55 protein-coding genes and 2 pseudogenes (2 of these 57 only partly in view) are annotated in these 54550 nt (G+C 69.4%); 27 read left to right on the forward strand and 30 right to left on the reverse strand.

Going from position 1 to position 54550, the window contains the following annotated elements:
* The 3 genes in view from D7X99_RS06415 to D7X99_RS06425 are tightly spaced (at most 11 nt apart) and all read right to left on the reverse strand, a layout consistent with a single transcriptional unit that may run on beyond the window.
* Positions 1–231, reverse strand: partial view of a hypothetical protein gene (locus D7X99_RS06415; RefSeq protein ID WP_121776961.1) — the 5' portion only. The gene continues 42 nt to the left of window position 1, outside the view; 231 of the gene's 273 nt are visible here — the first part of the coding sequence; its start codon is at positions 229–231; the stop codon falls past the left edge of the window.
* A complete protein-coding gene (locus D7X99_RS06420) occupies positions 221–793 on the reverse strand; it encodes a hypothetical protein (RefSeq protein WP_147476038.1) in 573 nt (190 codons plus the stop codon). The genes D7X99_RS06415 and D7X99_RS06420 overlap by 11 nt, the downstream gene beginning before the upstream one ends.
* A gap of 11 nt (positions 794–804) precedes the next feature.
* Entirely contained in the window at positions 805–2868 is a 2064-nt protein-coding gene (locus D7X99_RS06425) for a HEAT repeat domain-containing protein (protein WP_121776963.1), read from the reverse strand.
* A gap of 141 nt (positions 2869–3009) precedes the next feature.
* On the opposite strand from D7X99_RS06425, the gene D7X99_RS06430 reads away from it, so the two are divergent.
* Positions 3010–3837, forward strand: a complete 828-nt coding sequence (locus D7X99_RS06430; protein WP_121776964.1) for an alpha/beta fold hydrolase — start codon at positions 3010–3012, stop codon at positions 3835–3837.
* Between the two features lie 35 nt (positions 3838–3872).
* Entirely contained in the window at positions 3873–4157 is a 285-nt protein-coding gene (locus D7X99_RS06435; protein WP_121776965.1) for a DUF427 domain-containing protein, read from the forward strand.
* 1 nt (position 4158) lies between these two features.
* On the opposite strand, the gene D7X99_RS06440 is transcribed toward D7X99_RS06435, so the two are convergent.
* Positions 4159–5202, reverse strand: coding sequence for an oxygenase MpaB family protein (locus tag D7X99_RS06440; protein WP_121776966.1), 1044 nt, complete (start codon positions 5200–5202; stop codon positions 4159–4161).
* 191 nt (positions 5203–5393) lie between these two features.
* Between D7X99_RS06440 and D7X99_RS06445 the strand changes: the two genes are divergently transcribed.
* Positions 5394–6407 (forward strand): ABC transporter ATP-binding protein, encoded by a 1014-nt coding sequence (locus tag D7X99_RS06445; RefSeq protein WP_121776967.1) that lies wholly within the window; start codon positions 5394–5396, stop codon positions 6405–6407.
* A 1-nt stretch (position 6408) separates the two neighbouring features.
* Here D7X99_RS06445 and D7X99_RS06450 read toward each other — a convergent pair whose 3' ends face one another.
* Positions 6409–6606, reverse strand: coding sequence for a hypothetical protein (locus D7X99_RS06450; protein ID WP_121776968.1), 198 nt, complete (start codon positions 6604–6606; stop codon positions 6409–6411).
* A 153-nt stretch (positions 6607–6759) separates the two neighbouring features.
* On the opposite strand from D7X99_RS06450, the gene D7X99_RS06455 reads away from it, so the two are divergent.
* The 4 genes from D7X99_RS06455 to D7X99_RS06465 all read left to right on the forward strand — a co-directional run bounded on the left by D7X99_RS06455 (position 6760) and on the right by D7X99_RS06465 (position 10326).
* Positions 6760–7095 (forward strand): DUF2171 domain-containing protein, encoded by a 336-nt coding sequence (locus D7X99_RS06455; protein WP_233592062.1) that lies wholly within the window; start codon positions 6760–6762, stop codon positions 7093–7095.
* A 177-nt stretch (positions 7096–7272) separates the two neighbouring features.
* The gene (locus D7X99_RS44230; protein WP_169825329.1) at positions 7273–8373 is read left to right on the forward strand and encodes a kelch repeat-containing protein; all 1101 of its coding nucleotides are present in this window, start codon (positions 7273–7275) and stop codon (positions 8371–8373) included.
* Between the two features lie 95 nt (positions 8374–8468).
* Positions 8469–8786: a hypothetical protein gene (locus D7X99_RS42695; protein WP_158626936.1), complete on the forward strand. Its 318-nt coding sequence runs from the start codon at positions 8469–8471 to the stop codon at positions 8784–8786.
* A gap of 106 nt (positions 8787–8892) precedes the next feature.
* Positions 8893–10326 (forward strand): M24 family metallopeptidase, encoded by a 1434-nt coding sequence (locus D7X99_RS06465; RefSeq protein ID WP_121776970.1) that lies wholly within the window; start codon positions 8893–8895, stop codon positions 10324–10326.
* Positions 10327–10329: 3 nt separating this feature from the next.
* On the opposite strand, the gene D7X99_RS06470 is transcribed toward D7X99_RS06465, so the two are convergent.
* The 3 genes from D7X99_RS06470 to D7X99_RS06480 all read right to left on the reverse strand — a co-directional run bounded on the left by D7X99_RS06470 (position 10330) and on the right by D7X99_RS06480 (position 14023).
* Positions 10330–11493, reverse strand: coding sequence for a cytochrome-c peroxidase (locus tag D7X99_RS06470; RefSeq protein WP_121777037.1), 1164 nt, complete (start codon positions 11491–11493; stop codon positions 10330–10332).
* A gap of 152 nt (positions 11494–11645) precedes the next feature.
* Entirely contained in the window at positions 11646–12050 is a 405-nt protein-coding gene (locus D7X99_RS06475; protein WP_121776971.1) for a hypothetical protein, read from the reverse strand.
* Positions 12051–12268: 218 nt separating this feature from the next.
* Positions 12269–14023, reverse strand: coding sequence for a S8 family serine peptidase (locus D7X99_RS06480; protein WP_121776972.1), 1755 nt, complete (start codon positions 14021–14023; stop codon positions 12269–12271).
* 347 nt (positions 14024–14370) lie between these two features.
* On the opposite strand from D7X99_RS06480, the gene D7X99_RS06485 reads away from it, so the two are divergent.
* Entirely contained in the window at positions 14371–16749 is a 2379-nt protein-coding gene (locus tag D7X99_RS06485; protein WP_121777038.1) for a serine/threonine-protein kinase, read from the forward strand.
* 30 nt (positions 16750–16779) lie between these two features.
* Here the strand turns inward: D7X99_RS06485 and D7X99_RS06490 are convergent, their stop codons facing one another.
* Complete coding sequence (locus D7X99_RS06490; RefSeq protein WP_121776973.1) at positions 16780–17457, reverse strand: RDD family protein; 678 nt, start codon at positions 17455–17457, stop codon at positions 16780–16782.
* Between the two features lie 87 nt (positions 17458–17544).
* On the reverse strand, positions 17545–18516 hold the full coding sequence (locus D7X99_RS06495) for a PDR/VanB family oxidoreductase (RefSeq protein WP_121776974.1): 972 nt from the start codon (positions 18514–18516) through the stop codon (positions 17545–17547).
* A gap of 305 nt (positions 18517–18821) precedes the next feature.
* On the opposite strand from D7X99_RS06495, the gene D7X99_RS06500 reads away from it, so the two are divergent.
* Positions 18822–19466: a hemerythrin domain-containing protein gene (locus D7X99_RS06500; RefSeq protein ID WP_121776975.1), complete on the forward strand. Its 645-nt coding sequence runs from the start codon at positions 18822–18824 to the stop codon at positions 19464–19466.
* Positions 19467–19592: 126 nt separating this feature from the next.
* Entirely contained in the window at positions 19593–20342 is a 750-nt protein-coding gene (locus tag D7X99_RS06505) for an SIMPL domain-containing protein (protein ID WP_121776976.1), read from the forward strand.
* Between the two features lie 76 nt (positions 20343–20418).
* Here D7X99_RS06505 and D7X99_RS06510 read toward each other — a convergent pair whose 3' ends face one another.
* Complete coding sequence (locus tag D7X99_RS06510; protein ID WP_121776977.1) at positions 20419–20814, reverse strand: hypothetical protein; 396 nt, start codon at positions 20812–20814, stop codon at positions 20419–20421.
* A gap of 265 nt (positions 20815–21079) precedes the next feature.
* Here D7X99_RS06510 and D7X99_RS43490 point away from each other — a divergent pair, with 265 nt between their 5' ends.
* Both D7X99_RS43490 and D7X99_RS06520 read left to right on the forward strand, forming a co-directional pair.
* A complete protein-coding gene (locus D7X99_RS43490; protein WP_233613141.1) occupies positions 21080–22264 on the forward strand; it encodes a hypothetical protein in 1185 nt (394 codons plus the stop codon).
* Positions 22265–22306: 42 nt separating this feature from the next.
* Complete coding sequence (locus tag D7X99_RS06520) at positions 22307–22726, forward strand: hypothetical protein (RefSeq protein WP_121776978.1); 420 nt, start codon at positions 22307–22309, stop codon at positions 22724–22726.
* Between the two features lie 587 nt (positions 22727–23313).
* Here the strand turns inward: D7X99_RS06520 and D7X99_RS06525 are convergent.
* The 3 genes from D7X99_RS06525 to D7X99_RS06535 all read right to left on the reverse strand — a co-directional run bounded on the left by D7X99_RS06525 (position 23314) and on the right by D7X99_RS06535 (position 25208).
* Positions 23314–23925 (reverse strand): cysteine hydrolase family protein, encoded by a 612-nt coding sequence (locus D7X99_RS06525; RefSeq protein ID WP_121776979.1) that lies wholly within the window; start codon positions 23923–23925, stop codon positions 23314–23316.
* A gap of 99 nt (positions 23926–24024) precedes the next feature.
* Positions 24025–24675: an SCO family protein gene (locus tag D7X99_RS06530; RefSeq protein ID WP_121776980.1), complete on the reverse strand. Its 651-nt coding sequence runs from the start codon at positions 24673–24675 to the stop codon at positions 24025–24027.
* On the reverse strand, positions 24672–25208 hold the full coding sequence (locus D7X99_RS06535) for a hypothetical protein (protein ID WP_121776981.1): 537 nt from the start codon (positions 25206–25208) through the stop codon (positions 24672–24674). Before D7X99_RS06535 ends, D7X99_RS06530 begins: the two co-directional genes overlap by 4 nt.
* A 191-nt stretch (positions 25209–25399) precedes the next feature.
* On the opposite strand from D7X99_RS06535, the gene D7X99_RS43495 reads away from it, so the two are divergent.
* A complete protein-coding gene (locus D7X99_RS43495) occupies positions 25400–25729 on the forward strand; it encodes a FixH family protein (protein WP_255429237.1) in 330 nt (109 codons plus the stop codon).
* Positions 25730–25736: 7 nt separating this feature from the next.
* On the opposite strand, the gene D7X99_RS44235 is transcribed toward D7X99_RS43495, so the two are convergent.
* Positions 25737–25871 (reverse strand): hypothetical protein, encoded by a 135-nt coding sequence (locus tag D7X99_RS44235; protein ID WP_255429232.1) that lies wholly within the window; start codon positions 25869–25871, stop codon positions 25737–25739.
* Between the two features lie 83 nt (positions 25872–25954).
* Between D7X99_RS44235 and D7X99_RS06545 the strand changes: the two are divergent.
* Positions 25955–26098 (forward strand): annotated as a pseudogene (locus tag D7X99_RS06545) (IS5/IS1182 family transposase); the annotation flags it as partial.
* A gap of 112 nt (positions 26099–26210) precedes the next feature.
* Positions 26211–26552 carry a hypothetical protein gene (locus tag D7X99_RS06550; protein ID WP_121776982.1) on the forward strand — a complete coding sequence of 114 codons (342 nt, stop codon included), beginning with the start codon at positions 26211–26213 and terminating at the stop codon, positions 26550–26552.
* Positions 26553–26671: 119 nt separating this feature from the next.
* On the opposite strand, the pseudogene D7X99_RS44625 reads toward D7X99_RS06550, so the two are convergent.
* Together D7X99_RS44625 and D7X99_RS06560 are read right to left on the reverse strand one after the other, a co-directional pair.
* Positions 26672–26884, reverse strand: a pseudogene (locus D7X99_RS44625) (SulP family inorganic anion transporter); the annotation flags it as partial.
* 100 nt (positions 26885–26984) lie between these two features.
* Complete coding sequence (locus tag D7X99_RS06560; protein ID WP_121776983.1) at positions 26985–27440, reverse strand: hypothetical protein; 456 nt, start codon at positions 27438–27440, stop codon at positions 26985–26987.
* 149 nt (positions 27441–27589) lie between these two features.
* Between D7X99_RS06560 and D7X99_RS06565 the strand changes: the two genes are divergently transcribed.
* The gene (locus D7X99_RS06565; protein WP_121776984.1) at positions 27590–28411 is read left to right on the forward strand and encodes a class III extradiol ring-cleavage dioxygenase; all 822 of its coding nucleotides are present in this window, start codon (positions 27590–27592) and stop codon (positions 28409–28411) included.
* Between the two features lie 12 nt (positions 28412–28423).
* On the opposite strand, the gene D7X99_RS06570 is transcribed toward D7X99_RS06565, so the two are convergent.
* Positions 28424–28678 carry a ThiJ/PfpI family protein gene (locus D7X99_RS06570; RefSeq protein ID WP_233613144.1) on the reverse strand — a complete coding sequence of 85 codons (255 nt, stop codon included), beginning with the start codon at positions 28676–28678 and terminating at the stop codon, positions 28424–28426.
* 24 nt (positions 28679–28702) lie between these two features.
* On the opposite strand from D7X99_RS06570, the gene D7X99_RS06575 reads away from it, so the two are divergent.
* Both D7X99_RS06575 and D7X99_RS06580 read left to right on the forward strand, forming a co-directional pair.
* Positions 28703–28852 (forward strand): hypothetical protein, encoded by a 150-nt coding sequence (locus tag D7X99_RS06575; RefSeq protein ID WP_233613146.1) that lies wholly within the window; start codon positions 28703–28705, stop codon positions 28850–28852.
* 227 nt (positions 28853–29079) lie between these two features.
* Positions 29080–29619, forward strand: coding sequence for a hypothetical protein (locus D7X99_RS06580; RefSeq protein WP_147476039.1), 540 nt, complete (start codon positions 29080–29082; stop codon positions 29617–29619).
* Here D7X99_RS06580 and D7X99_RS06585 read toward each other — a convergent pair whose 3' ends face one another.
* The 4 genes from D7X99_RS06585 to D7X99_RS06600 form a co-directional block, all read right to left on the reverse strand.
* Complete coding sequence (locus D7X99_RS06585; RefSeq protein WP_233613148.1) at positions 29620–31866, reverse strand: lamin tail domain-containing protein; 2247 nt, start codon at positions 31864–31866, stop codon at positions 29620–29622.
* Between the two features lie 171 nt (positions 31867–32037).
* Positions 32038–34020 (reverse strand): lamin tail domain-containing protein, encoded by a 1983-nt coding sequence (locus D7X99_RS06590; RefSeq protein WP_121776987.1) that lies wholly within the window; start codon positions 34018–34020, stop codon positions 32038–32040.
* A 137-nt stretch (positions 34021–34157) separates the two neighbouring features.
* Positions 34158–35579 (reverse strand): IgA Peptidase M64, encoded by a 1422-nt coding sequence (locus tag D7X99_RS06595; protein ID WP_121776988.1) that lies wholly within the window; start codon positions 35577–35579, stop codon positions 34158–34160.
* Positions 35580–35640: 61 nt separating this feature from the next.
* Positions 35641–37179, reverse strand: coding sequence for a PEGA domain-containing protein (locus D7X99_RS06600; protein WP_121777041.1), 1539 nt, complete (start codon positions 37177–37179; stop codon positions 35641–35643).
* 286 nt (positions 37180–37465) lie between these two features.
* Between D7X99_RS06600 and D7X99_RS06605 the strand changes: the two genes are divergently transcribed.
* Positions 37466–38470: an SDR family oxidoreductase gene (locus tag D7X99_RS06605; RefSeq protein ID WP_121776989.1), complete on the forward strand. Its 1005-nt coding sequence runs from the start codon at positions 37466–37468 to the stop codon at positions 38468–38470.
* Positions 38471–38555: 85 nt separating this feature from the next.
* Positions 38556–39557 carry a diacylglycerol kinase family protein gene (locus tag D7X99_RS06610; RefSeq protein WP_121776990.1) on the forward strand — a complete coding sequence of 334 codons (1002 nt, stop codon included), beginning with the start codon at positions 38556–38558 and terminating at the stop codon, positions 39555–39557.
* 30 nt (positions 39558–39587) lie between these two features.
* Here the strand turns inward: D7X99_RS06610 and D7X99_RS06615 are convergent, their stop codons facing one another.
* The gene (locus D7X99_RS06615) at positions 39588–40925 is read right to left on the reverse strand and encodes a nitrate/sulfonate/bicarbonate ABC transporter ATP-binding protein (RefSeq protein ID WP_121776991.1); all 1338 of its coding nucleotides are present in this window, start codon (positions 40923–40925) and stop codon (positions 39588–39590) included.
* Positions 40922–42649: an ABC transporter permease subunit gene (locus D7X99_RS06620; protein WP_121777042.1), complete on the reverse strand. Its 1728-nt coding sequence runs from the start codon at positions 42647–42649 to the stop codon at positions 40922–40924. Before D7X99_RS06620 ends, D7X99_RS06615 begins: the two co-directional genes overlap by 4 nt.
* A 158-nt stretch (positions 42650–42807) precedes the next feature.
* Between D7X99_RS06620 and D7X99_RS06625 the strand changes: the two genes are divergently transcribed.
* The 5 genes from D7X99_RS06625 (at position 42808) to D7X99_RS06645 (ending at position 48277) form a co-directional block, all read left to right on the forward strand.
* The gene (locus tag D7X99_RS06625; protein ID WP_014393057.1) at positions 42808–43497 is read left to right on the forward strand and encodes an NUDIX domain-containing protein; all 690 of its coding nucleotides are present in this window, start codon (positions 42808–42810) and stop codon (positions 43495–43497) included.
* Positions 43498–43678: 181 nt separating this feature from the next.
* Positions 43679–44482, forward strand: a complete 804-nt coding sequence (locus D7X99_RS06630) for a protein phosphatase 2C domain-containing protein (RefSeq protein ID WP_121776992.1) — start codon at positions 43679–43681, stop codon at positions 44480–44482.
* Positions 44483–44486: 4 nt separating this feature from the next.
* Positions 44487–46355, forward strand: coding sequence for a hypothetical protein (locus tag D7X99_RS06635; protein ID WP_121776993.1), 1869 nt, complete (start codon positions 44487–44489; stop codon positions 46353–46355).
* Positions 46356–46376: 21 nt separating this feature from the next.
* Complete coding sequence (locus D7X99_RS06640; protein ID WP_120579267.1) at positions 46377–47444, forward strand: nicotinamidase; 1068 nt, start codon at positions 46377–46379, stop codon at positions 47442–47444.
* Positions 47445–47482: 38 nt separating this feature from the next.
* A complete protein-coding gene (locus D7X99_RS06645; RefSeq protein ID WP_121776994.1) occupies positions 47483–48277 on the forward strand; it encodes a hypothetical protein in 795 nt (264 codons plus the stop codon).
* Positions 48278–48297: 20 nt separating this feature from the next.
* Here D7X99_RS06645 and D7X99_RS06650 read toward each other — a convergent pair whose 3' ends face one another.
* From D7X99_RS06650 to D7X99_RS06660, 3 genes are all read right to left on the reverse strand, one after another.
* Positions 48298–49173, reverse strand: coding sequence for an alpha/beta fold hydrolase (locus D7X99_RS06650; protein ID WP_121776995.1), 876 nt, complete (start codon positions 49171–49173; stop codon positions 48298–48300).
* Positions 49174–49278: 105 nt separating this feature from the next.
* A complete protein-coding gene (locus D7X99_RS06655) occupies positions 49279–49716 on the reverse strand; it encodes a lipopolysaccharide assembly protein LapB (RefSeq protein ID WP_121776996.1) in 438 nt (145 codons plus the stop codon).
* 49 nt (positions 49717–49765) lie between these two features.
* Positions 49766–50062, reverse strand: coding sequence for a hypothetical protein (locus tag D7X99_RS06660; protein WP_121776997.1), 297 nt, complete (start codon positions 50060–50062; stop codon positions 49766–49768).
* 79 nt (positions 50063–50141) lie between these two features.
* Between D7X99_RS06660 and D7X99_RS06665 the strand changes: the two genes are divergently transcribed.
* Positions 50142–51527: a Tox-REase-5 domain-containing protein gene (locus tag D7X99_RS06665; protein ID WP_233613150.1), complete on the forward strand. Its 1386-nt coding sequence runs from the start codon at positions 50142–50144 to the stop codon at positions 51525–51527.
* Complete coding sequence (locus tag D7X99_RS06670; protein WP_121776999.1) at positions 51524–52228, forward strand: immunity 52 family protein; 705 nt, start codon at positions 51524–51526, stop codon at positions 52226–52228. The genes D7X99_RS06665 and D7X99_RS06670 overlap by 4 nt, the downstream gene beginning before the upstream one ends.
* Here D7X99_RS06670 and D7X99_RS06675 read toward each other — a convergent pair.
* The 3 genes in view from D7X99_RS06675 to D7X99_RS06685 are tightly spaced (each overlapping or abutting the next) and all read right to left on the reverse strand, a layout consistent with a single transcriptional unit that may run on beyond the window.
* Positions 52211–52978: a PIG-L deacetylase family protein gene (locus D7X99_RS06675; protein WP_121777000.1), complete on the reverse strand. Its 768-nt coding sequence runs from the start codon at positions 52976–52978 to the stop codon at positions 52211–52213. The two genes, D7X99_RS06670 and D7X99_RS06675, sit on opposite strands and share 18 nt — an antisense overlap.
* The gene (locus tag D7X99_RS06680) at positions 52975–54261 is read right to left on the reverse strand and encodes a glycosyltransferase family 4 protein (protein WP_121777001.1); all 1287 of its coding nucleotides are present in this window, start codon (positions 54259–54261) and stop codon (positions 52975–52977) included. Before D7X99_RS06680 ends, D7X99_RS06675 begins: the two co-directional genes overlap by 4 nt.
* Positions 54258–54550: the 3' portion of a sugar phosphate isomerase/epimerase gene (locus tag D7X99_RS06685; RefSeq protein ID WP_121752719.1), read on the reverse strand. 559 nt of this gene lie beyond the right edge of the window; 293 of the gene's 852 nt are visible here — the last part of the coding sequence; its start codon lies beyond the right edge, outside the window — the gene reads right to left on this strand; its stop codon occupies positions 54258–54260. The genes D7X99_RS06680 and D7X99_RS06685 overlap by 4 nt, the downstream gene beginning before the upstream one ends.

The raw sequence follows: 54550 nt of genomic DNA on the forward strand, positions 1-54550 counted from the left end.
GTGCCAGGGATTGGGCGAGCGGTCCTGGTCCTGGGTGTCCTCGCCCCAGGAAGCGCCTCGTTCGAGGAACGCCCCGATGGTGCCGTTCTCCCAGCCGAGGGGGCTCGGTGCGTGCGGAGCGGGAGGCCGACGGGCAGCCTCCTCGAAGTCCTCGCTCAGCGCCTGGACGAAGCGCAGGAAGGACGCCTCGTCCGTGACCTCTTCCAGGAGTTGGTGCAGGTCATGGGCCATGACGTTCTCCGGTTCCCGCATCCAGGCCGGGCGCCTGGATGAACGGCAGGGGCACGGAGCCATCGGGTGGCTCGAAGGACCGGCCGACCTCCGACGTGGGCACCGGGAGGCCGGGCCCTGCATCCGTGGGCACCATCGATTCATCCGGCTCGCCATCCCGAAGACGGCGGAGGATCCGGCCATCGCTCCCGACCGCGTACTGCGCGCCCGAATGCAGCGCGGGAACAGTCAGTCCACAGGCCCGGGGAGCCTCATCGATCCGGACGAAGAGGATGCCTTGCCGCTGCATGACCCTGTACCGGTGTGACTCGCGCCGGTCGACGCAGGGCGTGTTGGCATCTTGTGGGCCCAGGAAATCGGCGGCGGCTACGTCGAGCGCATGCAGGACGGTGCCGCTCAGTTCGACCGCGCCTCTCTCCGCGCTCGCTTCCACGGCAGGTTGCTCGAAGAACCGTGGGAACTCGATGGACGCGTCATTCGTCCACGCATCACGCGTGGGCGTGGGCCGCAGGCAGCCCGCCAGGAGCAACGCCGCCGGAAACGCGCGCCACGCCACACTCATGCCGTGCATCCTCACTGCGGCAACATGCCCAGCCGCTGCTTCGCGGACTTGTTCTGCGGGTCGAACCGGAGCGCTTCCTCCAGCCGCTCGCGGCCCTTCGCCGCGTTGCCCTGCACCACGTAGAGGTCCGCCAGCCGCACCAGCACGTCCGCGTTGTAGGGCTGCAGGTCCAGCGCCTGTTCGAACTCACGCGTCGCCGTGGTCACGTCCCTGCGGCGCATGGCCAGCTGCCCCAGCATCACGTGCGGCTGCACCAGGCCGCGCGTCTCCGGCTCCGTCGCCAGCGCCTGCAGCGCCGGCATTCCCCTCGCGTCTCCGAACGCCGCCAGCGTCAACGCCGCGCCCTGCCGCACCCACAACGAGCCGTCCTTGAGCAGCGACGCCAGGTCGTCCGTCGCCTCGCGCGCGTTCGCCGCGCCCAGCCCGTCGATGATGTCCGAGCGCAACGTGCTGTCCGTCGTCCCCTTCAACGCCGCTCGCAGCGCCGGCACCGCGTCGTGCTTGAACCGGCGCGCCAGGAACTTCGCCGCCGCGCCCCTCAGCGTGCCCGCCTCCGCCGTGTCCGCCAGCACCGCCTCCAGCGCCCCACGGCTCTGTGCCGCCGTCTTCTCGTCGAACGCGTCCGCCAGCCGCAGCCGCCGCGCCTGCCGCGCCTCCGCCTTCGGCCACCACTTCACCAGCGCGTCCTGCATCGCGTCCGGCGTCTTCTTCTCATGACAGGTGTTGCACGCGTTGGGGATGTCGTGGCGCGCCGTGTTCTGGGGCGCCGGCACGTCCAGCGCGTGGTCCGCGAAATGGTCCAACACGCCCGACACCACCGGCGGCATGTGACACGCCAGGCAGTCCTGCGCCGCCGCTGCCTTGTGGTGCGTGTGCTGCTCTCCCTGCGCCACCACCTCCTGATGACAGCCCTGGCACGTGGACGCGTTCACCGACGTGCGCGCCGCCACCGGCTTCTGCTTGCGCACCTCGTTGGGCGCGTTCGCGTCGTGCGGCGCCGTGTGGCACGTCAGGCACGTGGCCCCGCCCTTCAGGTGGCACTGGGACTGGATGAGCGCCTGGTACTCGAAGCTGGAGGTGCTGGGCCGCCCGTCCGCGAAGAAGTCCCCGGAGCGGTCGTTGCCCACCAGCAACACCATGGGCTGATAGCTCGCGTCGTAGCGCTGGCCGGGCAGGAAGTGGTGCTTCGCGTCCAGCATGGGGAACAGCGTGCGGCGCGGCCCGTGGCACTGCGCGCACACCGCGAAGCCCTCCTCCTTCGACAGCTTCGCCGGCTGGATGATGTCCTCCGGCGCCTGCGACTCCGCGTGCCGCCCGCCGGGCCCGTGGCAGGACTCGCACGCGACGCCCGCGTCCGCGAACTTCGTCTCCCACTGGTGGCTCGCCCGGTCATAGCGCGCGTCCAACCCCGTCACGTGGCAGTCCAGGCACGCGTGCTGCGCGCTGCGGCGGAAGTTCGTCCAGAAGAACGGGTGGTCCGGCGACAGCGCCCCCTGCTTCTTCTCCGAGTAGTCCACCCACTCGGCCTTGCCCGTGACATGGAAGTACACCGGCATCACCTGCCAGCGGCCGTCCGGCAACAGCGTGATGGGGTCCTGCATCCGCTTGCCGCCCACCACCCACTGCACCGGCCACTCGCCCAGGTTCCCGTCCGCGCCCTTGGTGCGCATCAGGTACTGGCTCCCGTCGCGGCGCATCCACGCCTCGCTGGACTCGCCCTTGAAGTGCGTGCTCGCCGTGAACGTGCCCACCACGTACGGCTTCGTCGCCGGAGACAGCGCCCGCGCGTGCCAGTCGTGCTTCCAGCCCGTGTGCTGCTCCTCGTGGCAGTCCGCGCACACCTGCGAGCCCACGAAGTGATTCGGCTTCGAGGGCGGCGCCTCCACCGTCTTCACCGGCACGGGCGCGGCCACACTGCCCGCGTCCAGCGGCGCCACGGGAGCCTGCGTCACCGGTGGGGACACGGCGGGCGTGGGTGAAGAGCGCAGGAAGAAGAACAGGCCCGCCGCGAGGACCACCACCGCGAGGGCGACAAGGACAGGGCGAGAGGAGCGCATCTGGAAGGTGCCGCCCATGCTCCTCCCAAGCGCCAGGGGGCACAAGCAGCGCTCCGCGCGAGCCCTTCTCCTCCAGTGGACAATGACCTCCCAGGGAGGGCTGCGGTCCTGGCGAGCCCTGGATTAGGGTCCTCCTCCAAGCCAAGGGAGGCCGTACCCATGCCCATGCGGTCCGTGAATGGAACCCGGTTGTACTACGAGGACACGGGTGGTTCCGGAGACGTGGTCCTCTTCAGCCACGGGCTCCTCTGGAGCACCCGGCTGTTCGACCCGCAGGTGGAGGCCCTGCGCGGCCGCTTCCGCTGCATCGCGTACGACCACCGGGGGCAGGGCCAGAGCGACGTGCCGCCCGAGTCCGCCATCGACGTGGAGACGGTGTACGCGGACGCGGTGGCGCTCATCGAGTCCCTGGGCGTGGCGCCCGTCCACTTCGTGGGCCTGTCCATGGGCGGCTTCGTGGGCATGCGGCTCGCGGTGCGCCGGCCGGACCTGCTGCGCTCGCTGGTGCTCCTGGAGACGTCCGCGGACCCCGAGCCCATCGCCAACGTGCCGCGCTACACCGCGCTCAACCTCGTCGCCCGCTACGTGGGCCTGGCCCCCGTCGCGACCGCGGTGATGCGCATCATGTTCGGCGCGTCGTTCCTCTCCGACCCGGGCCGCGCGGAGGAGCGGGCGCTGTGGCGAACGCGCCTGACGGGCAACCGCCGCGACATCTACCGCGCCGTCAACGGCGTCATCAAGCGCAAGGCCATCGCGGAGGAGCTGCCGCGCATCCGCACGCCCACGCTCGTCATCGTGGGGGAAGAGGACCGCGCGACAGTGCCCGCCAAATCGGAGCGCATCCACTCGCTCATTCCCGGCTCCCATCTGGTGCGCCTGTCGCGCGGAGGCCATTCGTCCTCCGTGGAGGAGCCGGCGCTCGTCAACGCGGAGCTCGCCCCCTTCCTCACGCGGCACGCGTCCAACCAGGCCGCGCACGCGGGCTGACGCGCCGTCAACCAGCACACCAGGAGGGTTTCCCCATGCCAGTCGCGAAATGGAACGGCGCGGTGCTCGCGAAGAGCGACACCTACGAGACGGTGGAGGGCAACATCTACTTCCCGCCCGACAGCCTGGTGCGCGAGCACTTCAAGCCCAGCGCCACGCACACCACCTGCCCCTGGAAGGGCGAGGCGAGCTACTACTCGGTGGAGGTGGACGGGAAGACGAACGCCGACGCGGCCTGGTACTACCCGGAGCCCAAGCCGGCCGCGTCCAACATCCAGGGCTACGTGGCCTTCTGGAAGGGCGTGACGGTGGAGCGCTGAATCAGAGGCCGATGAGGTACTTGCCCCAGCGAATGCTGTTGCGCATCTGGGTGACGATGAAGGCGGGCACCCACTGGATGAGGTTCGCCTCCGGCTGCACGTCGTAGCCGTTCCACAGGTCGTCGTCGATGCGGTTGGGGTCCAGCGTCGTGGGGTAGGGCGCGGGCGTGCCGCCGAAGCACTCCCCTCGCGCGAAGAAGAGGCCCCACAGCGTGGCGGCCTCCGCGTGGTCGTCCGCGATGAGGCGCGTGTCCACGCCCAGCAGCGAGCCCACCAGCTTCCAGAAGGAGTACCAGCGCTGCTCGTTGTAGTCGTAGTGCTTGTCCACCCACGCCTGCGCGACGATGTATGAGAACGTCAGCAGTGTGAACGCGACGGCGCTCTGGTTGTAGCAACGCCGCGCCGTGTAGCCGGACCGGTAATGGGCCAGCGCGGAGTTGTGCATCTGCGCCAGCAGCAGCGTCGTGGCCAGAGTGCGCGTGCTGTAGAGGCTGCCCCAGCCCATGTTCATGTTGCCGTAGAGGATGCGCAGCATGATCTGCGCGGTATCGATGACCCGGCGGGACACGATGGCCTTGAGCTTGCTGTGCGGGCGCTGCTCGAACAGCGACGACACGTCCTTGTGGTAGTACGTGGCCTTGAAGGACACGCCCGCCAACTGGTTCACGGACGTGGCCTGGAAGAAGACGTAGAAGGCCTCGTCGCGCGCCGCCTCGAAGTCGCGCAGGAACTGCGCGGAGGACCCCACGCCCGTCACCGCCTGGGTGGCCACCGAGTGCGCCGGCTCGTAGAGCACCTTCGCGATCCGCTGGTCGCTGTACGTGTTGCCCCAGAAGCCCTCGATGGCGGAGAAGGCCTTCAGCGCGGGGCGCCACGCGGTGCCGTTCACGCCGGGCGTTTCACGGACGTGCTTCTTCCAGTGCAGCCGCAGGTCCTCCATGAACTGCGGCTCCGCCGCGCTCATGATGCCGTACAGGCTGTTGGCCGCGTTGAGCGGGTCGCCCAGGATGGCGTCCAGGTTCTGACCACGGAAGATGAAGGGCATGGGCGGCGGGCTCCGGCGCTGCGTTCAGGCCGAGTGTAGAGAACTGTTGAACCTGTAACAAACCGCCCGTCATGGATAACCTGACACGTAGGGGATGTGACGGGGCGGGGTGGACGGGGCTTTCCGGGCGGACGCGAGCGGTGATGCTGGGGCTTTTCGCGGGGCGTGGCCCTGAGTGGAGGAGCGGAGCCTTGGCGACGGTGTCCCTGCAGGACGTGCGCAAGGTGTACCGGGGTGGGGTGGCGGCGGTGAAGGGCGTGACGCTGGACATCGCGGACGGCGAGTTCGTGTCGCTGGTGGGCCCGTCCGGGTGCGGCAAGTCCACGACGTTGAACCTCATCGCCGGGCTGGAGGAGCTGTCCGGCGGCGAGCTGCGCATCGACGGGCAGCGGGTGAACGACCTGTCGCCGCGCGAGCGGGACATCGCGATGGTGTTCCAGAGCTACGCGCTCTATCCGCACCTGGACGTGGCGGGGAACCTGGCGTTCCCGTTGAAGGTGGCGGGGATGGGGGCGAAGGACGTCGAAGCGCGCGTGCGCGAGGTGTCCGGCGTGCTGGGGCTGGAGGCGCTGCTGGCGCGCCGGCCGAAGGAGCTGTCGGGCGGGCAGCGGCAGCGGGTGGCGCTGGGGCGCGCGCTGGTGCGCAGGCCCAAGGTGTTCCTCTTCGACGAGCCCCTGTCCAACCTGGACGCGGCGCTGCGCACGCAGATGCGCGGCGAAATCAAGAAGCTGCACGAACAGCTGAAGGCCACGTTCATCTACGTCACGCACGACCAGGCGGAGGCGATGACGCTGTCGGACCGCGTGGTGGTGATGAGCCAGGGCGAGGTGCAGCAGGTGGCCCCACCGCGCGAGCTGTACGACGCGCCGGCGAACCTCTTCGTGGCGGGCTTCTTCGGCTCGCCGCGCATCAACCTGGTGAAGCCCCAGACGCTGGGCCTGTCCGAAGGTGACGCGGTGCTGGGCCTGAGGCCGGAGCACCTCCAGGTGGGGCAGGGGCCCACTCCGGAGGACGCGCGCGAGGGGCGCGTGTACCTGGTGGAGCCCATGGGCGCGGAGGTCTGGGTGACGGTGGAGACGGGCGGCGAGCGCCTGGTGGCGCGGGCGCCCGGGGACTTCCGCGCAGTGAGCGGAGACACGGTGTGGCTGCGCCACGACGCCCGGTACCTGCGCCGGTTCGACGGGAAGACGGGGCGCGCGGTGTGAGTCAGGCGTAGACCTGTTCGCTCTCCACGACCGGTTCCAGCCGGCGCTGGAGGGCGGCGAGCCGGTCGTAGCGCTGGCGCAGCGCCTCCTTGTGCTCGCGTTGATCCGCGTGGGCGATTTCATCCAGCAGCGTGTTCAGTGCGGAATCCACGGCGTCCTTCAGCACGCGCGATTCGTCGTTCGACAGTTCCAGCAGCATGGGGGCCTCCTTGAGGCAACGTTAGGCACCGCGCGACAGGGCTGCGCGCAGGGCAGGCACACAGGCGTGGAAGAAGGCGGCCCGAGGGCCCACCGGGCTGCCTGCCACATCGCGCACGGCGGCGGGAGCGACCCCACTCTTGGTGAGGACCCCATGAGCGCGAGGAGCGACGCGATGATTCACGCGGGAGAGGTTCGCGAGGGCATGTCGGTGCGCACCGCCGACGGACAGCAGCTGGGCCGGGTGGCGGGTGTGGGCGACACGCACTTCGAGCTGGAGCAGGGGTTGGTGCCCATTCCCCGGCGCGACTACCTGGTCGAGTACAGCGATGTGGAGGCCGTGAGCGGGGATGAAGTCCTGCTCAAGCCGGCGGACCACTCGCAGCTCACGCTGGAGGAGGACGACGACGGCGGGGCCCTGCCGCCGCGCCACAGCGAGGGCCTGGAAGCGGAGCCCGCGAACGACCCCGTGGGTCCCATGAGGCACTGATGCGGAAGGGCCCGGCGCGCCTCCGGGACTTCGGGATTTCCAACCCGGAGGGCAGGGCAAGGCCCTGGAATCACAGGGTCTCGCATGAGCCTGGGTGTCAGACCGGCGGGTTAAACGGACCCCTCGACCCGACGTCCCGGTGGGGCCATGCGACGGTTTTCGACTTCTTGCGTCACGATGCTGTGGTTGGGAGTGGTGTTCGCGTGCGGGCCCGCGCCGCGCGCCGATGCGGGCGGCGTGGAGGCGCCGGTGCCGGGCGTGTTGTCCACGCCGAGGCGGCTCTTGCCCTACATCGCGTTGGACGACGGGCGGGTGCTGGCGGCGGGAGGGCATGACGGCAACCGCACGCTGGGCAGCTGCGAAGTCTTCGACCCGGAAACGGGGCACTGGCGGTCCACGGGAGCGCTGCGCACGGCGCGGCGCAACCACGCGGCGGTGCGGCTGCTGGATGGGCGCGTGCTGGTGGTGGGCGGCTCCAACGGCGTGACGGTGGGCGCGCTGGCGAGCGCGGAGCTGTACGCGCCGGACACGGGCGTGTGGACGCAAGCGGCACCCATGAGCGAGGCGCGCAACGACCCCGCGGTGGTGGTGTTGCCGGACGGGCGCGTGCTGGTGGCGGGGGGCACGGACGTGGACCTGCGGCCGGTGCGTTCGGCGGAGCTGTTCGACCCGGTGACGGCGACGTGGAGCCCGGCGGAGGCGCCTGCGTACGCGCGGGGCGGCGCGGGGACGGCGGTGGTGCTGCGCACGGGCAAGGTGCTCTTCGCGAGCGGCCTGCAGTCGGAGCTGTATGACCCGGCGACGGGCCACTGGGAGAAGGCGGGAGCGGTGGGCGGCGCGGCGGGGACGCACCGGCTGGGGCACACGGTGACGCTGCTCCCGGACGGGCGCGTGCTGGTGGTGGGCGGCACCACGACGCAGGCGGCGAGGACGGCGGAGGTGTACGTGCCGGAGCGCAACGCCTGGGAACTGGTGGAGGCCCCGGCGGTGCCGCGCGAGCATCACGCGGCGCTGCTGACCGCGGAGGGCGCGGTGCTGGTGGTGGGCGGCGAGCACTCCTCAAGGGGCACGCTGGACTCCGCGGAGCGCTTCGACCCGGCGAAGGGCCTCTGGACGCAGGCGCCCACGCTGCATGAGCCGCGAGGCGAAGCCGGAGCGCTGTGGCTGCGCCGGGGTACGGTGCTGGTGGTGGGCGGAGTGAACGAGCTGGGCACCCTGGCCACGAGCGAGGAATACGTCCCCGCCCCCGCCGTGGCCCAGGTCACGCCGGGAGAGTAGGGCCCGGTTCCGTTCACGGGATGCGGGTGCCAGGCACCGGAAGGTGATGCCGGTTCAGGATGCGTGGCAGCGGCAATTCTGTTGATCTGCCGCCCATGAACCCTGGCCCTCCGCACCACGCGTCCATCAGCGACCCCGTGGCCGATGACTACTGGTCCTTCGAGGACGACCACGGGAGTAAGCACGTCTCCCGCGTCACCCTGGGCCGGCCCGCGCCCATCCCCCAGGATTCCAACGGGGACTGGTATTGCCCGCTGATCATCGGCCACGCGGTGCCCATCACCGTCAGCATGGTAGGCGTCGGCCCCGTGGATGCCCTGCTCAACGCCTCGCGGTTCGTTCGCGAGCACTTCCACGAACTGCGCAAGGTCAGCCCCCGCGCCACGCCTCCAGGCTCCACGGATTCGAAGTGAAGCCAGGACAGTGTGTCTGGCTTTTCCTTGAATGACTGACAACGGTGGTTCCTGACGCCTTTTTGCTCCGCGCGGCGCGACAGGGCGCGTGACAGACTGCGCGCCCATGCGCTCCTGGAAACACCTGCTCGTCGTCCCTCTCGTCTGTTCCTCCGCCTGCGCCACCGCGCCCGCCGTCCCCTCGAAGCCCGAGGCCCCGGTCGCCGCCGCTCCGGCTGCTGTCGCCGCTCCGGTTGCTCCCGCCGCCCCGGTGCGCCCCTTCGGCACGCTGCGCGAACAGGCTGCCCGCCAGCAGGCGTGGCTCAAGGAACGGCTGGAGACCGGCGTGCCCCAGCTCATGCGCAAGTACGGCGTGCGCATGTGGGTCGTCCCCATGCGCGAGTACAACGAGGACCCCGTCTTCAAGGCGCTCGTCTCCCCCACCACCTTCTCCGCCCGCCGCCGCACCATCTACGTCTTCTTCGACCGCGGCGCGGACAAGGGCGTGGAGCGGCTGGCGCTGGGCGGCAGCACCCAGGGCGGCCTCTATGAAGCCCGCCGCGCTCCCATGATGGTCGACCGCGGCGGCTCGCAGCGCGCCGCGGAGCTCCTGGGCCCCGAACAGTGGCTGCTCCTCAAGCAGGTCGTGGAGGAGCGCAAGCCGGACTCCATCGCCATCGACGTGTCCCCCGCCATCGCCTTCGCGGACGGCCTCACCCACGGCGAATACGAAGGCATGGCCCAGGCCCTGGGCCCCACCTGGACGAAGCGCCTCAAGCCCGCCGGCGGCCTGCCCCTGGACGTGCTCGGCTGGCGCGGCGCCGACGAGGTCCGCTTCTACGCCGACCTCCAGAAGTACGCCTGGAGCCTCATCCAGACCGCCTTCTCCAACGCCGTCATCACCCCCGGCACCACCACCACCCAGGACGTGGAGTGGTGGATGCGCCAGCGCCTGGCCGACGAAGGCCTGGACACCTGGTTCCAGCCGGACGTGGACGTGCAGCGCCAGGGCGCCACCGACGAACAGCTGGGCGACAACCCCGTCATCCAGCGCGGCGACGTGCTCCACTGCGACTTCGGCGTCACCGCGCTCCGTCTCAACACCGACACCCAGCACATGGGCTACGTGCTGCGCGACGGCGAGACGGACGCCCCCGAAGGACTCAAGGCCGCGCTCAAGGCGTCCAACCGGCTCCAGGACATCGTCACCGGTGAAATCAAGCCGGGCCGCACCGGCAACGAGGTCCTTCGCGCCTCGCTCGCGCGCATGAAGTCCGAAAGCATCAACGGCAGCGTGTACTCACACCCCATTGGCCTGCACGGCCACGGCGCCGGCCCCATGATTGGCATGTGGGACCGCCAGGAGGGCGTGCCCGGCAACGGCGAGCACAAGGTGATGCCGGACTCCTGGTTCTCCATCGAGCTGCAGGCCACCAGCCCCGTGCCGGAGTGGAAGGACCAGCCCGTGCGCTCCGCCCAGGAGGAGGACGTCGTCGTGGACTCGCAGGGCGCCGTGCACTGGGCCTTCCAGCGTCAGACGTCCTTCCACCTGGTGCGCTGAGGCCTACTTCGCCGCGCCCGTCATGGACTTGAGCAGCGTCACCAGCGCCTGCTTCTCCTCGCTGCTCAGGTCCAGCTTGACGATGGTCTCCGTGCGCACGCCAGCGAAGGTGCCGGCCGGGTCGCCGCCCTCGTTGTAGAAGTCGACCACGTCCTCCAGCGTCTTCTCCGCGCCGGTGTGCATGTACGGCGCGCTCAGCGCAACGTTGCGCAGCGTGGGCGTGCGGAACGCGCCCTCCACCTCCGTGGGCTTGCTCTGCGCCTGCGCCTTCAGCGTGGGCAGCCGCGCCGCGTCGATGCCCGACGGCGCGTCGCTGTAGGGGCCCGCGGCGTTGAGCGGCCAGGACACCAGCGTGTCCACCACGTCCGCCTGCCCGCGCCGCCCCGCGCCCGTGTCCTTCAGCCCCAGGTTGTGGAACTTGTCGTCCGACAGCGAGCGGCCCTTGTGGCACACCACGCACTGGCCCTTGCGCACGAACGTCTTCAGGCCCAGGTACGCCGGGTCCTTCTCCTGCGTGCCCGCCTCCACCGCTTGCAGGAAGCGCCGCACGTCCGCGTCGAAGGGCGCGTCGGTGCGGTTGAGCGTGCGCTGGTACGCCGCCAGCACCTTGCCCAGGTTGGCCACCAGCCGGTCCGGGTCCGACTCGTCCGCGGGCGCCTTGCCGAACAGCTGCGTGTACCCCGCCGTGTACGTGGGCTCCTCGGACAGCCGCGTGCGCACCACCGTCGCGTCCGAGTCCATCTCGATGGGGTTCGTCAGCGGCAGCACCGCCTGCGACCAGAGCCGGTCCGCCCGTCCGTCCCACATGAACCAGCGGCTGTAGCCCACGTTCAACAGGCTGGGCGGGTTTCGCTCGGACTGGTGGCCTCCGCAGCCCTCCGCCGTCGCCGTCTCCACCGTGTAGGACTCACCCGCGTGGCAGCTCTTGCAGGACACCGTCCCACAGCGCGACAGCTTCGGGTCCTCGAACAGCCGCTGCCCCAGCGCCGCCGCGTCCGCGTTGTCCGCCCACTTGTTGGTGGGGTCCGCCTCCGGCTTCACGCTCTGCGTGTGCAGGGCGCTCAGCTGGTCCAGCTCGTCTTCGGTCGGAAAGGGCACTTCGGATTCGCAACCCGCCCCCAGCAGGGCCAGGGCGAGCACGGCGGTACGCGGACGGAGACCAGTCATGGGCCGGGGCAGCTTCGCGCCCTTGTGTTCAGCAATCAATGGTCCCTGTCCCCCCGCCGGGCATGCGGCCATCCACGCACGAAGGCCGGGGACCCCTTTCGCGGGCTCGCCCCGGCCTTCACGTGAAGCACTTCAACGGGACTTCGGGAGCGCTACTCGCAGGCCAGCTTGAAGCTCACCACCGGCGCCGCGAACCTGGCGATCTTCATCTTCGTGGGGCCCGGGGTGACCGTGGGCGCCGCGCCGTTGGCGCACTTGAAGCCCGCGCCCACCGTCAGCTCCACGTTCAGCTCCTTGTCCTCCGGCAGCCCGCTGACGTTGAAGCTGCAACGGTTGTTGCGGCTCTGCTTCACCTCGCCGCGGCCCAGGGCCACGGCGTCACTCTCCGTCACCTTCACCCCGACCGACGTGCACGGATCGCCCTGCAGGCCGCTCGCGGGGTACGCGATGCTGCCCGTGACCGTGGCGTTGCCCGCGCGACCCGAGGCCGCCGCGCCGCTCGAAGAGGCGCAACCGGTGGCGGCAACGACGAGGGCGGCAACAGCAATTCGCAACATGGATGTCCTCAATTCAAGAATGAGATGTTTTTCGCGCCGGGTTGGCCGCCTTCCCGGCAGCCATTGGCGCGCGCCACGTACAATCCCGGCGCGCATTCATTCCACGCAGAAGCGCATTCTCGATTTCATCACGCGGAGCATTTTCGGGTTCTCCAACACCCACGCTCCGCGTCCGAGATGCGCTCCTGACGCTTCCCATGAATTGAGAAGTGAGTGCGTCACGGCAGCCGTTGCAAGGCGTCTCGCGCGCGCACCAGGCCGTGGCCGAACACGGGGTCCCGGCCCGCGATGCCCAGGTCGCGCGCGGAGGACTCCAGGGCGTCGCGCACCTGTTGGGGCGTGAGCTCGGGCCGGGCGCTCCAGAGCAGCGCGGCCACGCCGCTCACGTAGGGCGCGGCCATGGAGGTGCCGGAGACGTGGGTGTAGTCCACCGGAATCAGTGACAGCCGCGCATCCGCGCCCAGCCGCTCGCGCAGCACGGTGCTGGCGGCCTGGTTGACGCTGACGGCGGGGGCCCAGCGGCCGATGCGGGGCAGGGAGAGGATGTCCACCGCGCCGCCCGCGGGGGCGTCGTCGGAGCCGAAGACGACGGCGCGCGCGCCCTGCATCATCACGTTGGCCATGGCCTCGGACACCGGCACCGCGCCCGGCCGCACGTAGGCGACGAAGCCGTCACAGGTGGCGCCCAGACACGAGGCCAGCGAATCCCCCAGGCCGCAGTCCAACAGCCGCCCCGCGGTGTCACCCGTGGGCGAGTACAGGAGCGAGCGCGACATGGGGGACGTGTCGTCCAGGGACATCTCCGCGAAGGCGCCCAATCCCCGGGGGAAGGTGGACAGCACGTCCACGCCGGGCGCCACCAGCGCGAGGTCCGCGCCCATGTTGGAGAAGCTCGCGCGCCGCTCGTTCGCGTCCACCGCGCCCACCGCGAGCACGGACGGGTCGGACGCGGGGTACAGCACCGGTCCGCCCTGGTTGCCCGCGGCCGCCACCACCAGCAGGCCGTGATCCGCCAGCGCGCGGAACGCCTCCACCGTGCTGCGCGTGGGGTTGCCACCGCCCAGCGACAGCGACACGACGCGCGCGCCCTGGGACTCGCACCACTCCATGGCGGAGAGGACCACGCTCATCTGCGTCTGCCCGGACAGGTCCAGCACGCGGGCGATGAGCAGCGACGCGTTGGGCGCCACGCCCACCATGCCGCCCGGCGCGCCCCGGGGGCCGGTGTCGCCGCCGTGGCCCATGCGCGCCGCGATGATGCCCGCCACGTGCGTGCCGTGGCCCTGGCCCCACTGGCCCTGGGGGCCGCGGTCATTGGCGTCGTCGTCTTCGTCCAGGAAGTCGTGGCTGCCCGCCACCGCGCCCTGGAACTCCGGGTGGTCCATGTCCAGGCCGCTGTCGATGACGCACACCCGCACGCCCTCGCCCGTGGGCGCGCCCACGTCCAGCACGCCGTCCCGGTCCGCGTCCCACACGTCCGGGGCCTGCACCAGGTGCAGTCCTTCGGTGTACTCGTCCCCTGGCATGGGCGTGACGGCCGTCACCTGGCGCGGCAGCGGCGCGAGCAGCCCGGGCGTCAGGCCCTGGGCGGCCCAGACCTGGTCCACCTCGATGCTCTCCACCAGGGGGCTGCGCTCCAGCAGGAGCCGCTCCTGGGGCGACACGCGCGCGGCCACCGCGGGGATGTTGCGGTAGACGGCGCCCACCTTCGCGCCGGTGCTCGCCGTGAAGCTGGCGCCGGACGCCGTGACGCTCGAGGCCTGGGTGCGGTCTCCCCGGCGGAAGCGGATGATGACCGGCTCGCGCCCGTCCTCCTGCACCCGGGAGGGCAGGTTTCCATCCAGCCCCTGTCGGACCGTCATCCCTCCTGCGACGACACCCGGGCACACCTGGCCCTGCGCGGAGGTGCGAGGGGACGACTCCGGCGCACATGCGGCCAGCGCCAGCAATCCGACGAATGTCCAATGCCTCATGATGCGACTCCTTCCAAGCAGGACGCCCCTCCTGAGGGCGGTCCCCCCACATGGCGGAGGACCGGGAGGTGCCCGCCCCCCTCACAGAGGAAGGAAGCGGCGTGCTGCGATGAGGGAACGCATCCCCAGGCTGACTCGCATCGTCTCCAGGCCCCGGGTGCATCCTGGACGTGCGCGGGTGCACAACAGACCTGTTGTCCGTCGGAACACAGGCTCGGGAATTCCGTTGGCCCCGGGACTTTCTCTTTTTCGCGCCGGGGGTGTCCGAAGGCTGGCAAGGAGGGGTGGCGCGACGTGCGCGGCTTGATTCCATGGGGGAGTCCATGCTGCGCTCCGGAGCGAAAGCCATGAGCACCGCACCCACAGAGTCCCCCCGTTTCTTCGGGCGCTACGAGCTCGTCCACCTCCTGGGCCAGGGCGGCATGGGAGAGGTGTACCTGGCGAAGCTGTCCGGGGCGGCGGGCTTCGAAAAGCCCTGCATCGTGAAGACCATCCTGCCGGGGCTGGTGAAGGACCGGCAGTTCCTGGACCGGTTCCACCACGAGGCCAAGGTGCTGGTGCACCTGGTCCACTCCTCCATCGCCCAGGTGTACGACATGGGCGAGGCGGACGGCACCTACTACATGGCCCTGGAGTACGTGGCGGGCGTGGACCTGGGCTATCTGCTGGAGCAGGCCCGGGTGCAGGGGCGGGCGGTGCCAGCGCCGGTGGCGCTCTACATCGGCCAGCGCATGGCGGAGGGCCTGGGGTACGCGCACCGCAAGACGGGCACGGACGGCGAGCCCCTGGGCATCGTCCACCGCGACGTGTCCCCGCACAACGTGATGGTGTCGTACGAGGGCGAGGTGAAGGTCATCGACTTCGGCCTCGCGAAGTCCACCGCGCGCAGCAAGTACACGCTGCCGTCCACGGTGATGGGGAAGCTGGGCTACATGTCCCCGGAGCAGGTCCGCGCCGAGCCGCTGGACCATCGCAGCGACATCTACTCCTGCGCGGTGGTGGTGTGGGAGATGCTGGCGGGCCGTGGGCTGGTTCCCCACGGCACCGTGGGCGAGATGATGGCGGCGATGTCGCATCCGGTGGTGCCGCCGCTGACGGACTTCCGTCCGGACGTGGAGCCGTCGCTGGAGGCCGTGCTGCGCCGCGCGCTGGCGCCGTCGCCGACGGACCGGTACGGGCGGGCGGATGAGTTCGCGCGGGCGCTCAACGCGGAGCTGCTGCGCTCGGGGAATCCCATTGGAGCGGAGGAGGCGGGCGAGTTCGTGCGCGCGCTCTGCCCGGAGGCCTTCGCCGAGCAGCGCAAGCTGACGTCCAGCGTGCACGGGGAGCGGAGAACGCCGTCGCCCGCGCCCCGGGGCGGTTCGGGCACGGGGCTGTACGGCGGTTCCGGGAGTGGCTCGGCGGATGTCCAGGCCACGGCGCCGGGGACCGGGGAGGAGTCCACCGGGAACAGGCCCAACACCGGGCGCATCGACGTGGACGGGCCGGGGCTCGGGCCGGGGGGCACGTTCGTGTCCCATCCCTCGGGCTCTGGCGGCGTGGCGCCGAGCACCTCGGGCTCCGGCGGTGTGGCGCGGAGCACGCCGGGTTCAGGTGGCGTGGCGCGCAGCACGACGGGTTCAGGTGGCGTGGCGCGGAGCACCGACGAGGTGGACGCGGCCGCGCTGGGTGCGACGGCGGTGCACCTGGCCGCCGCGCCGTCCCAGGGCGCCGGGGTGGCGGGCACGTCCGGACAGCTGCCGGCGCAGACCGGGTCTCGCAGGCCAGTGGCGCGGATCGCCGTGGCGGCGCTGCTGCTGGTGGGTGCTTCCGTGGGCATCACCGCCTACGTGCTGCGCCCGCATACGGCCGAGCAGCCCGTGGTCCCCCAGACGCTTCCTCCGTCCGAGCCGGTGGTGGCCGCCGCGCCCCCGAAGGTGGAGGAGCCGACTCCGGCGGTGACGCCGCCCGAGGAGCCCCCTCCCGAGGCGACGGTGGACGCGGGCGCGGGGGAGCAGCCGGAGGTGAAGCCCGAGCCGGTGGTGAAGGCTCCGCCCGAGTCGAAGCCCGTCCCCGGGCCGAAGCGGCCCGCGACACCCGCGGTCGAGATGGTGCCCGCGCACCTGGCCGTGGCGAAGATTGGCGAGACCGGCGGCGGTCAGCGCGTGGTGAACGTCACGGTGCCCTCGGGCATCAATGCGGGCACGGTGTTCAAGGTGGTGGGCCCCCCGCAGAAGGGGACCCGCAAGCGCGCGGTGTTGGGGACTGCGACCGTGGTGTCCATCCAACCGAACCGCGGGCAGATGACCCTGCGGCTGGACGCGGAGGCGGATGCGGCGAAGGAGCCCCGCTTCGTGTTGATGGCCGTGCGCCCGTCCGGGCCGACGCTGCCTCCGTCCGCGTCCGTACCCGAACCCACGCAGGTCGCGGCGCCCGCGCCCGAGCCGAAGCCCGTGGAGCGCTCACGCCTCCTGGGACAGGTGGAGATCGATGGCGTCCTGGGGAGCAGCTTCAACAGCGTCCTCTATGTGAACAGCTCCGACACCCGGACCTGGCACAACTGCGCCATCGTCCTGAACGGACGGAAGGAGGCGAGGATGGCGAGTCTCGAGCCCTACAGGACGCATAGGGTCAAGGTGGAAGAGCCCTACTTCAAGGTGAACTACAAGGCGCCCGCCGTGCCGGAGAAGGCCGTGTGGGTGAGCTGCGACGAGGGCGAAGACACCTTCGCGCTGATCAGGCGCTGAACGCGAGCCTCCGTCGGCTCGCGTGACGTCTCAGGGCTTGATCCGCGTGGCGGCCACGGGGCACTCGTTGCGCAGGAACTCCGAGACCTCCGTGTCGCCGCCGTTCGCGTTTCGCACCGCGCGGGAGAGGGACGCGCGGCACTGCCAGGTGGCCTCGCGCGTGCCGTGGCAGCAGTGCCACCCGGTCAGCGTGCGGTCCAGGTACTGGAGCATCTCCTGGCGCGTGGGCGTGACGATGCTCCACACCGCGCCCGCCAGCAGCACCAGCTCCACGAGCGGCAGCGGCAGGCTCCGCGCCCAGCCACGAATACCGCCCGGAATCGCGGCCGCGTGCACGCCCAGCTGCGCATCCAGCGGCCGGTGTTGCAGCACCACCTGCAGCACCAGCTCCACCGGCGCGGTGAGCGCGCGCAACAGCCCCGCGCCCAGGCCGGGCGCCCGTCCCTCCGCCCGCTCCAGCTTCAGTCCCAGGGCGTGACGGCCCGGGGTGAGCCCCGTCAGCCCGCCCATGCAGGACAGCACCACCCAGGCGACCCCCATGGCGAACCCCAGCAGCGCCGGCGTGGACACCCACTCCGCCGCGCGCACCGCCCCCCAACCCACGAGCGCCGCGCCCGTGAGGTCCAATGCATCCGCCACCCAGAGCCGGTTCTGGAACCGGGCCTCGGTGGGCGGAGTGTCCATGGAGAACAACGTCCCGTCGCTCATCAGCCTCTCTCGTGTACGAGCGGGGCGCGAGCATAGGCGGCCCGCCGCGTACAGGCGCGCTTCAAAACGCCGGGCCTGGGGGTGTCACTACAGATCCAGCACCAGCCGCTTGGACCGGGCACGTGACACGCAGACCAGCATTCGCGCATTTCCCGCGGGCTCTTGCTGGAAGAACGTGTCACGGTGGTCCGGAGTGCCCTCGCACACGCGGGTGACGCAGGTGCCGCAGGAGCCCGCCTCACAGTCGCTCTCCACCTTCACGCCGTGGGTGCGCAGCACGTTGAGCACGCTCTTGCCGGCCGGCACGCGCAGCACCTGGCCGGTGCTCTTGAGTGACACCTCGAAGTCCTCCTCCGGGGTCGCGTGGGTGGCGGAGGTGCCCTCCGCGGTGAAGGCCTCGAAGTGGACCTTCTCCCAGGGCCACTTGTGCAGCGTGGCCGCCTCGCGCACGGCCTTCATCAGGCCCGCCGGGCCGCAGCAGTACAGCCGGGTGCCCGGGCCGCGCGTCGCGAGCAGCGCCCGCACGTCCAGCCCCTTGGAGGGGTCGCCCCCGTCGTGGTGCACGTGCACGCGGCCCGCGAAGGACGGCGTGGACAACAGTTCCAGGAAGGCGGTGCGGTCCGCTTCGCGAGTGCAGTAGTGCAGCACCCACTCCGCGCCGGTGCGCTCCAGCAGGCGCGCCATGGCCAACAGCGGCGTGATGCCGATGCCGCCCGCGATGAGCACGTAGCTGCGCCCGTACAGGAGGGGGAAGTCGTTGAGGGGCTCGCTCACGGTGAGCACGTCGCCCTCGTGGACGTTCTCGTGCATCGCCTTGGAGCCGCCGCGGCCGTTGGCGTCGCGCTGCACGGCGATGACGTAGCGGTGCGTCTCGCTCGGGTCGTTGCAGAGCGAGTACTGGCGCATGCCGTCGAGGCCCGGCACCTGCACGTCCAGGTGCGCGCCGGCTTCGAACTCGGGCAGGGGGCTGCCGTCCTGGGAGACGAGCTCGTAGGACTGGATGCCCTCCGCTTCACGGGTGATGCGCGCCACCCGGAGGCGCAGCGTGTTCGTCGTCACGGTATTGCCCCTGTTCCCTTGCCCGCCGCCCGCGCGAGACCGATCTGGCCGCGCACGGTGTGCATTCCCGGGCCGCCCGGGGAGTGGGGCCGGGTGCGGTTTTCCGACCGATACCGGACAGAAGGGGCATGCCGCCCGGCTGCTCTCCGTCCGGACACGGGGGCCAGGGGAGCAGGGGTAGGCGCGGCCGTGAATCCATCCCCACCCTTCACCCCGTGCCGCGCTGCGCCAGGGCCTGTCCGGGCCCGAGCGGTTTCGCGATGGGGGAGGCGCGGCCCCCCGATTCGACGGAAGGGAGACGGCCCATGGATGCCATCACGTTGCTGAAGGCGGACCACAAGACGGTGGAGCAGCTGTTCCGCAAGTTCGAGAAGGTGGGCGACCACGCGCTGGCGCAGAAGCGGAAGCTGGTGGACGAGATGGTGCGCGAGCTGTCCATCCACGCCGCCATTGAAGAGCAGGTCTTCTACCCGGCCGTGCGCGCGCGTTCGGAGAACCTGTCGCCGGACGTGCTGCGAGCGCTGGAGGAGCACCACGTGGTGAAGTGGGTGCTGTCGGAGCTGGACACGCTGCCGCCGGAGTCCGAGCGCTTCGACGCGAAGGTGCACGTGTTGATGGAGAACGTGCGCGCGCACGTCACGGAGGAGGAGCAGTACCTCTTTCCGGAGGTGAAGAAGGCCTTCAAGCCGCAGGAGCTGCGGCAGGTGGGCGAGGCGCTGGGGCTGGCGAAGAAGGGCGCGCCCACGCACCCGCACCCGGCGGCGCCGGACACCCCGCCGGGCAACCTGCTGACGGGCGCGGTGGCGGCGGTGATGGACATGGGCCGGGACGCGCTGCGCGTCGCGCGCCGCAAGGCCGTCACGCAGGTGCGCAAGTCCGCGCCGCGTCCGCTGCGAAAGCCGTTGGAGTCCATGATGTCGGCGGATTCCGCGGGTGATTCGCTGCACTGAGCGAGCGTCCGGCGCAGGACGCCTCGGGTCCGGTGAATGTCCGCTGGGGCTGGGGCGTCCGAAGGGGCATGAGAGGCTTTCGCGCCAGGAAGCGCGAAGGTTCTCCCGCCTTGGGAAGGAGGCGCCATGTCCGCTGTTCGCAGGATGTTGACGACGTTGGTGGTGCTCGCGGGTTTCACGGCCGCGGCGCAGGCGCAGGGCCCGGCTGGTTCACCGCAGCCCCGGCCGCCGGTGGATCCGCAGGTGCGCACGTTGCGCGTGGAGGGCACGGGCGAGGTGAAGGCGCAGCCCGACGAGGCCTTCATCGACGTGGCGGTGGAGACGTCCGCGCAGAACGCGAAGGCGGCGGGCGAGGAGAACGCGAAGCGGATGGAGAAGGTGCTCGCGGCGCTGACGGGCGCGGGCATCGCGAAGCGGGATTTGCAGACGCGCAACTACAACGTCTATCCCGAGTACACGCCGGCGCCGCCGCAGGGCGGTGAGCCGAAGCTCAAGGGCTACCGGGTGAGCAACCTGGTGAGCGTCCACGTGACGGACCTGTCCAAGGTGGGGAGCCTGTTGGACAAGGCGTTGGCGGCGGGAGCGAACCGGGTGGACTCGGTGCGCTTCGGGCTGAGCCGCGAGGACGCGGTGCAGGGCGAAGCGCTGAGGCAGGCGGTGGCGCGAGCGCGCAAGTCCGCGGAGGTGCTGGCCGCGTCTCTCAACGTGAAGCTGGGCGCGGTGCTGGACGCGAGCACGGTGACGGAAGCTCCGCGCCTGTACCCGGCCACCTTCGCCATGGACATGGCGGAATCGCGAGCCGCGCCCACCACGCCCATCCAGCCGGAGGAGCAGACGGTGATGGCGAAGGTGACGCTCATCTTCGCGATCCAGTAGCTACTGCCATCCCAAGGCCAGCAATCTCAACGGCTTGCCGGGGTGCTGCGTTGTCGGGGGGGCCGTCATGTGCCCCCTATGTGCAGATGAGTTCTCGCAGGAATTGCTCCGTCACCGGCTCGCTGAGTTGCTGAAGCTCCTCGCGGGACGCGTTGAGGTGGGGCCGCCGGACCTGCCGCACGTCCACGGCGCGAGTGCCCAGGTCGTGCGCGAAGGCGGCCACCGCCGCATGAACGCGTCGTCCTCGCTGGGGGGCGTGCTGCGATTCCAAGCACTCCCGATGAGTCATGCCCAGGTCCAGGTCTGTGAACTCAGCGGGCCTGGTCCTGTTGTGGAGCACCGTCCAGCGACGGTCACCCTCTTCGATTTCGATGGGCTTCGTCCGGTTGGTGGCCGCGAGGAGCGCCGCGCGATTCGTCGCGGACGTCCGGGCAACGCCCTGGCGCTCCAGGAGGACCTCGCCGTCGGTCATGGGCGCCTTGAGCCAGGATGCTGGACCTTACACCACGCCATCAGTCTCTCACACCGCAGACTTGCCTCATATTGCATCTCCAGAGAAATGCACCGGGTGGGTTCTTTTGTATTCTCCATGGCAGTAAAGCCACGCCACGGACGTCATCTGTTTTTAGACCCACCGACCTCATGGGTCCTGTGGATAGTCGCCTTTGAGAGTGTATGTTCACTGACTGTTTTGGGTGAAATGAAGAGGTACTGCCATTTGAGTCTCGGAGGAGTCCATGGTGTTGAAGAAGTCCCACAATGGCCCTGCTCAAAAACAACCCATTACCAAGAAGCCAAATGTCATAAGGCCTCATCAATCTGCCAAGGACTTTCGCCAGCTCATCAGTCTTGTCCGAGCAACAGAGGAACGGCTTGTCGCGAATGGATATGATGATGTGGAGAAGCGCATTCACGTTATCCGTGGCATCTACTACGGGACCACATGGAGCGCGGATTATCAGGTAGAGCAGAGTCCGGTTCGCAATGAGGCATTCAATGGATATACGTTCTCGTCCGAACCTGAAGATCCGCGTCCCTTATTGAAGAACAACCTCTTCGAATCGATGCGGCAGAGCCGTGACGTACAAGAGGGAGATCGCTTCATCGACTTCAGCCATCTCATCATTGGCATGGACGCGCGAAGGTCCGGCCTCGCGCGCGGCATGGCAATCCCAATGCACGGAGGCACTGGTTTGGAGATATGCACATGGCTTGGCGACCTCGGAGGAGGAGCCAGTATGCTCGCCAAGGACCGGACCACCTCGCCCAACGCTCCTGTGCTGAAGCGCTTCACTGGGCTTAGTTTTGGGGATTCCAATAATCTGGAAGGCGATGTCGCAGGGTACCTCGTCGCGCGGGACAAGAGCGTCGACAAGGGCCCCAGTGCACTGGAAATTCCCGAGGGAAAATGGATCGCGGACGTCCTTGAAGAGTACCTCTCACCAGGGAGCCCCGGCACCGAGTGGACAGACCGATGCACCATATTCCTGAAGATGATGGGTGGTGAGTTCAAAGGTTATAAACTCAGCAATCGCGATGCGTTGATTGACCGTCTGGCTCGCCCGGTCGCGGAATTTGGCAGTCTCTATCTGCTGAATCGCTTGCGCCAGACAAACAGGCTCACGGCGAGCCTGCTTGAGACGTCATATCTCCACCTCGTTGGCGCTGCCAGGGAAGTTGCCCAGGTCTTTGTCAGCGCTCTTGTTTATAGTCACGAGCATCAAGGCGTAAGACTGCAGGCACGCGCCCCTGCCCCTCCTGTGACCCCCAAAGCCCAGCAAGTGACTACAGGCAGTTCCTTACTGAACGCCATCAAGTCCAAGGAGCGGGTGGAAAAGGGTGCGAAGAAGCTCGAAGAAGACGCCCAAGAGGTGGAGCAATGGTTGAAGAAGCACCTCGGTTTCCGAGGGTTGAGTTGGTAGGATCGGCCTGACCATGGTGCGCGCGGAACTCTGGAGGAAGCCATGAGGCCCATCAGCGGAACCTTGATTCTGACGCTTGGGATGATGGGGTCCGCGGCTGCGTACTTCTGGCTGGGGCTGTTTCTTTTCTTCGCCGGTCAGGCCCTGGGCGTCGTGACAGACCGGGGGCTGACCGAGGGGCTGTTCGCGGTCGGAGCCCTCGCGGGAGGCATCGCGGGCCTCTTCGCGGGACTCACGGCTGTCCTGGGCGTTCGAGCGTTGGCCGTCCACCCACCGCGAGCACTCCCGGTGTTCCTGAGCACCTGGGGCGCGTGGATGCTCCTGGGCGGCCTGGGCTCCATCTTCCTGCGGAGGGCGCTTTCACCGCAGGCCGCCGCGAGCCTCCTGGGGGTCTGCCATCTGGTCGCGTGCGCGCTCTTCCTCGCGACACAGCGATGGAGGATCCGGCGGCCCATCACGTGATCACAGCCGCCGCACCGCACGGAGTTGAAGGCTGCCCGCCCGTTGCGCGCAAGAACTCGCCGTTCCCCGTCGTGACCAGCGCAACCGAATCGTGAGACGTCCTGCGTCCTCACGCGAGAAGGTGTGCATGGACTCGGAGTTGGAGCGGTTCCTGCAGGAAGTGGAGAAACTGCCGGAGGGGAATGTGCGCATTTCCTGCCGCCCTGGCGAAGGGTAACCGTCCGGCCAATGACGTGCCGTGAGGGATTGCCGGGGGAGCGGTTCGCGGCGGACGCTTCCGGGCATGTCGAAGCAGGTGGAGAAGCCGGAGTGGGCGCGGATCACAACACTCTCCCGGTGTACGACTGGAATGGCGACAACGTCATCAATTCAATCGACCTGTTCATTTGGGAAACCCAGAAATGGCGCCCGGGCTATCCGTCTTGGCCGCTCAACCCTGACGGGTCGATGATGACCAGATGACCAACCCCGCTCAGCAATGTGTCATCTGCCACTACTGACCGCGTAGCTCGGTGAGGCTGAGCAACGCGGTCGCCGCAGTGAGAGCGGGCTCGTCTTGAGCGGCGAGCCCGCTGAATTCCTTCACGTCAGCGGATGCTCAAGTTCACGATGGCGTTGGTGCCCATGACGGCGCCAAAGGTGTCGGCGATGGTCACCAGCGCGGACTTGTGCAGCACATCATGCGCAATGGTGCCGCCGCCGGGCGCATCGACGTCCCGGGTGGCCGAGGCGTCGTCCGCCACGATGACGTTGTAGCCGAGCGGAACCGCATCACGCGCCGCGCCGGACACGCAGGCGTGAGTCATCAGGCCGGAGATGATCAGCGTCTTGATTCGAGAGATTTGCAGCTCGTGATGGAGCTCCGTGCCCTGGAACACGCTGATGTGGTTCTTCTTGACGACCTTGTGGTGAGAGGCCGGCTGGATGTCCTTGTGGCAGAAGACCGTCGCGCTGTCGTGGGCGAAGACGGGAGCGCCGGACGGGCTCACGTGCCACACGTGGAAGACCGGCAGCTTGTGCCGATCCGCGAAGGCGATGAGTCGCTTGGCGTTATTCAGCGCGCGCATCCCATCCGGAATGGGCAGCTTTCCGCTGAAGTATTCTTCCTGGAAGTCAATCACCAGCAAGGCAGTGCTGAAGGGGTCAAGCGAGTCCGGGGCGGATGCGCCAAGGATTGTGCGGATCGTGGGGTGCGACACTCTGTTCTCCGGGGCGAGGGCGGGTCGAGGATGGACGACCGCGCGAGTCTACTCACCCCCTTGCCACCAAGTGCTCCGGTTGTCCTGAATTCCGTGTTGTTACTCTGGGGCCTGGGCCAGCAGCGCGGCGTCCCGGAGCAGGGCTTCCAATCCGCCCTCGCCCTCGGTGACCCGGTAGTAGCCGCGGAGCTGTCCCCGGGCATCCACGAGGACGAAGTGCTCCCCGTGGAAGACGCTGAAGAAGTCGTCCTCGCCCGCGTCGGCGTCGCGGCCCATCATCACCCGGAAGCCCTCCAGGACGGTCGTCTCCACCTGGTCCAGCGGACCCGTCAACAGCGTCCAGTTGGACGTGTCGATGCGGTGGTCGCGCGCATAGGCGGTCAGTCGCTCCGGTGTGTCATGGCGCGGATCCACGCTGAACGAGGCGAAGCGCACGTCCAATCCCTGCTCCCGGGCCTGTCGCTGCACCCGCAGCAGCTTCTCCGTGAGCAGCGGGCACACAGTGGGGCAGCGGGTGAAGAAGAAGTCCGCGACGTAGAGGTGGCCCCTCATGTCGGCATCGGAGAAGGGACGCCCTGTCTGGGCGGTCAGCTCGAAGCGCGGGAGCGGGCCGTACAGGGGCAGGTTCTCCGCGGCGATGCGCGCGCGTTCCCGTTGAATGCGCGGCCACGCGGTGAACAGCAGCGCGATGACCCCTGCTCCCGCGAGCGCGAGCCAGGGAAGGATCCTGCGTGATGCGATGGTCTTCATAGAGGTGGGCAGGAGCGCAGACAGCGCGCGTCCTCGATGACGCGTTCGGAAGTGGAGAGGCCCTGACTCGAGTCGTAGACGCCCCGGACCTGGAGGCGTTGATCCACCAGCAACAGGAGGCGTCCGCTGTCTCGCAGCGGCTGCCAATCCGGGTGGAGCACCGTGGAGTCGCGCGACGTCGCGATGACGACCTGGACCGGGACACCGTCGGCCTCCAGTTGCTCCCGGACCTGTCGCAGGAACGCATCTACCTCCAGCGCGAACCGGATCAGGGTGAGCTGTCCATGAAGCTGCCCCGTCTCCAGCGGCTGGCCCCGCTCATCGCGAAGGGTGAGCGAGGGCAGCGGCCCATACACAGGAGGCGGTACCTCCAGCTCCCACGAGGCGTTCGAAGGGGGCGCCTCCGACCAGGCGAAGTCCAGCACCAGCACGAGCGCCGCGCATGCCAGCGCGGACACGGTCAGCCCCGCGGCTCCCAGCACCACGAACACCCACGAACGGGGCTGCGCGGAAGAGGACGAAAGGGCGGACATGACGGCGCACCCTCTCGCATCCAGACCGCATGCGCGATGCGACACCTTGTCGCAGAACCCAGGCGGCTCTCTTCCGCTACACGGCAAGGATGATGAAGGCACTGCTGATGGGAATGCTGTTGCTGGGCGCTACGCCCTCCTCTGCTCCAGACGCCGGAAGCGACGCGGGACAGGTGAGCGCGGCCACTACCATGGGGACAGCGGCCAGCGCCTCCGGCCGGCTCCGCGTCGAGATCCTCTCTTCGATGACGCCCCTCCGACGGGGCGTTCAGGTGTTCCAGGTGCGAATCACCGACGCGGTGTCAGGAAAGCCGGTGCCCGGTGTCGTGCTGTCCGTCCAGCCCTGGATGCCGGCCATGGGCCACGGCATCTCGGAGGTCCCTCGAGTCACCGCGCGAGAGCCAGGGAGCTTCGAGGTCTCCGACGTGGACCTCTTCATGCCCGGCGTCTGGGAGCTGCGATTCACGCTGAAGGGGACGGCGGAGGACACCGCGACCGTCACCCTCAAGCTGGGACGTTGAGTCAGGGTCACGCCCGGGCCTGGCGCACTGTCCGCACCTCTTCGAGGTCGTCGGGCTTCCAGGAGCCATCGAAGGCGGGCGCGTCCGGGCCGTAGATGGCGAGCCAGTACGGCGAACCCGCGCCCGGCGTGCGACGGATCATGGCGGGCGATGCGCCTTCAGGCGCCGAGACGGCGCTCCCTGCGCAGACCCACGAACGCACAGCGTCGACGCCCTTCGCCATGATGGGTTGTCGAGCGAACCCACTCCCGGCTCAACCACTTCCGACGCCTGCTGGTGCGCTGGGAGAAGCGAGAGGACACCTACGTCGCGATGCTGCACTTCGCGCTGGGCATCCTCACCTGGTTTCACTCGCTCCTACCGAAATAGGACTGAGGGAGGCGGGCTGGAGCAGGTCATCCGCAACGCGGGGTGAACCCGTCCTGTATGCTTCTCAAGGCGCGACTTCTCCGGATGTCGAGCCTTTCCCTCAAGGAGTCCCATGTCCTTCTTCCGTCAGTTGTTCGCCGCGACCCTCCTCGCAGCCTCCGCAGCCTCCGCGGAAGCCCCGAACGCGAGCTACGAGGAAGCATCCTCCAGCCAGGCCATGCTCGGCCCCATCTGCAATGAGAGCATTTGCGACACGGACCAAGACTGCCGGAATTCCTGCTCCAGCGCTCGCACCGCGACCTGCGTCCAGAACACCTGCGAGTTCACCTACCCGGGCGGTGGCGGTGGCCCTGGCGGTCCGTTCTGTGCCGAGCAGGGCTGCACCGAGAACTGGGAGTGCAGCTGCAACGGCGTCGCGGGCTACTGCGGCTCGGACTGGATCTGCCACTTCTGACGCCGGTCTCCAATGGGGGCCAGGCATTCCCAGGCGTGGACATGGCTTCCGTTCGTCGCCCTGTCGGTACTGTTCGAAGCCTTCTCCTTCTTCCTGTCCTTCATGGGGAGATGGAGACGGCTCGCGCCCACGAACCGCGGCAGCTGAGCAAGGAAGATGAGGATGGCGAGCGCGTTGACGAAGCCGGTCATCACCGCGCGCGGAACGAACTTCATGTAGCGGCTGAGTCGCAGCAGCCGGAAGACGAGCTGAAGCACGCCGGTGAGGATGGTGGCCGCGGAGATCATCCCGGGACGGCCTCCAATGAAGGCCGGCATCACCGCGATGATGAACATGGTCAAACTGCTTTCGCAGCGAGGAGGAGCCGGACCTCGACGGGAAGCCGCGTGCACGACGACAGGCGGTTGGCTTCGCTCGGCTTGGGCGCAGGGCTCAGGACTTGAGCGCCGCGGGGGCCGTCTCGCGCGGCATCAAGCCGCTGAACTCGTAGATGAACGCACCGTTCTCCGTCACGTCCACGGTGCAGGCGCCCGCGCGGGACAAGCCTTCGAGCACCTCCTTGGCTTCGGTGAACGAGAGCTGACTGCTCGCCGCCACCTCGGCGATGGTGACGCGGCCCCCGTGCTCCTTCGCGCAGGTGAGCACGGCGCGCTCGACGTCGCGGGAGTCCAGCAAGGGCCGCACCGCGACGGGCGCATCCCTCAATTCGGGCGGCAGCTTCGCGCGCCGCGAGGAGCGGACGAGCGCCAGGCCTCCGAGGATGAAGACGGCGCCGAGGATGAGCCCCGCGATCGTTTGTTCCGCCTTGCCCTCGATCAGCTTGTCGATCTCGAGGCCAATGCCAAAGACGCCGAACGCGGCGAGCGCCCAACCGATGATGCTCTTCATGCAACCCCCTTCGCGACGGGACCACCCATCCGTCCCCCAGCGCGGGTTCATAGCAGAAGGCGTCGTGTCTCAAGCGGACGCAGGGGTCCACCCGGAGTGCGTTGGCGCGCCGACCCACCCGTGGAGTTGAATGGCACGGAGAGGCCCCCATGCCGACCGACCCATCCAATCCCTCCTCGCGCCTGCCCGTCGTCTTCATCCCGCACGGCGGTGGCCCCTGGCCCTTCGTGGAGATGGGCCTTCCGAAAGCGGAGCTCCAGGCGCTCGCGACCTACCTGCGTCAGGTGGGCCAGCAGCTCGCGACGCCACCCAAGGCGCTGCTCGTCATCTCCGCCCACTGGGAGGAGCCCGTGGCCACGGTGATGACCTCCGCCGCGCCCCCCATCCTGTATGACTATTACGGCTTCCCGCCGGAGTCGTACCGCATCCCCTGGCCGGCGCCGGGCAACCCACGGCTCGCCGCGCGCGTGCGCGAATTGCTCTCAGCCGCGGGCTTCCCCACGTCGGAGGACGCGGCGCGCGGCTACGACCACGGCACCTTCATCCCGCTGAAGCTGACGTACCCGGAGGCGGACATCCCCTGCGTCCAGCTGTCGCTGAAGCAGGGGCTGGACCCGGCGGAGCACCTGGCCATGGGCCGGGCGCTCGCGCCGCTCCGCGACGAGGGCGTGTTCATCATCGGCAGCGGGATGACGTTCCACAACCTGCGCGCCTTTGGAGACCCTCGTGCGCACGAGGTCTCCGCGAAGTTCGACGCGTGGGTCCAGGACGCCGCCACCTCTCCCTCGGACGAGCGTGACGCGAAGCTCACGCAGTGGATGCAGGCCCCCTACGCGCGGCTCGCCCATCCTCGCGAGGAGCACCTGCTCCCCTTGATGGTCGTCGCGGGTGCCGCCGGTGAGGACCGGGGCACCACCGCCTGGTCCGGTTCCATGATGGGGACGCGCATCTCCGGCTTCCAGTTCGGCTGACGGCAGCGGACGTCAGCCCTTGGTGGCCGGGGCCTGCTTCTTCTCGGCCAGGACCTTCAGGACCTCCTGCGCGGTGGTGGCGGAGGACGCCGGGTTCTGTCCCGTGACGAGCCGCCCGTCGCGCACCGTGAAGCTCTTCCACAGCGGGCCGGACTCGTAGCGCGCGCTCAGCTCGCGCATCCGGGTCTCCAGCAGGAAGGGGACGATGGCGTCGAACTTCGCCGCCTGCTCCTCCGCGTTGCTGAAGGCCGCCACGCGCCTGGGCATCACCGCCTCCGCGTGGCGCCCGCCGTGCGAGAGAAGCGGGTCGTGACGCTCACGCCGGAGCCGGGCCGCCGCTCCGCGCGGAAGCCTCGGGGAACGCTCTATGTCGCGTGGCGCAGGGCCGCGGCACCCACGGCCCGCTTCCTCGCGGTGCGCGACTGGCTCCTGGCCGCATAGGCGCTGCTTCCGGAGCGCCCCGGGCCAGGGCGTGGGGCAGCGCATGCCCGCCCGCCCTCCGGCCAGGGAGGAGAGAGTCCCAGGCAGCCAGGCCCAACCCCACACGGTCGTGGTTCCCGGCGGGGCAGGGTGTCCCCATCTTTACCGGGGGAGAGCGGGCTCGCGCGCCATGGACGGGACTCCGTCGGGAAGCGGGCTCCTTCGCACGACGCGGGAGGACGTGGCCAATGCGGAGAATGCGCGGGACGGCGGGCCTGCTGGTGCTGGGCCTGGTGGGACTCGGGGGGCTGTCGGCGTGCCACGGCGGCGAGCCGGGGCAAGACGGCCCTTCCGCGAAGCACCGCGAGGGGCGTTCGGAGGTGCTTCGCGGGCTGATGGCCTCCAAGGAGACCGTGGATCCCAAGGCGCTGAAGACCGCGGGCTCGGAGGTGAAGGGCGAGCAGCCCCCCGCTCCGGCTCCAGAAGGAACGGGCGGCTCCGGTCAGCAGCCTCGGCCCATGGGCTGGGCCGCGGGCCGCGTGTCCTGGGTGGGCGATGACGAGCTGCTCTTCGTGGACGGCCATGGCCTGGAGCAGGAGGTCTTCGTGGACGAGGCCACGCGGCTCAAGCGCGCTGACGAGAACGTGCAACTGCACGACATGTCCGAGGGTGACGAAATCCGCGTCACCTACGAGGACCATGGCCAGGAGTGGATCGCCCGGGACGTGGAGGCGGTGCCCGCGGAGCCGGAGCCCAGGCCCGACCCCGAAGCCCCGCCGCTGCGCTGACTAGAACGCGCCTCCGTCCGCGCGCCGGCCCGGTGAGGACTGCAGCCCGGGCGTCAGCGTGGTGTGCAGCACGAAGCCCGCGTCCGGCGACAGGTCCGGGGAGCGGTTGATGGACACCGCGTCCACGGTGCTGAAGTAATCGACGCTGTCCACGACGCCGCCATCCTGGCGCTTGAGCTGCACGGTGTCCGACGTGTTGTTGAGGCTCAGCGTCCCACTGGAGGCCGCGACGGCGTCGGGCGTGCCGGCCGGGAAGCCCGCGGACCCACCGAAGACGACCAGGGGCCGTCCTGGTTGAAGCACCGTGCCCGGGGCGAAGACGTGCCGCGAGCTCAGGGCGTCCCACAGGCTCCAGCCGGACAGGTCCAGCGGGGCGGTCCCCGTGTTGTAGAGTTCCACGAACTCGTGCGCGGTGCCGCCGGGGAGCGCGGGCTCGTTGGCGAGCAGTTCGTTGATGATCACGCGCGGCGCCGTGCGCGTGAACCAGATGCGGCCGGGGCTCATGTCGAAGCGCGACGCGTTGGCCGTGTCCACCACGCGCACGCGCACCAGGTCGCTCTCCACGTCCGGCACGGTCCACGTGAAGGTGCCCGCGCTCGCGCTCACGGAAGGGGCCACGACGGTCCACTGGTCGCCGCTGTCGTAGGTGGCCTCGATGCGCACGGTGCTCACGCCCGCCGAGCGCCACGTCAACGTCAGCGGGGTGCCCACGACGAACGTGCCGTCCAGGGGCGCGGTGACCCGCACGCGCGGACCGGGAACGCCGCTCAGGTCGTAGCGGGTGATGACGGGGTAGTGGTCGCTGACGGTGCGGGCGTAGTCCGGGATGGTCGCGTCGGGCCGGAGCACCTGGACGCCACCGGGCACCGCGTCCACGGCGACCTCGTCGGTGACGAGCGTGTGGTCGATGACGTCGTTGTATTCCGTGGTGGTGCGGATGGTGGCGTCGGTCAGCACCTTCGTGAGGAAGGTGTAGTGCGTGGGGTCGTCCAGGAAGTTCGCGTAGGGCGTGGGCAGCGCGACGCCGTTCTGCGTGGAGATGGAGTGGTCCAGGTCATCGTTCCAGTCGCCGATGACGAGCACGCGCGCCTCGGGCAGCCACTGGTCCAGGTAGCTCTTGAGGGCGGTCGAGGAGCGCTGGCGCTGGCCGTAGGACGTCATGTCCTCGAAGGCCTTCATGTGCGTGACGATGACGACCAGCGGCGCGTCCTCGCCGTGGATGCGGGTGGTGAAGTCCACGCGCAGCGGCGGGCGTCCGCCGAAGTCGGCGGCCTGCGCGGTGAGGATGATCTGGGCGCTGCGATAGGTGAGCGAGCTGTCGTAGACGATGCCGGGCTTCTGCTCGCCCGCGGAGTACGTCGACGTGCCGCTGAGGACGTAGGTGGTGTTGTTGGCGAGGAAGCCGCGGTAGTTGCCGGACAACCCCGCCAGGAGCGTGTTGAAGTCCACGGTGTCCACCATCTCCACCAGGCCCCAGACGTGGGCCTCCGCGCCGCGGATGACACTCGTCGCCCCCGCGACCTGGAGGTCGTCGGTCATGCCGCCGTCGGAGGTGGAGTTGGCCGGGCCCTGGTTGGGTGCGCCGAACCACTCCAGGTTCCAGTGGCCCACGGTGAACAGCGTGAGGGGCGGCTGCACCATCACGATCAGCCGTGCGGACGCGGTCTGGCCCTCCGCGTCGCGGACCGTGGCGGTGAAGAGCGTCGAGCCCGCGGCGGTGGGCGTGCCTGACACGGCGCCGTCCGTGGAGAGGGTGAGCCCCGCGGCCAGCGTGCCGGTGAAGCTCCAGGTGAGCGGTGCCCGCCCGCCAGAGGCGGTGAGGTTGAAGGCATAGGGCTGCCCCACGCGTCCATCCCCGAGCCCCAGGGACGTCACCGTGAGCGCCGGAATGCCTGCATCCGGCTCTCCCGCATCGCCGCCATCGGAAGACGAGCCGCCATCGTTCAGCACACCGCCGTCACCCGACGAGCCGCCATCGTTCAGCACACCGGCGTCATCTGACGAGCCGCCATCGCCGGAGGCGCCGGCATCGTCGGGTTCACCCGCGTCGCCAGGCCCACCTCCATCGACAGACTCGCCGCCGTCGACCTGCTCGCCGCCATCGGCCTGGTTACCCCCACCATCGGACGCGCCGCCGTCGGCTTTCACTCCGCTGTCGGAAGGCTCGACCGGCGTCGAAGGTGTGGAGCCGGGACACGCGGCGAGCAGCAGGGCGAGCAGGGGCGCGACGATGCGAGGGAGGGACATGGAAGCCATCCGGTCCAGACACCGGAAAGGGACCACGGCCCATCGCGATGACGGGCGGTGCATCCCCATGCTCCCAAGAGTCGCACATCCCCCCGTCATCCAAGAAGAAGGGCCGCGCTCCCCGGTGGGGGAACGCGGCCCTGGGTTACTGCAATGTGTCAGACGCGGCGACTACGGCGTCGGAGCGCCCGGGGTCAGGGTGGTCACGAACGCGAAGTCCGCGTTGTTGTTGTTCGTGTCGTTGCCGTTCGGGCTCCGCTGCAGGGAGCCCGCGGCGGTGTTCGAGTCAGAGGCGACGGTGCGCGCGCCCTCCTCGAAGTTCAGCGACTTGTTACCCACGGTATCGGAGACCTTGATGGTGAACGTGGGGTTCTGGGGGTTGCTGGCCGCCGTCTCGTAGAAGACGCTGTCGAGAAGCGTGCCCGTCACGGTGTCGAGCAGGCCCACACCGTCACCGGTGCCGTTCTGGATGATGTCGGTGCTCGCGCCGGAGGTCGTCTTGAGGATCAGCCGCAGCGTGCCCGCCGGCAGGTTCGCCGTGGCGAAGAACGACTCAGGCGCCGCGACGATGTAGCCACCCGCGGGCAGCGACGTGACCGCGTTGCCAGCCGCGTCCTTGGTGTTCTTCAGCTCGAAGCGCAGGTACTCGATGCGCGGATTGGCGGTGGAATCACCGTTCACGAACAGCAGTTCGACGTTGGTCAGGTCCGCCGCCGCGGTGCCGCGGTTGAAGATCTCCAGGAACTCCGCGTTGTCGGTGCCCACGTTGTCGTAGTCGATCTCATTGATGACCAGCGACGGGCCCGTCGGAGGAGGCGTCAGGCCGGTGAACGTCGCGGTCTTGGCGGCCGCGTCCAGGGCCTTGCCGGCCAGGTCCTTCACCTCGCCGTTCACGGTCACCGTGTACTGCGTGCCACCCGTCAGGTCCGCCGTGGTCAGAGAGACCTGGTTGCCCGTCGTCGTCGCCGCGGAGACGGCCACGGTCGGCGTGATGCCGAAGTCCGCCGCCTCCACGGTGGCCGCGTCGAGCTTCCGGTCGAACGTCAGCCGCACTTCCGTGCCGCTCAGCGGGCGCGCCTCGGTGAGCTTCGGCGCGGGGCAGGAGGTGATGGTGAGCTGCTCCGGCGCGAACACGGACACCTGCGGCTGGGCGGTGAAGCGCCAGACCACGCCGGTGGGCACGGTCACGTCGCAGCCCGTGGCCAGGTCCAGGTCCGTGGACAGGGTGGTGGGCACGCGCAGGCGCAGGGGGCTGGGGGACGGCTCACCCGTGGTGATAAGCGGGAAGGCGGTGAAGGCCGCGCCGCTGCCAGCGCCCGCCTCCAGCTTGCCGGACACGGTGACCAGACGGCTCTCGTAGACGCCGGTCGTGCCAGCGTCCTCGAAGGAGCTGACGGCGTTCGCGTCCACCTTCAGGCCCGCGGGCGTCGCGGTGTCCAGGTTCCACACGCCGTGGTTCTTGCTCACCACGGTCAGGTCCGTGACGGTCTTCGCCACGTTGAGACCGCTGATGATCTCCTTCTCCGTGACGTTCAGCGTCACGCGGTCACCCACGGCGACCGCCGTGGTGGACGCGGTGTCGCGCACGAACATCGCCGGGCCGTTGGCCTCGGCCTGCAGGAAGAAGCCGGAGGCCTCCGTGGCCGCGCTGCCCGCCACCTCGGGCTTGATGAAGGTCACGAACGCGCCGCTCACGAGCTGCGGCGTGGTCAGCGCGCCCGCGGGGGCCGCGATGAACGCGGCGATCTGCGCGCTCGTATCCGCCGGCGGCGTGGTGACGCTGGAGGGCGTGCAGGTGTTCGTCGCGATGTCGCAGGAATCGGTCAGGGCGCAGGCCGGGGTGCACGCCTGGGGACCCCCCGTGCCGCCGTCCGTCGTGGTGCCGGCGTCCGTCTCAGTGCCGGCGTCGGTGCCCGCGTCCGTCGTGGTGCCGGCGTCCGTCTCCGTGCCCGCGTCCTCTTCCGGAGGAAGGTTCAGCGTGCGCAGCTCGCACTTGTTCTCCACGCAGGTGTACGCCTGACCCGCGGGCGGCGCGCCCTTGTCACGACAGTCGAACTGATCGACACACTCGTCGCCGCAACCCGTGCCGACCGTGACGAACACGGTGGTCACGAGCGCCGGCAGCCAGCTCCGCTTCAAGCTCTGCTTCAGCATGTAAATGCCTCCAGGGTGTCCAGATTGCAGGTGCGGTCCCCCTTACACCCGAAAACAGAGGGGCGTCCATTTGCCCAACCACCTGCCACGTCCCTGTCACCTGAAAGGACGCACAGGGGCCTGGGAAACGCAGGAAGTCAGGGACTCTTTCGTGCAGGAGCGGACGTTGGACCCGCGTACAGGTCGATGACCTCGGTGATGCCGCGCTGGCACACCGCGCAGAAGGGCACCCGGTCCCGGGTGAACATCATGCAGTCCATCTGCGGCCGGAAGTAGCCCTTCGCCTCGTAGTGCGCGCCCTCGAAGGCGCCCACCTTCCCGGAGAACTTCTGCGTGCCCAGGAATTTCTCCTCCCAGTCCCGCTGCGCCACGAACAGCGCGTCCATCTCCGACTCGGGTTTGCGCTCGGAACGAATCTTCTGCCGGCGTTGCTGCACCTGCAGGGCGTGCGCGTCATAGGCGGGCTGATTCCAGGGCGTGGGCAGCGGGGTCCCCGGCGCCACCAGGTCCTTCCACTTGAGCTGGGCGGGGTCGAGGAGCGCGGTGACGTTCTTCTCCCAGGGTTCCACCCGCTCCGCGGGCGCGGCGCCGTAGATGGGGGCGGACGTGTAGTACTCGTCCGCCAGCCCCGCGAAGTGGTGACCGAACTCGTGGACGAAGACGTAGGGGGCCCAGAGGCTGTCGGCGGCCACGGTGCTGAAGAGGTTGTAGATGCCTCCTCCGCCGTAGGTATTGCCGTTGGAGAGGATCTCCACGAACTCGTAGGGCGCGAAGGCGGCGGTGTCACGCAGCGCGGCGTTGTCGAAGGTGAGGATGTAACGCTCGGCGCCAAAGGCGTCGTAGGTGGAGCCCAGGGGCGAGCGGCGGTGGACGCCGGTGGAGGGTCGGGAGATGCCGGACTCGGACGCCTTGGGCATCAGCCCCCAGACGTTGAAGTCCGCCTTGCGCTCCTTGAAGGGGGAATAGCTGAAGAGGATCTCCACCAGCTTGCGCGCGTCCTTCTCGAACTTGGCGCGCTCCGCCTCCGTGTAGCCGTCCCCCAGGATGAGGAAGTCCACCTTGTCCTGCGGCGGTCCGTTCTCCAGCAGCTTCAGCAGCGGGCCCGGCGCGGGCGGCGAGGACGGATCCACGAAGGGGTCCTTCGGATCCACCACCACCGACCAGATTTCGCGGAAGGCGTTCTGCGCGTCGCGCTTCTTCAGGATGACCTGGACGGGGCTGTCCGGCGCGGGGAAGCGCAGTGACTCACTGAAGGTGCGGTGAGCCTGCTTCGCCTCGTCCGTCAGCTCCCACTCGCCGAAGATGGAGGCGAAGCCGCGCGAGAACAGGAGCCGGTTCGTCCGCCGGTCCCGCACCTCGAAGAGGTACTTGCCCAGGTTCGTCTCGTCGATGGCCCGCGCCGGGTGTCCCGGCCAGGGCAGGGGCTCCACCACCAGCCGCTCCAGGCTGAAGCGCTCCTCGGTGGCGTTGCCGGTGTGGAAGTAGTCGACGCGGAACGTCCGGGGCGCGGCGAGGGCGGTGCTCGCCGTGAGCAGCAACAGCAGGAGGGAAGCGCGCATGTGGCGCGACTCTACGCGCCCGGCGCTTCCCATCCAGGAACCTCCGGCCGGGACCGTCCGCTCAGAACGTTCCGGACACGCTCGCCGCCGCGCCCGTCTCGTCCGCCGTCACACCCAGCGTCACGGGCGCTGGCTTCGCGGGGGAGGACACGAGGAAGAGCACCGCCCCGGTGACGACCGCCGCGCCGCCGCCCACGAGCAGCCCCGTCATGACGTGGCTCTTGCCCACCAGAGAGTCGCGCAGCGCGACGGCCCGCGCATCCGTGCTCACCAACTGGCCGCCGTTGGCCGCGCGGCGCTCCTCCAGGCCGTTCAGGTCCTTCTGGGCCAGCAGCCGCACCACGCCCGCACCACCCAAAGCCGCCACACCCGCGCCCACCGTCACGTACGACGCCGTGCGCAGGCCCGTGCTGGGGGCGGCGTCGCTGGAGACGTCCTCCGACAGCAGGTTGGGCGCGGTGAGGTCCGCGCCCGTGCCGGAGGCGCTGGCCGTGCCCCGCGCGCCGCCCGCGTCCCAGGGCGCCTTGCCGTTGGCGTTGTTCATCACCACGAGGTTGGAGGGCGAGCGCCCGGTGGTGACGAAGTCCACCAGCGCGGAGAGCGCCTCACCGGGCGCGTCCAGGCCCTGCGTCTTGAAGCCGCCCTCTCGCAGCTTCTGCCCGCCGTCGACGTTGAGCACCGTGGCGGCGAACCACTTGGGCCCGCTGCTCGGGCGCTCCAGACGCACGACGATGACCTCCTCCACGCCCAGCGTGCCGCCCAGGCGCACCGCGTGGCTCCAGGTGCGCTCCTCGTTGCCGTCCGCGGCGGCGAGGCACGGGAAGGGCGCGGCCGTCACGGACCCCTCGTAGGCCAGGTCCACCAGGAGCGGCGTGTCCGCGCCCTGCGCCTGCACCTGCCGGGGGAAGCTCACCGCGTCCCCCTTCACCATCGTCAGCTCGTACGCGCCGGCGGGCAGCTCCACCGTGAGCGGCGTCTGCCCCACGCTCAGGCCCTCCAGGTACACGTCCGCCGCGGGCAGCGTGGACTTCAGGGACAGCTTCACCTTCTGCGTCTTGGCCAGGTCGCGGCGCAGCTTCTCGAAGGCCTGCCGGATGGAGGGGGCGTACTGGTCCGGATCCAACTGGTACTTCGGCTGGAGGCGCAGCACCTGGAGGAAGGCCGCGTCGCTGTCCTTCGTCTTCCCCATCGCCCGGTGGTTGAGTCCGTGCAGCAGCTGCGCGTGGGCGAAGAGCTTCCAGCGCGGCGCGCCCGGCGGCAGGCGGCGGATGTCGCTCAGGGCGTCGTCCAGGAGCTGGATCGCGCGGGCGTTGCGGCCCTCGTAGAACTGGTCCTGCGCGGCATCCAGCTGGCGCTGGAGGTCCTCGAAGGAGCGCGAGGAGTCGGGGAAGAGGCGCTCGGCGAACTCGGGCGCGGTCAGCAGGTGCTGTTCGGGTCGGGCGCGGAGGGCGTCGTAGAACGCCTTGGACTGGCCGCTCAGCTCGGCGTCCCGGCAGTCGCCGCTGGAGACCACCAACCGGTGGGGCGCGGCCCCCGAGGCGGCGGCGCACAGCAGGCACAAAAGCAGCGCGAAGGCGGACGGCTTCGGACGGAAGGGCATGGTCACGTGGGTGTGGAAGGGATGGCCGGACCGGCGATGCAGGCCGCGTTCCGTCCTCTACCGGACTGTCCACCCTCCAGGCCAGCGACCCCGGAGCCTGCCTCCCGGTCCCGCACGTGGACCCCCGTCCGGATTCCGGGCCCCCTGCCTCGCTGGCTGCCCTCCGGGTGAGTCACCTGTGTCCCGGGTGCGACGCCGGGCGTCATCCCCACCTTTCCGTCCACGAACCCTTTCGAATGCTCGGGCCGTCCAGAGCCGGCGGGCCCGCCAACAAGGACCCCACTCCATGGATCGCATCTGGAAGAAGAAGGTCATCGTCATCACGGGCGCCTCCAGCGGCATTGGCCGGGCCACCGCGCTGCTCCTGGCGAAGAAGGGCGCCCACGTGGTGCTCGCCGCGCGCCGGGAGGACCCCCTGGAGGAGCTGGCGGCCGAGTGCGAGTCCCACGGCGTCCAGGCGCTGGTGGTGCCCACGGACGTGGCGGACGCGGAGGCCGTGCGGAGGCTGGCGGAGGCCGCGGTGGAGGCCTTCGGCCACTTCGACGGCTGGGTGAACAACGCGGGTGTCTACATGCTGGGCAGCCTGGAGGAGACGCCGGACGAGGCGTTCCGCCAGCTCATGGAGACGAACTTCTTCGGCACGGTGAGCGGCGCGCGCGCGGCGCTGGCCCGGTTCCGCCGCCAGGGCTACGGGACGCTCGTCAATGTGTCCTCCACCTTTGGCACCGTGCCCGCGCCGTACCTGAGCGCCTACGTGGCCTCCAAGTTCGCGGTGCGCGGCTTCTCCGCGTCGCTGCGCCAGGAGATGCTGGGCACGGGCATCGACGTGTGCACGGTGATGCCCGCCGCCATCGACACGCCCCTGTGGCGCCACACGGCCAACTACACCGGCTGGCGCATCCGCCCCGTGGAACCCGTCTACACGCCGGAGCGCGTGGCCCGCACCATCCTCCGCGTGCTGCGCCACCCCCAGGACGAGGTGATTGTCGGCCCCGCGGGGAAGAGCTTCGCGGCGATGCACGGCCTGTTCCCTCGCACGTACGAGCGCACCATGCGGGCCGGCACGGACGCGCTGCACTTCAAGGACGAGCGGCAGGGCCCCACCCCCGGCAACATCTTCCAGCCCATGGAGGAGGGGGATGCGGCCTCGGGCGGTTACCACGGCACCGGAAAACAATGGCTACGTCGTCTGTTGGTGGCCGGAGGGCTGGCCGCCGCGGCGGTGACGCTGCGCCGGCGTGCGGCCGAGCGGCACCTGGAAGCACGGCTGGCCCACGCCCTGGGGGTGTGATGCCCATGTTTCCGGAGGAGTCCCCATGCCGGGGCTCTTTTCGTGACGGGGCCATGACATGAACTGGGGAAGAGTCGCGCCCGCCATGAACATCGCCGTCCTCGTCAATCTGCGCGCGCGTAAAGGGTCCGAAGGGATGGGCGGGCTCGTCCGAGACCTGCTCCCCCGGGCCCGGGTGGCCCTGACCCGTTCCCTGGAGGAAGCCCGGGAGTGGGTGGACCAGCTGAGGCACGACCCGCCCAGCCTGCTGCTCGCGGGCGGAGGCGACGGCACCATCACGGGCCTGCTCAACGAGCTGCGCTCCCAGGGTGTGGCCCTGCCGGCCATTGGCGTGCTGCCGCTGGGCACGGGCAACGCCTGGGCCCGCGTCACCGGGGCGCCGCGTCCCCAGGTGGCCCTGAAGCAGATCGCCGCGTATGGCGAGCGCCTGCCTCCCCTGCGTCCCTTCTCGCTGGTGCGGGTGGAGGGCCGGGTGGCGCCCTTCGCGGGCACGGGCTGGGACGCGGAGATGATTCAGGACTTCAAGAACCAGCTCGCCGCGGCCGGTCCGCTGAAGAAGTCGCAGGCCGGCCTGCGCGGCTACCTGGGCGCCATGTTCACGCGCACGGTGCCTCGCCACCTGTTCGGCGAGGGCAACCCGAACGTCTCCGTCTACAACCTGGGCGCGTCCGCGCTGACCATCGACGCGTCGGGCGCGGTGCGGCCGCTGCCCAACAGCGGCGAGGGGCAGCTCTTGTACCAGGGCCCCGCGGGCGTGGCGGGCGCGGCGACGACGCCGGAGTGGGGCTTCGGCTTCAAGGCGTTCCCGTTCGCGCAGGCGGTGCCGCACCGGCTGTCCGTGCGCGTGTACGGCGCGGGCGTGATGGAGGCCACGCGCAACATGTTCCGCCTGTGGCGCGGCGAGCACCCCATGCCGCGCATGCACGACTTCTTCGTGGAGCGCCTGCGGATGGACTTCGACCGCGAGGTGCCCTTCCAGATGGGCGGCGACGTGCTGGGCATGCGCCGCTCGCTGGAGTTCGACCTGGCGGAGGAGAACGTCAACCTGGTCGACTGGCGGCGTCTGGGCCGGCTCGTCGCGGTCTGAACAAGACCTGTCGGCCCGCGTCCTCCCTCGCTACGACAAGAGGAGGACGCCCCGGTTCTCGTCGTAGGTGAACAGCTCTCCGAACCGGGCCCACCGGGCGAGGGTGTCGAAGATGCGCTCGTAGTCCTCGGACGGCATGCTCAGGACGATGAGGTCCAGGACGAGCTCCCGGTCCAGCTCCTTGCGGGGTTGCTGAACGAGCGCCGCCCACACCTTGCGGAAGAGCCCCAGATGGAGGAGCTGCTCGCGCCACAAGCGCTTGCGCTCCGAGGCGTCTCCCTGGAGGAAGCGGACACCACAGGCGGACAGCAGCACCATCCGCTTGGGCGTGTCCACGAAGTCGAGCATCTCCGCGGCCTTCACCACGTTGATGACCTTGCCGAACTCCTGGTCCGTGTCGGCCGCGATCCGGAAGAGCTCCTCACGGCCTCCTCGCGCGTCCAGGTACTCCAGCAGGCCCACGAGCTCCCCGCCGGAGGCGTCCGGCAGCGGCTCCACCGGCGTCGCGGTGATGGACACCGGGGTGGACGGCTCCTGCGTGTCGGGCAGCTCGTGGCCGGTGATGATGTCGTGCAGGCGGTCCACCAGCCGCAGCAGCTCGGGGGAGCGGTAGTCCCGGGGACGCGGCAGCCGGTTCTCCACCACGGTGCGCACCACGCCAGGGTGCGCACCGAGCACGACGATGCGGTCCGCCATGTAGACCACTTCCTTGATGTCGTGGCTCACCATCAGGATGGACGAGGCGTGCTTGTCCTTGGCGGACCAGATGTCGAGCACCTCGGCGCGGAGGCTCTCGGCGGTCAGCGCGTCCACCTGACTGAAGGGCTCGTCCATGAAGAGCAGCTCGGGGTCGAGCGAGAAGGCGCGCGCCATGCCCACGCGCTGCTTCATGCCGCCCGACAGCTCGCGCGGATGGGCCCGCTCGAATCCCTCCAGCCCCACCTTGCGGATGGACTGGGACACGCGCGCGGCGACCTCGTCGCGCCCGAGCCCCGCTGCCTTGAGAACGACCTCGACGTTCTGCTCGACCGTCATCCACGGGTAGAGCGCGAAGGATTGGAAGACGATGGCCACTCCCGGGTTGAGGCCCTGGAGCGGGCGCCCGCGGTACAGCACCTCCCCGCGCGTGGGCCGCAACAGCCCGGCGAGGATGCGCAGCACGGTGGACTTGCCGCAGCCTGACGGCCCCAGCAGGCACACCACCTCGTTGGGCTGGACCTGGAGTGAGACGTCCTCCAGGACGAGGAGCGGCGCGCCGTGAGGCTGCGCGAAGGATTGGCTCACCCCGCGCAGCTCGCAGAGCGGAACGTTGGACGATGCGCCTCGGGCATCCAGGGACCGGGAGGTGTCGACGCGATCGAGGCTCATTTGCTCAGGGAGAAGCGCGTCTCGGCCAGGTGGTGGAGTCTCCTCCACACCAGGCGGTTGAAGGTCACGACCATCACAGACATGACCACGACACTCGCGCTCAGCAGCTGGAAGTTCGCGGACGCCGCGGCCTGGCTGATTTGAGCGCCCAGGCCAGGGGCCGTGAGGACTCGCCCTCGGAAGGTGACGTACTCCGACACGATGCTCGCGTTCCACGCGCCTCCGGCGGCCGTCACCCATCCCGTCACCAGGTATGGGAAGACCGAGGGCAGGTAGAGGCTCCAGAAGCGCCGCCAGACGCTGAGCCGATAGCTCGCCGCCATCTCCCGCAGGTCCGCGGGGATGGCCGTGGCGCCGGCCACGACGTTGAAGAGGATGTACCACTGGGTCCCCAGCAGCATGAGCCACATGCTCCCCCACCCCAGGCCCACGCCCAGGGCGCTCAGGACCGCGATGACCATGGGGAAGAGCATGGGCGCCGGGAAGGACGCCACCACCTGGATCACCGGCTGAAGCAGCCGGGACAGGCGCGGGGACAGCCCGATGGCCAATCCCGCCGGCACGGTCCACAGCGTCCCCAGGCAGGTAGCCAGGAGTACGCGACCCAAGGTGAGGAGCGCCTTGCCCAGGGTGTCCCCCCAACGGGCGAGGGGGAGGTCCCGGAGGATGAACATCAACCGCCCGGCCCCCACGAGAAGGGCCACCACGAGGAGGAGCAGAAACGCCTGGGACAACAGCCACGGCAGCCGGGGAGACAGCCGCCCGCCGCGCCGGTGCGTCTCGGGAGACGTGGCGTGCGCGTGCCGCCTCCAGGCGTTCTTCAGCGCCGCGAGCAGGGTCGAGCGGCGCAAGAGGGTGAGGAACCAGGACCCCATGGCAGCCACCTGTCCGCCCTCCTCCGTGCGGAACTTCTGCGCCCAGACGACCACGGGCCGCCAGAGGAGCTGGTCCAACAGGACGATCATCGAGGTCATCGCGAAGACCGCCCAGACCATGGCGGCCGTGTTCCCGCGCGCGACGGCCACGCTCATGTAGGAGCCAAGCCCTGGCAGGCGGAAGTCCCGGTCCCCCAGGACGAAGGCCTCGTTGATCATCAGGAAGAACCAGCCCCCCGCCATGCTCATCATGCTGTTCCACACGAGGCCGATGGTGGCGAAAGGCAACTCCACCCAGCGCAGGCGCTGCCAACCATTGAAGCGATAGACGGTGGCGGCCTCACGCTGCTCCTGGGGGACCGAGCGCAGCGAGTGGTAGTAGCTGAACGTCATGTTCCACGCCTGCCCGGTGAAGATCATCACCACCGCCGCCAGCTCCAGCCCCACGTTGCTCCGAGGGAAGGCGGCGACGAGGGCCAGCACGAGCCCCGGCATGAAGCCGAGCACGGGGATGCTCTGGAGGATGTCGAGCAGCGGCAGCAGCACGCGCTCGGCCCGCGCGTCCTTCGCGGCCCAGTACCCATACGTGAGGGTGAACCCGAGCGAGAAGACGTAGGCGATGAGCCCCCGGCACAGCGAGAAGAAGGCGTAGCGCGGCAGGGCGGCGGGCGACAGGTCGATGTCCACCGTCGGCCGCAGCGTGCCCGTCCACTCCTGGACGGTGCGGGTCAGCCCGAACAACACGCCCGCCAGGCCCGCGACGATGAGCAGGTCCACCCAGCCCGGAGTCCGGCTCGATTCGAGCGCGGCGTTCGACTCGCCAAAGGTAGAGGACGAAGGGCGACGCACGCCGCCCGGCATTGCGACATCCGTACCAGGGGCACTTCACGGGCATGGGCCGTGCGCGGCCAGGCATCCGGCTGCCCGCTCGGGGATTCGGGGTCGACGAAATGCCTGCTTGCCGGCACCGTGTCCTCTGGACACGATGTCGGCCGGAGGGTTTCCCCGTGAGCCACACCTATGAGTACCCGCGCCCTGCGGTGACGGTGGACTGCGTCGTCTTCGGGTTGGACGAAGAGGACCTCAAGGTGCTGCTCATCCAGCGCGGCGTGGAGCCGTACCAGGGCCGGTGGGCGCTGCCCGGTGGCTTCGTGCGCATGGACGAGTCCCTGGAGGACGCCGCGCGCCGCGAGCTGGAGGAAGAAGCGGGCCTGCGCACCAGCCATTTGGAGCAGCTCTACACGTTCGGTTCACCGGACCGCGACCCCCGGGGCCGCGTCATCACCGTGGCGTACTTCGCGCTGGTGAAGCTGTCCCAGCACCACCTCCAGGCGTCCACCGACGCGCGCGAGGCGGCGTGGTTCTCCGTCTGGGACACGCCGAAGCTCGCGTTCGACCACGCGGACGTGCTGGCCACCGCGCTGCAACGGCTCAAGGGCAAGGTGCGCTACCAGCCCATCGGGTTCGAGCTGCTGCCGCCCAAGTTCACGCTGTCGCAGCTCCAGCGGCTGTACGAGACGGTGCTGGAGCGGGAGCTCGACAAGCGCAACTTCCGCAAGAAGATCCTCGCCATGGACCTGCTGGAGGAGCTGGACGAGGTGGAGCAGGACGTCTCCCACCGCGCCGCGCGCCTCTACCGGTTCGACCACAAGAAGTACAAACAGCTCGAGAAGGCCGGCTTCAACTTCGAGCTGTAACCCTCACACCTCCCGCCACACCCATCGGCGCCCGCTGACAGGTTGTCCCACGTCGCCTTGACTTAGTGTCATATGGACACTATGTTGGTGTTGTAGATACACGAAGTCGGGCGGCGCGGGGCCGCTCACTCGCCAGCAGGTTCCCAGGTCGTGCGTGCCCTTCGAGGGCCACGGGAGAGCCATGTCCACGCTGCCCTTCGATGTCGCGGTGGGTTCGGTGCAGGGCCGGGAGCACGCGCGCTCGGGGCGCAACAACCAGGACGCCGCCTGCGTCCGGGAGAGCGAGCACGGGCTGGTGGTGGTGGTGGCGGACGGGTGTGGCAGCCAGCCGTGCAGCGAGTTGGGGGCGCAGATGGGCGTGCGGCGGCTGGCGCAGGCTGCGCAGGCGAGGCTGGCGCGCGGTGAGACCGCGGACGGCGCGGACTTCCTGCCCGGGCTGCGCTCGGACCTGTTGGAGCTGATGGAGGGCCTGGCATCCACGCTGGGGCGGGACGTGCTGGGGGACCTGCTCTTCACGCTGGTGGGGGCGGTGATGACGCCGGCTCACACGCTCGTCTTCTCGTCGGGGGACGGGGTGTGGATGCTCAACGGCGAGGTGCACGCGCTGGGGCCGTTCCCGGGCAACGCGCCGCCGTATCTCGCGTATGCGCTGCTGCGCGGGGAGGACGTGCGGCTGGAGCCTCGGGCGCTGGTGCCCACGGAGGACGTGCACGCGCTGCTGGTGGGCACGGACGGGGTGGGGGACCTGCTGGACCTTTCGCAGGCGCGGCTGCCGGAGCGCGATGAGGCGGTGGGTCCGCTGTCGCGCTTCTGGACGGAGGACCGGTACTTCACGAACCCGGACGCAGTGCGACGGCGGCTGGCGCAGCTCAATCGTGAGTCGGTGCGCGCGGACTTCGTGGAGCGGCGGCTGCTGCGCACGCCGGGGTTGCTGACGGACGACACCACGCTGGTGGTGCTGCGCCGCCGGATGGGGAGGGCGTGAGGCCATGGACGTCTGGCTGGAGGGAAAGAAGGTCCGGTTGGATCCGCGGCAGGCGCTGGGCAAGGGCGGCGAGGCGGATGTGTATGACCTGGGCGACGGCCGCGCGCTCAAGGTCTTCAAGCAGCCCGAGCACCCGGACTACCTGGGCCTGTTGCCCGAGCAGGCCGCCGCGAAGGCCCGGCTCGTGGAGCACCAGCGCAAGCTGCGCGCGTTTCCCTCGGGACTTCCTGCGCGAGTGGTGACGCCGCAGGCCCTGGCCACGGACAAGAAGGGCGCGGAGGTGCTGGGCTATGCGATGCGCAAGCTGGACGGCGTGGAGCCGCTGCGCCGGTGGAGCGAGCCCTCGTTCCGGCGCGCGGGAGGCAAGGCCGCGGACGCGGTGACGGTGCTGGCGGGGCTGCACCGGGTGCTGGCGGCGGTGCACTCGGCCAGCGTCGTGGTGGGGGACTTCAATGACTTGAACGTGCTGACGGTGGGCACGGACGCGTACTTCATCGACGCGGACAGCTTCCAGTTCGGTCCCTACCTGTGCCCGGTGTTCACGGAGAAGTTCCTGGACCCACTGCGGCTGGACCCGAGCGCGCGGACGCTGACGCCCGCGCGGCCGGCGACGATGGAGAGCGATTGGTATGCCTTCGCCGTCACCGTGATGCAGTCGCTCCTGTGCGTGGGGCCGCAGGGCGGCATCCACAAGCCGAAGGCGCAGGCGGCTCGGCTGAACGCGGTGGGACGGCTGCTCCAGCGCGTCACGGTGTTCCACCCGGACGTGCAGTACCCCAAGCCCGCGCTGCCCCGGGTGTCGCTGCCGGATGACTTGCTGCACCTGTTCCACCAGGTGTTCGTGGAGGACCGGCGCGGCGCGTTCCCGCTGCCGGTGCTGGAGGGACTTCGCTTCACGGTGTGCGCGTCGTGTGGCCTGGAGCACGCGCGAGCCGCGTGTCCCACGTGTCAGCCGCACGCGACGGTGGCGGCCACGCCGGTGTCGGCGGTGCGCGGACAGGTGACGGCGAAGCGGACGTTCACGACCCGAGGCGTGCTGGTGCACGCGAGCGCGGAGGACGGGACGGTGCGCTTCGTCTACCACGCGGATGGCGCGTACCGGCGCGAGGACGGGCGCACGGTGATGCGCGGTGCGCTGGACCCGACGCTGCGCTGGGCGGTGCAGGGGGACGTGACGCTGCTGGGGCAGAAGGGGCGCGTGGCGGTGTTCCCGCCGGGCCGGGAGCCGGAGTTCCTGGGCGTGGATGTCTGTGAGAACCGGCCGGTGTTCGCGGCCAATGCCAGACACCGGTTCTGGGCGGCGGGCGGCGGGCTGTGGCGCGATGGCACGTACGGGGCCGAGCGGTGGGGGGACGTCCTGCAGGGGCAGACGCGGCTGTTCGTGGGACCCCGGTTCGGTCTGGGATTCCACCGCGCGGCGGGGCTGCGGGGGGCCTTCCTGTTCAACGCGGAGCGCAAGGGCCTGCGGGACGGACTCGCGCTGCCGTGGCCGTCAGGGCAGCTGCTGGACGCGGAGGCCGTGTTCGACGCGGACTCGGTGTGGCTGCTGCTCGCGGAGGAGGCCAACGGCCGCACCGTGCATCACGCGGTGTTGCTGGGCTCGGACGGGGCGGTGCGCGCGAGCGCCCGGGCTGACGCGGGGGATGGCTCGTGGCTGGGGACGCTGCGTGGAAAGTGCGCCGTGGGGGGCGCGCTCTTCTGCGCCACGGACGCGGGGCTGACGCGCGTGGAGCTCCAGCAGGGCCAGTTGGTGGCGGTGCGTGAGTTCCCGGACGCGGAGCCGTTCGTGGACGCGGGCTGCGGGTTGCTGCTGTCGCGAGAGGGATTGACGGTGGTGGGGGCGCAGGACCTCACCTTGCTGCGGATGAAGTGAAACACACACAGGGGGATGGACATGAAGAAGACGACCGCGAAGGAACTGCCTCTGCCCGGGTTCTACAATTCGAACCACGCGGCGGAGTACGGCTACGGCGCGAACGCCGGGAAGCTCCAGCGTGACGCCGGGGCGTGGAAGGCGGCGCAGGGCGTGACGGCGGCGGCCACGGACCGCTTCAACCTGCACCTGCTGCTCATCGACGTGCAGAAGGACTTCTGCTTCCCGGATGGCTCGCTGTACGTGGCGGGGCGCAGCGGGCGGGGCGCCATCGACGACAACCGCCGCATCGCGGAGTTCATCTACCGGAACCTGGGGACGCTGACGAACGTCACCGCGACGCTGGATACGCACTTCGCCTTCCAGATCTTCTTCCCGTCGTTCTGGGTGGACCAGGACGACCAGCCGCTCCAGCCGTACCGCGAGGTGACTCGCGAGCAGATTGAACGCGGCCAGGCGAGGCCGAACCCCGCGGTGGCGAAGTGGCTGTGCGGCGGCAACTACCCGTGGCTGCTCAAGCAGGTGAAGTTCTACTGCGAGGAGTTGGAGCGCGCGGGGAAGTACACGCTCTACCTGTGGCCGCCGCACTGCCTGCTGGGCAGCGACGGGCACGCGCTGTCGGGCGTGGTGCAGGAGGCGCGGCTGTTCCACTCGTACGCGCGCGGCGTGCAGTCGTGGGCGGAGGTGAAGGGCGGCAACCCGCTGACGGAGAACTACTCGGTGCTGCGGCCAGAGGTGTTGATGCGGCATGACGGCCAGCCGCTCGCGCAGCGCAACACGCAGTTCCTGAAGACGCTGCTCACGTCGGACGCGGTGGTGATTGGCGGGCAGGCCGCGAGCCACTGCGTGAAGAGCAGCATCGACGACCTGTTGGGAGAGATTGTCGCGCAGGACGCGGCGCTGGCTCGCAAGGTGTACCTGCTGACGGACTGCATGTCGTCGGTGACGGTGCCGGACGGCAAGGGCGGCTTCGCGGCGGACTTCACGCCGCAGGCGGACGCGGCGCTCAAGCGCTTCGCTGACGCGGGCATGCACCTGGTGAAGTCGACGGACCCGCTGGCGAGCTGGCCGGACCTGCACCTGGCGTGACGTCTGGAATTGGCACTCACACGAAGGGAGACACGGACATGAGCAAGGCGAACGGGACGGGTGTCACGAAGCTCTTCGAGGACGCGCACGCGGAGGGCATCCTCAGCCCCGCGGGGTTGCAGACGCTCACGGTGGTGGACCTGGGGGCGCAGATCCAAGCGGGCCTGGGCATCCACGTGGACGACGTGCAGGCGAGCGAGGTGGTGCTGGTGACGGTGATGCCGGATGACTCCGGGAGCATCTCGCACGCGGGGCACACGAAGACGGTGTGCGACGGGCACAACCTGGTGCTGGATGCACTGCTGGCGAGCCAGCAGAAGGACGGCGTGCTGTTCCACACGCGCTACCTGAACGGACACGTGCTCAATCCGTTCCGGCCCCTGGAGGACGTGGTGCGGATGCACTCCAAGAACTACTCGGCGGACCAGGGGACGCCGCTGTACGACCAGGCGGTGGTGCTGCTTGGAACGGTGCTGGCGAAGGCGCAGGAGTTCAGCGGCAACGGGGTGCCGGTGCGCACGGTGACGCTGCTCATCACGGACGGCGCTGACGCGGGCTCGCAGAAGGCGCGGGCGAAGGACGTGGCGGCGCTGGTGAAGGACCTGCACCGGGTGGAGAACCACATCGTCGCGGCGATGGGCATCGACGATGGGGTGACGGACTTCCGGCGCGTGTTCCAGGAGATGGGCATCTCGGACCGGTGGATTCTCACGCCTGGGCAGAGTGCCCAGGAGATCCGCGCCGCGTTCCAGGTGTTCAGCCAGTCCGCCGTGCGCGTCAGCCAGGGTGCGGCCAGCTTCAGCCGCACGGCGCTGGGTGGCTTCGGAGCCTAGCGGGCGCGGAAGGCCAGGCGTCATGCCCGGAGGAAGTCTCCGAGCAGCTCGCGGACCTCCGCTGGCCGCTCCTCGGTCACCCAGTGGCCGGTGTCCCGGAGGATGTGGGGCTCGACCTGGGTTGCCACTGCACGCGCCTGCGCGACGAGCGGTTCGCCCATGGACTTGTCACCGCCAATGACCATCACGGGCATGGGGAGCTTGTTCCGGGCCAGCTCCCGGAAGGCCTTCTTGTCCTGGTCCAACGCCTGGAAGTAGCCCCACGTCGAGTGGAGCCGGCCCGGGGCCGCGTAGGCCTCCGTGTACGCCTGCCGTTCCGCTTCGCCGACGGCCTGGGGATTGGCGGCGAAGTCGGTCCAGAAATGGTCGAAGTAGATGCGCTCACGCCCCTGCACCAGCTTCTCCGCGGTGGGGCCGTTGAAGGTGAAGTGCCACACGGCCAGGCTGCTCATGACCTGGTCGGACCAGGGCTCGATGCCCGGCAGGAACGCGTCCAGGAGGGCCAGGCGTTCGACCTCGTCGGGGAACAGGGCGGCGTAGGCGTAGGCGACCATCAGGCCGATGTCGTGGCCCACGACGGAGACCTTGTCGAAGCCGAGCTTCTTCACCAGCGCGCGCATGTCGCGGGCCATGGTCTCCTTGTCATAGCCCTTCGCGGGGGCGGCGGAAGCACCCGCGCCTCTCAGGTCCGGGATGAGCACGGTGTGCTGCTTCGCGAGTTCGGGGGCCAGACGCCACCACATGAGGTGCGTCTGCGTGTAGCCGTGCAGCAGCACGACGGGGCTGCCCTTGCCGCCGATGACGAAGTGGATCCGCGTGCCGTTGACGTCCTCGTCGCCTTCGCGGAAGCCTTCCGGGAAGAAGGGACGGACGGTGCTCGGCTGCTGGCGTGTCATGGGCGCCTCCTCGCGAGAGCGGGTTCACGCCTCAGGGTGTGCATGCCCCGCGTGCGTGAGGCGCCAGGTCGAGCGGGGAGCCCGGCGCTCGGGTCCCCGGAGCCCTCAGGCGTCCTGGGGTGGCTGCAGGCGGGACTGGATGAACTCCAGGTACTTCGCGTCGTCGCCTTCGAAGAGCTCCTCGCCTCCGCCCATGAAGGCGCGGGCGAGCTCGTCGGCCGCGCGGGCTTCGTCTCCCAGCTCCAGGGCGCACTGGCCGAGCCGCAGGTGGATGAAGGGATTGCCGAGCCCTCCCGGCGAGTGGACGGCATCCCGGAAGTGCTCGCGGCAGTCCTCGAAGCGTTCGAGCTGGAAGTACATGTCGCCGATGGCGGCGCGCACCCAGGTGTTCTGCTGATGGTCGCGGGTGGGCTCGGGAATCAGGGCGAGGGCGGCCTTGAAGTGCTTCAGGGCCTGCTCGAAGTCGTCCTCTCCCGCCGCGGTGTCTCCCTGGGCGCAGAGGTCGGTGATGCGCTGGTGGGTTTCATCGGGGATCGACGTCATCGTTGCTCCGAGGACCGGGGAGACATTCGCGGTCCTCGGAGCAGTCTACTTAGAAGCAGGCGAGTTCGTCTTCGTAACGGGAGTAGGGCGCGCCCTGCCACTGGCCGGAGATCCAGGCGCTGCCCTCACCGCAGTAGCACCGCCAACGGCCCACTTCGTTGGTGAAGCCTGGGTCGCTGTAGAACACGCGGCTGTACTCCTCGGTGCCGCTGCAGGGAGGCAGTTCGTCCTTGCGCGTGGCGAGGTCCGGCTGCTGTGCCTCCGCGGTGGGGTCCATCCCGCCACAGCCCGCCAGCATCAGGCCCACCGTCAGTACCGCGCCGCTCATGATGGATTGGATGCGCATTGTCACTCCCTGCCTTGTCGGCATTTGAGGAATAACGAGCCTAGCAGGGTGATGACACGTCGTGGATGGGAGACGCCACTTGGGCACGAAACCGTGGGGACGGGCTGGCTGCTGGCTGATGCTGCTGGTGTTCTGGGCGGGCTGCGCCAGTGGACCCACGGTGCGGCTGCGCACGGAACGGGAGACCCGGACATACGCCCCGGCCACGTGGGACCGCCGTGTGCCGGTCAGCGCTCGGGAGTTCGAGGAGGCGCTGACGCGGCTGGTGCTGGAGGCGCCACTGGCGGTGCGGGCACCGAGGGTGGTGCTCGCGGTCGCGAAGAAGGGGGCGCAGCTGGACCTGGGGTTCGGGTTCATGCTGCGGGACGGGTATGGGCGGTGGTGCCGGGCGCATGTGGCTCCGGGGGATTGTCTGTCGTTGCTGGAGGACGGCGCGGGCTTCGGTGAGTTGGACCGGCTGACGCTCGCGGTGGGCATGTCGCTGGACCCCTTGCGCGCGAGCATTGGCGCGGCGCTGCAGGACACGCTGAACCCGGAGTTCTTCGTGTCCGTGGTGTCGGGCGCGATTGCGTCCTGGGTGGTGTTGGCGGCGGCGCCAGAGCCCGTGTTCACCAAGGCCGCGGCGGTGATTGCGGCCGTGTTCCTGGCGTACGTGGGCGTGCAGTCGTTCCTCACGGTGGTGCGGGCGTGCGGTGCGCTGAAGGAGGCGACAGACCGGGCGCGGACGTTTCAGGAGTTGGAGGAGGCGGCGGAGGTCTTCGCGCAGGCACTGGGACCGGAGGTGGCGCGAATCTTCGTGCTCGCGGTGACGATGCTGGTGAGTCACGGCGTGACGGTGGGGCTGTCGTCCGCGCTCTCGTTGATGCCACGTTTCCCGGACGCGGTGAGCGCGGGCTCGGCGCAGGTGGGCTTCAACCCGGCGCGCGTGTTGGACGTGAGCGCGGTGGCGGTGGTGGACGGCGTGGTGGAGGTGACGCTCGCGTCCACGGCGGTGGCGATGGCCGCGGTGGGCCCGCCTCCTCCGAGTAGCAGCGGAGGGATGCCACCAGCAGGAGGCCCGGGCAAGTGGGTGCAGGTGAAGGAGTCGATGTCCAATCGCGCCCGCGACTATCAGGCCCAGGTGACTGGGGCGCCGAAGGGCTCCGCGTATCGGGTCAAGAAGGGGAACGAGGAGGTCGACTTCGACGGCTTCGAGCCGGAGGAGCCTGTTCTGCTGGACGCCAAGGGCCCTGGCTACGAGAAGTTCTATGGTACCGACCTGAAGGCAAAAGAGTTCTTCAAGAAAGAGGATGCCCTGGTTGATCAGGCTCAGCGGCAGTTGAGGGTAGCTGGAGGACTGCGCGTTCGCTGGGTGGTCGCTGAGGAGAAATTCGCAGATGCATTGCGTGCTCTATTCAAGCGCCGAAACATCGGAGTGGAAGTACGCTCCCTTGCGCCAAACCAATGGGCCGCACCGACTGAATGACTGACAACTACTACGTAGGGGCTTACTGGCTGGGGCGAACCGAGGATGCGGAGTCCTGCGCCACTCGAGCGTCAAACCTGTTCGGTGAACTGGGCCGCATTGAGCCTGAATGGCAGTCGTGGCATGAGTCCGGACGTTCGTTCAAGGAAGCCAGTGCACGCACGTTCTCGACCGACCGAGCGAACTTCCTGAAGCTGTTCGCTCGGAAGAAGAACCGGCTAGGTGATGCCTTTCGCTATTGGTTATGGGCAGGAACTCATCCGGATGAGACAAGCCTGGTCGATGGTTACTGTGGTTCTGCGGATGATGTGCCAACTTCGATCTGCCTGGTCAGTCCGCCTCGCAATGGCGAGGTGGCCGGACGCGTACTGACCGCACCCATCTTGCGTGAAGTGATCCGGGCCGTGGTGCACTGTTGGGAGCCGGCGTGGAGCGTCGTTGCATCCGAGCAGTACCGGGACCAGGTGTCGCCTTCCTCGGGGGACGCGGGCACCTTCGTGGGCTGGATGACCTACTTCTCCCAGCAATGGGGAGAGGTTCCCCCGCTTCCCGCTCCGGTGCGCGTTGAGCCCGTGGAGGACCTGGGCACCCTGGTCATCCTCACGGAGGAACGCTTCACGGTGACGAACCCGGAACACGTCCGGCTGGCCACGGAGGTGCACCAGGTGCTCGATGCAGCCGGTCTACTGCGCGCCTTGTGATGACTCCGCCAGGAACACCTCCGCGGCCCCGGACTGACCCCGTTCCCGCGCTTCCATCCGGTGGAACGCCGTGAGCGTCCGCGCCAGGCCGTCCACTCCGCCGAACTGGAAGCCCAGCTGCGTGCCGTAGCGGACGCAGCCCTCCACCTTCTTCGGCAGGTGCTCCGTGATGTCCACGGCCAGGGGATGCAGGCCCTGGGGCACGGCGGCGTCAGGGTGGGCCTTCGGTTGGCGCACGGCGTAGGGCGTGTCCCGGTAGTAGAGGATCCGGGTCGTCGGGATGCCCAGCCCCTTCACGGCGCGCACCACGTGCACGTGGTCCACGTGGCTCCCCAGCGCCTGGGGCACGAAGACCCGGTCCGGCTTCAGGTCCCACAACAGCGGCTTCAAACACTTCGCCACCTTCGCTTCGATGACGTCGTCCGCTCGCGGTGGCTGGAACAGCGCTTCCGGGCTCGCGTAGCCCCGGTGCGGCGCTTCCTCCAGGTCTCCCCAGCGCACCTGGTCCACGCCCATGCAGGCCGCGAAGGCGCGGTCCTCTTTCCTCCGCAGGGCCATGTAGTCCACGTCCGGCCCCAGCCCCTTCGATGTCTGACATTGCAGCGCGAAGCCCTTCGGCCCAGGCACCGACTTCGTGAAGACGGTGACGAGCACCACCGTCCACCCCTTTGCCTTCAACGCCGCCAACGTGCCTCCACAGGAGAAGGCTACGTCGTCCAGGTGCGGCGACACGAACAGGGCCGTGCTCATAGGAGGTGCGGCTCCGCCCGGAAGCGGCACGTGTGGTCCGCTCGCTCCTCCGTCATCGCCGGGTCGTAGAGGTGCGTCCACCGCGTGTCTGGCCGCGTGCCTGTCAGGTTCCTGTAGACGCCTTGAATCCTCCGCCCCACCGCACGCCACGAGTACAACTCCCGCGCCTCGCGCAGCGCCGTCGCCGCCAGCCGCTTGCGCAGCGGCGCGTCGTCCATCATCCGGCCCATCGCCTCCGCCAGCGCGGCGCTGTCCTTCGGAGGCACCAGCAGCGCGTCCCGCCCGTCCTCCAGGCAGTCCACCACCCCCACCGCTCGCGTCGACACGATGGGCAGCCCGGAGGCCATCGCCTCCAGCAGCGTGTTGGAGAACCCCTCTGAATACGTGGGCGACACGAACAGGTCCGCGCTCCGGTACAGGTCCGGCGCCTTCGCGTAGAGGGATGCCCCCGTGAGCTCCACCACGCCGTGGAGCCCCTCGGTCTCCACCTTCGCTCGCACCGCCTCCAGGTCCGGTCCAATCCCAGACACCCGCAGCTTGAACCTCCGCCCGTCCGCCACCAGCCGCTGCACGGCATCCAGCAGCTCCATCACCCCTTTCCGAGCGTCCACCCGGCCGTGGTACAGCCACACCGGCACGTCCCGCGTTTCTCCCACCGCCGACTCACTCCTCGGATGGAAGCGCAGCGTGTCCGTGGCGCCGGGGACGATGGTGAACCGCTCCAGCGGTGTCCCGTGGTTCCCGCTCACCTCTTGCGCGAAGGACCTGCTCCCAATCAGCAGCGCCCCCGCGTGGCCCAGCACCGCGAGCATCGCCTGCTTGTGCGTCCCGCAGCAGGTCCCCACCCAGTGCCCATCTCCACCCTGGATGGAGACGACGTTGGGCAATCCCAACAGCCTCGCCGCTTGCAGCGCCGCCAGGCCGCACGGATAGCCGTACTGCGCATGGATGAGGTCGAACGGGCGGCGCCGGTGCTCGCGCACCACCGTGTTCACCATCACCTCCAGGTCATGCTCGAAGCTCGCCGGCTGGCCCTGGTTGATGCGCTGCTCGCCCACCGACTCGCAGCCCAGCACGTGCGCGCCTGGGATTCCCGGTGGCGGCCCGCCCCCGTACACCGCCATGCCCGCCGCGTCGCTGCGGTACTGGCTCACCATCGTCACGTCGTGCCCGCACGCCACCAGCTCCCGCACCAGGTTCAGCGCATAGACGCTCATCCCCGAGATGGCCGGGAAGAAACGCCGGGAGATGAAACAGATTCGCAGTCCGTTCACGGTGTTCATGCCGCCACCTCCGCGCCCGTCGGCAGGCGCTTCCTCAACCATTCCAGCGCCCAGGGCACCAGCTCGTGCGCCCGGTGCGCGTCCCGTGACAGCTCCACGCACACCAGCCGGTCGTAGCCCGCGCGCGTCAGCTCGCGCAGCACCGACGGCACGTCCACGTCCCCTTCGCCAAAGGGCAGGTGCTCATGCACGCCGCGCCTCATGTCCTCCAGCGCCACCGTGCCCAGCACCTGCGCGAACTCGCGCACCGCTTCCGCGGGCGTCCGCTCCTGCGTCACCAGCAGGTGCC

Origin of the sequence: Corallococcus sp. AB032C (assembly GCF_003668935.1) — a bacterium.
Lineage (GTDB): Bacteria > Myxococcota > Myxococcia > Myxococcales > Myxococcaceae > Corallococcus > Corallococcus exiguus.

Excerpts from the sequence above, each read along its gene's own strand:
- D7X99_RS42695 (WP_158626936.1), top strand. The coding sequence starts at position 8,469 with ATGAACCCTGGCCCTCCGCACCACGCGTCCATCAGCGACCCCGTGGCC.
- D7X99_RS06420 (WP_147476038.1), bottom strand. The coding sequence starts at position 793 with ATGAGTGTGGCGTGGCGCGCGTTTCCGGCGGCGTTGCTCCTGGCGGGC.
- D7X99_RS43490 (WP_233613141.1), top strand. The coding sequence starts at position 21,080 with ATGGTGTTGAAGAAGTCCCACAATGGCCCTGCTCAAAAACAACCCATT.
- D7X99_RS06570 (WP_233613144.1), bottom strand. The coding sequence starts at position 28,678 with ATGCCCAGGCGCGTGGCGGCCTTCAGCAACGCGGAGGAGCAGGCGGCG.
- D7X99_RS06465 (WP_121776970.1), top strand. The coding sequence starts at position 8,893 with ATGCGCTCCTGGAAACACCTGCTCGTCGTCCCTCTCGTCTGTTCCTCC.
- D7X99_RS06675 (WP_121777000.1), bottom strand. The coding sequence starts at position 52,978 with ATGAGCACGGCCCTGTTCGTGTCGCCGCACCTGGACGACGTAGCCTTC.
- D7X99_RS06565 (WP_121776984.1), top strand. The coding sequence starts at position 27,590 with ATGCCGACCGACCCATCCAATCCCTCCTCGCGCCTGCCCGTCGTCTTC.
- D7X99_RS06550 (WP_121776982.1), top strand. The coding sequence starts at position 26,211 with ATGTCCTTCTTCCGTCAGTTGTTCGCCGCGACCCTCCTCGCAGCCTCC.
- D7X99_RS06450 (WP_121776968.1), bottom strand. The coding sequence starts at position 6,606 with ATGCTGCTGGAACTGTCGAACGACGAATCGCGCGTGCTGAAGGACGCC.
- D7X99_RS06590 (WP_121776987.1), bottom strand. The coding sequence starts at position 34,020 with ATGCTGAAGCAGAGCTTGAAGCGGAGCTGGCTGCCGGCGCTCGTGACC.
- D7X99_RS06535 (WP_121776981.1), bottom strand. The coding sequence starts at position 25,208 with ATGTCCGCCCTTTCGTCCTCTTCCGCGCAGCCCCGTTCGTGGGTGTTC.
- D7X99_RS06440 (WP_121776966.1), bottom strand. The coding sequence starts at position 5,202 with ATGCCCTTCATCTTCCGTGGTCAGAACCTGGACGCCATCCTGGGCGAC.
- D7X99_RS06645 (WP_121776994.1), top strand. The coding sequence starts at position 47,483 with ATGAGCAAGGCGAACGGGACGGGTGTCACGAAGCTCTTCGAGGACGCG.
- D7X99_RS06655 (WP_121776996.1), bottom strand. The coding sequence starts at position 49,716 with ATGACGTCGATCCCCGATGAAACCCACCAGCGCATCACCGACCTCTGC.
- D7X99_RS06430 (WP_121776964.1), top strand. The coding sequence starts at position 3,010 with ATGCCCATGCGGTCCGTGAATGGAACCCGGTTGTACTACGAGGACACG.
- D7X99_RS06600 (WP_121777041.1), bottom strand. The coding sequence starts at position 37,179 with ATGCCCTTCCGTCCGAAGCCGTCCGCCTTCGCGCTGCTTTTGTGCCTG.
- D7X99_RS06640 (WP_120579267.1), top strand. The coding sequence starts at position 46,377 with ATGAAGAAGACGACCGCGAAGGAACTGCCTCTGCCCGGGTTCTACAAT.
- D7X99_RS06630 (WP_121776992.1), top strand. The coding sequence starts at position 43,679 with ATGTCCACGCTGCCCTTCGATGTCGCGGTGGGTTCGGTGCAGGGCCGG.
- D7X99_RS06520 (WP_121776978.1), top strand. The coding sequence starts at position 22,307 with ATGAGGCCCATCAGCGGAACCTTGATTCTGACGCTTGGGATGATGGGG.
- D7X99_RS06435 (WP_121776965.1), top strand. The coding sequence starts at position 3,873 with ATGCCAGTCGCGAAATGGAACGGCGCGGTGCTCGCGAAGAGCGACACC.
- D7X99_RS06475 (WP_121776971.1), bottom strand. The coding sequence starts at position 12,050 with ATGTTGCGAATTGCTGTTGCCGCCCTCGTCGTTGCCGCCACCGGTTGC.
- D7X99_RS06670 (WP_121776999.1), top strand. The coding sequence starts at position 51,524 with ATGACTGACAACTACTACGTAGGGGCTTACTGGCTGGGGCGAACCGAG.
- D7X99_RS06470 (WP_121777037.1), bottom strand. The coding sequence starts at position 11,493 with ATGACTGGTCTCCGTCCGCGTACCGCCGTGCTCGCCCTGGCCCTGCTG.
- D7X99_RS06680 (WP_121777001.1), bottom strand. The coding sequence starts at position 54,261 with ATGAACACCGTGAACGGACTGCGAATCTGTTTCATCTCCCGGCGTTTC.
- D7X99_RS06605 (WP_121776989.1), top strand. The coding sequence starts at position 37,466 with ATGGATCGCATCTGGAAGAAGAAGGTCATCGTCATCACGGGCGCCTCC.
- D7X99_RS06660 (WP_121776997.1), bottom strand. The coding sequence starts at position 50,062 with ATGCGCATCCAATCCATCATGAGCGGCGCGGTACTGACGGTGGGCCTG.
- D7X99_RS06500 (WP_121776975.1), top strand. The coding sequence starts at position 18,822 with ATGGATGCCATCACGTTGCTGAAGGCGGACCACAAGACGGTGGAGCAG.
- D7X99_RS44230 (WP_169825329.1), top strand. The coding sequence starts at position 7,273 with ATGCTGTGGTTGGGAGTGGTGTTCGCGTGCGGGCCCGCGCCGCGCGCC.
- D7X99_RS06490 (WP_121776973.1), bottom strand. The coding sequence starts at position 17,457 with ATGAGCGACGGGACGTTGTTCTCCATGGACACTCCGCCCACCGAGGCC.
- D7X99_RS44235 (WP_255429232.1), bottom strand. The coding sequence starts at position 25,871 with ATGATCCGTCGCACGCCGGGCGCGGGTTCGCCGTACTGGCTCGCCATC.
- D7X99_RS06610 (WP_121776990.1), top strand. The coding sequence starts at position 38,556 with ATGAACATCGCCGTCCTCGTCAATCTGCGCGCGCGTAAAGGGTCCGAA.
- D7X99_RS06425 (WP_121776963.1), bottom strand. The coding sequence starts at position 2,868 with ATGGGCGGCACCTTCCAGATGCGCTCCTCTCGCCCTGTCCTTGTCGCC.
- D7X99_RS06530 (WP_121776980.1), bottom strand. The coding sequence starts at position 24,675 with ATGAAGACCATCGCATCACGCAGGATCCTTCCCTGGCTCGCGCTCGCG.
- D7X99_RS06635 (WP_121776993.1), top strand. The coding sequence starts at position 44,487 with ATGGACGTCTGGCTGGAGGGAAAGAAGGTCCGGTTGGATCCGCGGCAG.
- D7X99_RS06560 (WP_121776983.1), bottom strand. The coding sequence starts at position 27,440 with ATGAAGAGCATCATCGGTTGGGCGCTCGCCGCGTTCGGCGTCTTTGGC.
- D7X99_RS06485 (WP_121777038.1), top strand. The coding sequence starts at position 14,371 with ATGAGCACCGCACCCACAGAGTCCCCCCGTTTCTTCGGGCGCTACGAG.
- D7X99_RS43495 (WP_255429237.1), top strand. The coding sequence starts at position 25,400 with ATGGGGACAGCGGCCAGCGCCTCCGGCCGGCTCCGCGTCGAGATCCTC.
- D7X99_RS06510 (WP_121776977.1), bottom strand. The coding sequence starts at position 20,814 with ATGACCGACGGCGAGGTCCTCCTGGAGCGCCAGGGCGTTGCCCGGACG.
- D7X99_RS06585 (WP_233613148.1), bottom strand. The coding sequence starts at position 31,866 with ATGTCCCTCCCTCGCATCGTCGCGCCCCTGCTCGCCCTGCTGCTCGCC.
- D7X99_RS06615 (WP_121776991.1), bottom strand. The coding sequence starts at position 40,925 with ATGAGCCTCGATCGCGTCGACACCTCCCGGTCCCTGGATGCCCGAGGC.
- D7X99_RS06580 (WP_147476039.1), top strand. The coding sequence starts at position 29,080 with ATGCGGAGAATGCGCGGGACGGCGGGCCTGCTGGTGCTGGGCCTGGTG.
- D7X99_RS06505 (WP_121776976.1), top strand. The coding sequence starts at position 19,593 with ATGTCCGCTGTTCGCAGGATGTTGACGACGTTGGTGGTGCTCGCGGGT.
- D7X99_RS06650 (WP_121776995.1), bottom strand. The coding sequence starts at position 49,173 with ATGACACGCCAGCAGCCGAGCACCGTCCGTCCCTTCTTCCCGGAAGGC.
- D7X99_RS06595 (WP_121776988.1), bottom strand. The coding sequence starts at position 35,579 with ATGCGCGCTTCCCTCCTGCTGTTGCTGCTCACGGCGAGCACCGCCCTC.
- D7X99_RS06480 (WP_121776972.1), bottom strand. The coding sequence starts at position 14,023 with ATGAGGCATTGGACATTCGTCGGATTGCTGGCGCTGGCCGCATGTGCG.
- D7X99_RS06455 (WP_233592062.1), top strand. The coding sequence starts at position 6,760 with ATGAGCGCGAGGAGCGACGCGATGATTCACGCGGGAGAGGTTCGCGAG.